This is a genomic window from Chitinophaga sp. CF418 (assembly GCF_900142925.1).
GTDB lineage: Bacteria > Bacteroidota > Bacteroidia > Chitinophagales > Chitinophagaceae > Chitinophaga.
On sequence record NZ_FRCN01000002.1, the window covers coordinates 692,057 to 749,727 of the forward strand.

Below are 57,671 nucleotides of genomic sequence, written 5' to 3' on the forward strand. Positions count from 1 at the left end.
CCGTTGGCTTTCAGGGGTATGAGCGGCGATGAAAAAATGCAGTAATTCCGTATCTTTGCAACCCTCATGAATATACAGGCTGTTTTACAACTGTACCAGCGAGATTCCCGCCTGCAACAGCTGGTGAAAGGGATACATTTGTCCGATCCACAGTATTTTCAATTAACAGGACTAACCGGAAGTGCCACCACATTTATAGCAGCGGGAGCGTGGGAGCTGGCTAATTCCGTTAACCATCTTTTTATTCTTAACGATAAAGAAGAGGCTGCCTATTTCCATAATGACCTTGAGTCGTTAAGTCAGGCGCTGGATATCTTTTATTTCCCGGACTCCTTCAAAAAAACCGGTTACTTTAATGAGATCAACAGCAGTCATAGTATGCTGCGTACTGAAGCGCTCATGAAGTTTTCCGGACCGGCTATACATAAAAAGATCCTGGTTACCTATCCGGAAGCACTCTGGGAAAAGGTGGCCGCCTCCGTGGCCTTCAGCAACAATATGGTACAGCTGAAAGTCGGGGACGTGCTTAAAGTGGATGAGCTGTTGGAGAAACTTGTCAGCTGGGGTTTTGAATATACCGACTTTGTGTATGAGCCGGGGCAATACGCCGTTCGCGGTGGTATCCTCGATATCTATTCCTTCGGCAATGAGAAGCCTTACCGCGTTGAACTGTTCGGTGAAGATATTGATTCCATTCGTCTCTTTGATCCGGAAACACAGCTGAGTGAACGCAAGCTGACACAGGTAACCCTCATCGCCAATATGGATACGCAGGGCCTGAACCATCAGAAAACCTCTCTGCTGGAATTCCTTCCGGAAAATACCATCGTTTGGATGAAAGACCCCGGTTATATACAGGATGTCGTGCTGCAGCTGGAAGAAAAGCTGGATGCATTCCTGCAAACCGGTCAGTCTGTGAAGGTAGGTGACGACGATAAGATGGAGCTGGCAGAAACTGATTTCGTAAAAGCGCATCCGCTGATGCAGGAGCTTTTACGCCGGCATTGCGTCGTGTTCAGCAACCGCCAGTGGTGGGAAGAGACAAACCGTTCCTTTACACCGCTCAACTTTGAAACGCAGGAGCAACCTGTCTTTAACAGGCAGTTTGATATGCTGATCAAAGACCTGGATGCGCACAATAAGAATAAGTATACACTCTTCATCTTCGCTGAGAATGCCCGCCAGCTGGAAAGGCTGCGCAGCATCTTCGAAGATCTGAAGGCAGACTTTACATTCTATCCTATCCCATCTCCTGTCAGTCATGGTTTTATAGACCATACACTGAAACTGGTATGTTATACCGATCACCAGATCTTCCAGCGTTACCATAAATACAAGGTAAAGCAGGCATATAACAAGAATAAAGCGATCACCATGAAAACCCTGCGTGAACTGCAGCCGGGTGATTTTGTGACGCATATAGATCATGGTGTTGGTACTTACAGCGGCTTACAGAAGATCGAGGTAGGTGGTAAGATGCAGGAAGCTATCCGTATTATTTACAAGAACAATGACCTCTTGTACGTAAACATTAACTCCCTGCACAAGATCAGTAAATACTCAGGTAAGGAAGGCGTGGAACCACGTGTGAATAAACTGGGTAGCGATGCATGGGACAAGCTGAAGGAAAAGGCTAAAACCCAGGTAAAAGATATCGCGAAAGACCTGATCAAACTTTATGCTGTCCGTAAAGCCCAGCAAGGGTTTGCCCATACGATGGATACCTACCTGCAAACGGAGCTGGAAGCGTCCTTCCTGTATGAAGATACGCCTGACCAGAGCAAGGCTACTGCCGATGTGAAAAGGGACATGGAATCTCCTTCTCCGATGGACCGCCTTGTGTGTGGTGACGTAGGTTTTGGTAAAACAGAGATTGCCATCCGCGCGGCCTTTAAATCCATCGTGGATGGTAAACAGGCTGCTGTACTGGTACCCACTACTATCCTGGCATTCCAGCACTATAAGACCTTTGCAGACCGTCTGAAAGACTTCCCTTGTACTGTAGATTACCTGAACCGTTTTAAGTCTTCAAAAGAGAAAAAAGAAACGCTTCAGAAACTCGCAGAAGGAAAGATAGATATCATCATCGGTACGCATGCACTCCTGGGAAAAGAAGTAAAATTCAAAGACCTCGGTGTGCTGGTAGTGGATGAAGAACAGAAATTCGGCGTATCTGCCAAGGAGAAACTGAAACAGCTGAAAGTGAATGTGGATACACTGACACTAACAGCAACACCCATCCCAAGAACGCTGCAATTCTCACTGATGGGCGCCAGGGACTTGTCTGTAATCAATACCCCACCGCCTAACAGGCAGCCGATAGAAACGGAAGTACATGTATTTGATCATGACCTGATCCGTGATGCGATCTATTATGAAACAGAACGTGGCGGCCAGGTGTACTTCGTATACAACAGGGTGAAAGGACTGGGTGAAATGAGCAGCCTCATAAAAGGCCTGTGCCCTGATCTTTCTGTTGCCACTGCACATGGACAAATGGAAGGGCATCAGCTGGAAGAAGTGATCCTCGATTTCATTGACAGGAAATATGACGTACTGGTATGTACCAACATCGTGGAGAGCGGTGTGGACATTCCAAATGCAAATACCATCATCATCAATAATGCCCACCACTTCGGCTTAAGTGACCTGCACCAGTTGCGCGGCCGTGTAGGACGCAGCAATAAAAAGGCTTTCTGTTATCTGTTGGCACCTCCTGTGAGCACGCTGCCTGCCGATAGCCGTAAAAGGCTGCAGACACTGGAGCAACACAGTGAGCTGGGTAGCGGCTTCCAGATTGCGATGCGTGACCTGGATATCCGTGGCGCCGGTAACCTGCTGGGTGGTGAACAGAGTGGTTTTATGGCAGAGATTGGGTTTGACATGTACCAGAAGATCCTGGATGAAGCTATCCGCGAACTGAAGCAGAATGAATTCCGTGATCTCTTCAAGGAACAACTGGAAGAAAAGAAGGATTTCGTAAGTGACTGTACCATCGATACTGATCTCGAAATACTGATCCCTGATAGTTATGTCGAAAGCATACAGGAACGTCTGAACCTTTACCAGGAACTGGATAATATCACCCTGGAAAGCAAGCTCCAGGCCTTTGAAGCAGAACTGGTAGACCGTTTCGGACCTTTACCTGAACCTGTAAAGGATCTGCTCTGTATGATCCGTTGCCGCTGGATGGCGATCAAACTGGGCTTTGAAAAGATGATGCTGAAAGACGAAACCCTGCGTTGTTATTTCATCAACAACCCGGATTCTCCATACTTCGAATCACCAACCTTTAATCATATCCTCACTTATCTGCAAACAAGAGTGAATAATGCGAAACTGAAGCAGGTAGGAAAGAATTTTATGCTGGTGGCAGATCGTATACGGTCAATGAGCGACCTGTATGATTTCCTGAAGGCGATGGAAGATGCGAGGAATTAATGCGGATTAGAAACACGTGTGCTAAACACGTGGGTACGACACCGCTGCAAACATATATACGGAACACCCGGGGTAATGGGTAATGCCCCGGGTTATCGTTCCCCCGGTTGCACCCGCCCCCGGTTGCACCCGCCCCCGGTTGCACCCGCCCCCCCGGGGTTATCACCCCGGGCTACAAACACAGCGCTCCTGACGGAGCTTATCGCGATATTATCTGACTATTGTTACGGTTCCTTTTCTGTTGAATAATCCTCCCTTATAATCTATTCCCTGTATCATCCAGACATATGTGCCTGCAGGCATGGGAGTTCCTTTAAAACTACCGTCCCAGGTGGCAGAAAGGGATTGTGTCCTGAATACTTCCTGGCCCCATCTGTTCCATACACAGAAAAAATCCAGCTGTGCTACGCCTGGTGAAATAGCCCGGAAAACATCATTACGGCCGTCATTATTGGGCGAAAATGCTGTGGGAATATAGAACTCCGGACCGGCATAAACTTTCACGTTTAGGGTGTCTATTTCAATACAACCTTCTGAAGATGTCACCGTAAGATGATAGACCTGGTCCTGCTGAAGATAAGCGACGGGATCAGCTATGCCGGGGTCTGTCAGTCCTGTGGTGGGCGACCATGTAAACTGAAGACCGCTCCCGCTGGTCTGAGCATTCAGCTGTAATGGCTGGTCGCGGGCGGCGATAGTGTCATTGCCTGCAAACAGATTGATGTCGGTAACATTAACAGATACAATAGATGTATCGGAAAAACAACCATCTGTGCTTATAGCGCGTAAGGTTGCCTGGTAAGTGCCTCCCGCCGGATAAATGTAGCTGATCTCCTGGCCGGTTTGCTGCTGACCGTTACCTAAGTCCCAATACCATTGCGATAATGGAATCAATGGTGTTTGATCTGTGCCGGTAAAACTGATGGGCTGTCCAATACAGGCATTCTCACCGGTGGCGCTGACACGGGGTGTAGGATATACTTCCATCGTCTTTTGAATGCTGTCACTGCAACCCTGTGCGGATGTAGCCTGTAGCTTTATCCTGTAGCTACCTGTGTCAGTATATGTTATAGAAGGGTTTTGCGCGTCAGATGTCTGCCCGTTACCGAAGTCCCAGGCCCATTGCCGGATAGTGCCTACAGCCAGTGTTGTTTTATTGGTAACAGCAACAGGACGGCCTGTACATAGCAGATCAGCGGTAAAGTCAGTTACAGGATAAGAACCGATGATTACCTCCTGCTTCATGGTATCAGAGATGCAGCCACTGTTATCTTCAATTATTAACCGGACTTCATATTCACCTGCTTTGGCATACAGATGTGGTGGTGGATCAGCAACGGCAGAGGTAGTGCCATCGCCAAAGTCCCATAGGCGGCGGGTAATGGTGCCAAATGATTTGGAATCATCACCAAATACAATAGGAGAACCATCACAGAATAACTGGTTATTATCAAATCGTAACTGAGGCCGGAGGGCAGCACAGAATTGCTGCAGGTTGGAGCTTCCACCGGTGGCTGAACCAAAACCCCAGTATACCATCGGGTCTCCGCCAAATATATCAGTTACGAAATCTTTTTGTACAGAAACACGTAATACGCCATCAATGCTTACTTCCAGCAGTTTGGTCACCGCATCCCATTTGATCCTGAAAATATGCCAGTTACAGTCTTCGATGTTCCCGTTACCGTCCAGCGCTGTGACCGGGCCTGCCAGGTTATTGGAGCTGACATGAGATATATCGCCGTTAACCTGAATAGACACGTGATCATAGTTAGGATCCCCATCCGACAGGTTCTCCCACGTATCTATCAGGACGCCAAGAGAAGGCGTGATATTCTGAAACCCCATTCCCTGACCCGTTGTCCCAATATTGGTTCCCTGTGTCTGGAGGATAAAGCCAATCCCATCTGCACCGGCATCGTCCTTGCAGCCAAGATTTACATCAAAGTAATAATCAAAAGAATTATTCAGGCTGATCTTGTTTTTATTCCATACAGTACCGCTCGTGTTGGTCACATCTTCAGTTAGCACATAACAGTTACATGTCCGCTGGGTGGCTGCACCATTCAATATATAGGGAGTTTGTAACTGGGCGAATAATGATAAGTTGGATAATAACAGCCATAATAATCCTGTTAGAAGCGGTAATACTCTTGTCATAGGATTATTGCTGCCAGTAAAATAAAAAAAATAATCTGTGTAACATATACAGGCCTGAAACGTTTGAGGTTAGCGCCCCATATATCTTTATTCGTAAAGTATTGTAGGTTGGTATACTGGGAAAATATTTTTGCCCCCTTTATGGAATCAATATATGTAGTAGCATCATATAGCCAAACAACGGAAACTATAATTATTCAATTAACACTCAAATTACAACAGTATGAAAAAGGTAATGTTTTTACTGGCAGGATTATTCGTGGCATCATTAAGTCAGGCGCAGCAAACAGACAATAAACCTCCCGTTAAAAAGATCGAAGTAACAGGCTCCGCAGAAATAGAGATCACACCAGATGAGATCTATCTCGATATCGCACTGCGTGAGTTCAAAAATAAGACGACAAAAGTAGAAATGAATACACTGGAAGTTCAGCTGCAGAAAGCGGTGAAAGAGGCCGGTATACCTGCATCAGATCTGACCATTGCCAATGTATTTGGTACCAACTATGACAATTGGTGGAGCAAAAAGAAGAAAGATCCTGATTTCATGGCGCGTAAACAGTATCGTCTTAAACTCAGCAACCTCGATAAAGTAAATGATATTCTGGGTGCAGTAGATGCAGAAGGTATTGAAAGTGTAAATATCAGCAGCTATACACACAGCAAAATGGAAGATTACCGCAAGCAGGTAAAGACTAAAGCATTACAGGCTGCAAAAGCAAAAGCAACTTATATGCTGGAAGCTATCGGCAATACTATTGATGGTGTACTGGAAGTGCAGGAGATCAATACTGATAACTATTCAGATGTTCCTCCGGCTGTATTTGCCAATTCCTTTGCACGTTCCGCTAACGCTGAATCAGCAGATGCTTCATCTTTCAAAAAGATAAAAGTACGCGCTGAAGTAAGAGCTGTCTTCTTTATCAAATAATAACCTGTAGCATAAATAAAAAGGGAGCCTGCTTCATGCGGCTCCCTTTACTTTTTTATAGTGATGTTTAATTATCCCACCATACTTTATCAGTCAGTTTTGCTTTCTGCAGTTCCTGTGGATTGGCTGTGATCTCATTCAATGGATACAGGAACCTGCGGGGTAAACTTGTTACCTGGTTGTTGGCTATCATCGTTATTGCGGGATAGCCTGTACGACGCCAGTCTACATAGTTTTCGAGGGAAAAGAAATTAGCCGTGTTCTTTTCTTCGATGATCAGCTGCAATGCATTGCCTGCAGTTAATACACCTCTTTTTGATAAATAGGCCTGTGCTGCAGCACCGGCAGTGTCAATCCCCAGTTTCAACAGGTTGCCTGCAACTGCCTGCCGGAATACTGGCTGCGCAGCAGCATAGCCGGCAGTAATATAAGTGGCCTCTGCTTTCAGGAACAGTGCTTCTGCAGCATTCACTATATATACCTTGGATGAAATATTGCCATAAAAACTACCTGCTACTGAGAAGTCTTTCAAATTGCCTGCACCTGACCCGATCACATTGCCTGTGTATAAACCTGTATTCTCTGCTTTGCTTGCGAGATAAGGCAAACGCGGATCATTATGTTTTGCCAGCGAATCTACATAGTGTGAAGAAAGTACAAGGGTAGATGTATTATAGAAGTGCAGATACCAGGCATTGGAAGAAGTGGAAGTGCCATTATAGGTGAATGCACAATCATCATCGTTACTGCTCATTCCGTTGGATAATGCAGTCAGTGCAAGATTGGCCTGCGCCGTTGCATCATACCCCGGGGCTTTTGTAAGGTGCATGTAATAACGCGCCTTCAGTGTATAAGCCATCTTTACCCATTTACTCATATCTCCTGCATAGTAATAATCATCCGCACGGGGAGTAGCGCCTGTAGCTGAGTTCAGTTGTGTGATGGCTTCATCCAGCAATGACTGTATGCTTTTATAAATGTCTTCCTGTTTGTCATAGGCGGGTGTTGTATTGCTTGTTCCGGTGAATGCCTGGGAGTATGGTATATCTCCCCACAGATCTGTAGCCGAACCGAGGGTATAGGCTGTCAGCACTTTCGCAATGCCTGCATACATTGTATTGCCATTCGCTGTTGCCTGTTTATCGAGTATGTTCAGGTTGTTCAGCAATACTACATAGTGTGAGTTCCAGAAGTCATCAAACGTGGAGCTTGTCACCATGTAGTTGACCGTATTCGGTAAAGGCTGATTAGGTACGCAGTTCTGCATCCATTGATTCACAAGACTGGCCGCATTACCTGCTGCTATATATTGTGAAACACCTGCTTCCAACGGAGCCAGTAACAGGTTTTCAGATACATCTGAAGGTACATTTGAATTCTGATTGACATCGAGGTATTTCTTGCATCCTGACAGTGTTATAGCCGCCAGCATGGATATGATGATGAACGATCTTTTCATATAACGATGATTTACTAGAAGGTGAATTTTAACGTACAGTCGAAGGAACGGGAAGTAGGAGCTGAGAACGTATAGACGCCTAATCCGCCGTTGGCAGCGCCCCATGAATTCACTTCCGGATCACCGCCGCTGAAGCTGGCATCTTTATGTATCCACAGGTTGCGGCCTGTTAATACAATAGACGCATCTCTGAAAGGTAGTCTGCTGCTGCCTTTGGCGAGCGTGTAAGAAAGACTTACGTTACGCAGTTTGATATAAGATGCATTTTGTATCACCGCTTCTGTGATACCGCTGATCTGCTGGAAGTAGCTTTGCCCTGTGACAGATACTTTATTAGGGGCACCTGTTACATCGCTGACACCGGGTACTACCCTGTTTTCCCTTTTTGCAGTAGCGACAGATGTGCCATAATACAAGCCATAACCATCATCAGAGTTCAGCACATCCCCGCCTTGTTTTGTATCAAAGAAGAAGCTCAGACCGAATTGTTTGTAACGGAACTGATTTGTAATACCTCCTATCCAGTCCGGAGTAATATTGCCCACTACATCGAAATCGCCGGAAGCATAAGGTAAACCTGCGTCATTGATACGTAACTGACCATCAGCTGTACGTGCGTATTTGGTGCCATAGATAAGGCCCCATGGTTGTCCTTCTTTCGCGTAGATACTTCCTATACTTGTTTGTGTCAGTCCACCGCCTATGTGTTCCACCTTTTGATTAAGCTTAGTGTAGTTCACTGTTACATCCCAGTTGAAATCCTTTGTTCTTACGGGACTAAGGGTTAATAATACCTCAACACCCTTTGTAGACATCTTTGCAGAATTGATAGTAGTGCTGGCGTATCCTGTGGAATTAGCCAGTGAGATGTTTTCTACTATACCCTGCGACATACGCCTGTCAAAATAAGAAGCCTCCAGACCTATCCTGTTATTCAAAAATTTCATTTCCAATCCCAGCTCCAGTTCTTTCTGTAATTCATTTTTCAGATTAGGATTGCCTAGTGAAGAGCTGACCAGGAAACCGTTCTGTCCATTATAAGGGAATGTCAGGTTACTGCTCACATCACCATAAATGATCGCCTGGTAATAAGGAGTGGTAGTGGCGTATGGCTTTACGTTATCATTACCCACAGAGGCATATGATGCTCTTATTTTACCAAATGGGATGACTTCTTTCAGCTTATCATGGAATAACTCTGAGAAGATAAATCCGCCAGCTATTGAACCGTATGGGTAATAAGTATTTTCTGAAGATAATACGGAGCTTCCGTCATATCTTCCTGTAAGTGCCAGGACGAGTAAGCGGTTATAATCTACTTCCGCCTGTGCGTAAAAACCGACTTTCCTGCGCAGGGTTGTTGATTCCGTATAAGTTACAGATGATGCGCTCGCCATATTGTAGTAACCTGCTTTTGCAAGACCAAGTCCCAGTGCGGTCATGTAGTCACTGTGCTCAGAATAGACGTTGTTTCCCAACAGCAGGCTGGCATTGGTTTTTGCCCCGAACTGTTTCTTCAGTTGCACAATGAAGTCATGGTTGAACTGCCTGAAGTTTTTGTTGTTGCTATAAGTCAGACCAGTGCTGTAGGTAATATCTTTCATGTTCACGTGATAGCTCTGCTGATCTGCATAAATATCAGCGCCTGCTCTTTCTGTAACAGATAACCAGTCAAAGGGAGTGTATACAAAAGTAACTACCGGGAGGAATCTGTTCACTGTAGTAGCATTCAACACATTGTCCAATACCCAGTACGGGTTATTACGGCTGTTGCGGTATAAGCGCTGTGAGCCATCAGGATTGAGATATGGTTTCAGATCGTAGGACACAGGTGCAGTGAATATAGTCCACAGCGGCGTTTCCAGTCCATATCCTTCAGGCATTTTATTATTCTTCGCAGTGCTGTAGGTCAATTGAAATGTAGCATTCAGCTTGTCCAGTATCTGTGTACTGTACTTGGTGAATACATTATGACGGGCATAAGATGTTTTGGGTATGGTGCCTTTCTGATCGAAGTAAGAATAGGACATGAAATAATTAGAAGTAGCACTTCCGCCTGCTACACTGACAGTACTGTTGGAGGTAACGCCTGTGCGGAAAAATTCTTTCAGCGGATTATGTGCCTGAACTTTTTGTCCGTTGGCAGTTAAGGTGTCGATACGTGGTCCCCAGGAGGTGCTGGCCTTCCTGGTCACGCCATCGATGTAGTTGCCCTGATCGCCTTGTGCGTAGGTATATTGCCTGTCAGGGAAGATGGTATTTTCAAAAGAAAGACCGGAGGATAATGACACTACTGGTTTACGGCCTGCTGCTCCCTTTTTGGTGGTGATCAGCACTACGCCGCGTGCACCGGCAGAACCATATAAAGCGGTGGCAGCAGCGCCTTTCAGCACGTTGATATTTTCGATGGTAGCAGGGTCTATATCAGCCAGCCTGTTGCTACCCGGACCACCATTGTAAGTGCTTCCGCTTTCATCATTGTTGATGGGCACACCATCCATTACGATCAATGCCTGGTTTTCGCCGGAGATGGAAGTAATACCACGTATCACGATACGTGCAGAGCTACCGGGCATACCGGAAGAACTGGTGATCTGCACACCGGCTACTTTACCGGTAAGCGCGTTCAGTACATTCGGCTCTTTCGCCCGCAGTATCTCATCGCTCTTTACTTCCTGTGCACTGAAGGTGAGGTTCCTTTTTTCTTTTTTGACGCCCAATGCAGTTACTACCACCTCATTCAGGTCGCTGGCATTCTCTGTGAGTGTGATGTTAAAATGTTGCTCATTGCCCACAGGGATCTCTTTAATTGTGTACCCTACTGCACGTATAAGCAGTATTGCTCCCGGGGCTACTTCTAGTTTAAATGATCCGTCCTGTGCGGTGCTTGTCCCTTTAGAGCTGCCTTTAATAATGACTGAGGCAAAACTGACTGGTTGTTTCTTTTCATCCGTCACTGTCCCGTCTATTCCCCTCGACTGTGCATTTATTGAGGAATAGGCCAGTAGTCCCGCCAGCAATGCCAGCAGGTTAAATAAGTTTCTTTTCATACAACGAGATTAGATATTGGTTTTTTGTGAATTCCCCTCTCTAAATAACTTATCCCGTCATCTGCGCAAATGACTAAAAATGATGTGTACCCAAATGTAATAGCGGAAGGGGGCTAACTTTTTATGATTCTTGACTATCTATAGACGGATATTAACCAAAAAAAAGTCCCGCCTTGAGAGGCGGGACACGATGGAAAAAGATTTCAAAAAAAACGATGATCAATTAATGTTTACTTTAAACGTTCCGTCCGTTAATGGCTTTTCTGTTTCACCATTGTTTAAAATGCCGTCGAATGTGCCTTCGGCATACTTACTATTTATGCTTGTAATCTTTATTGTAGCGCTTGTACTTTCAAAAGCCTCGGCACCTGATACAGAATTTGTGAACACGATATTTGCATGTTCCGCTGCTGTATAGGTACCAGTCTTCAATGTGTCGGGGAAAACTATCATCAGTGCGATCGCACTGTTCAGGGTGCCGGTTAATCCCTGTATGAGCAGGACTTTCTTACCTATTCCGGTGGTGTCGAAAGCTTCTCCATAAGAGGTGTTTGCAGAGAAGGATTTACCGTCGAATTTAAAAGAGCAGGATCCGGATGCCTTAGCTACTTCTTCCTTGTCACAAGACGTGAAAGCGACCAGACACAGACACAGGAATCCCAGGAGGGAATTGAGTTTCATAGGATAGGTAATTTCTTCAGGTATAGTGATAAATAGGAGTGCAAATTAGTTACTTTCTCATGAATTAAATAAAATATTTATAAGTTTTTTAACAGCTATGAGACAATAAATAGAGAAGTGTCTGGAAATGAAAGACATAAAAAAATCAGAAATCGGGAATTAAATACCAGGATGTAGGTGTTAACGCACTAAACTGACCTGATTGTCCGGGCATGAGTTGAAAATAAAAAAGCTGCGGAGGTGTTTTCCGCAGCTTTTAAGCTATTTATGGAGGAGCAGTTATTGTACCTGCACTCATGTTATTGATTGAAATTATGCGTCGATCTTCGCATATTTAGCGTGAGATTCGATGAATTCCCTTCTTGGAGGTACCTCATCGCCCATCAGCATACTGAACACGCGGTCTGCTTCTGCAGCGCTTTCAATAGTTACCTGTTTTAAGGTACGGTTATCAGGGTTCATGGTAGTTTCCCACAGCTGTTCTGCGTTCATCTCTCCAAGACCTTTATAACGCTGGATAGTTACGCTGTCTTCCTTACCGTTGGCTATTTTCTGGATAGCTGCCTTACGGTCTTCCTCCGTCCATGCGTAGATCTGTTCCTTGGCCTTTTTCACCAGGTACAGTGGCGGCTGGGCAATGTAAACATAACCCTGTTCCACCATTGCCTTCATATAACGGAATATAAAGGTCAGGATCAGCGTGGCAATGTGGCTACCGTCCACGTCAGCATCCGTCATGATGATCAGCTTATGATAGCGCAGTTTGGAGAGGTTGAGGGCTTTATCATCTTCTTCTGTACCAATGGTCACCCCAAGGGCAGTAAAGATGTTTTTGATCTCCTCGTTCTCATATATCTTATGCTCCATGGCTTTTTCCACGTTGAGGATCTTACCCCTCAGCGGCAGGATAGCCTGGAAGCTACGGTTACGGCCTTGTTTTGCTGTACCACCCGCGGAGTCACCCTCAACGAGGTATAGTTCACACTTTTCAGGATCGTTTTCAGAGCAGTCGGCCAGTTTACCTGGTAATCCGCTACCACTCAGTACGCTCTTACGCTGTACCATCTGACGCGCCTTACGGGCTGCTTCACGGGCCTGTGCCGCCAGTACCACCTTGTTGATGATGATCTTGGCTTCACGGGGGTGTTCTTCCAGGTAAGCATCCAGTACGGCTGCTACCGAGCTGTCCACCACACCCATTACATCGGAGTTACCCAGTTTGGTCTTAGTCTGTCCTTCGAACTGTGGTTCCGGCACTTTCACGCTGATGATAGCGCTCAGACCTTCACGGAAGTCATCCCCGGTCACTTCGATTTTAGTCTTCTCGAACAGTTTATTCTTATCACCATAGCTTTTGAACACACGGGTAATAGCGCGGCGGAAACCGGCTACGTGTGTACCACCTTCAATGGTATTGATATTATTAACGTAGGAGAAGATATTCTCACTGAAAGAGTCATTGTAGATCACAGCTACTTCCACCGCTACATTGCTGGACGCATCGTGTGTCTCGATGAAGATCGGATCGGGCAGCAGTCCGTTACGACGGCCACTACGGTCGAGCATCTGTACGAATTCGATGATACCGCCTTCGCTATAGAAAGTCTCTGATATGGAGTTACCTGCCTCGTCTTTCTCACGTTCGTCAGTCAGGATGATCCTGATCTTACGGTTCAGGTAAGCCAGTTCACGCAGACGGCCTGCAAGGATCTCGCGGTTATAGGTGGTATCTTTAAAGATCTCGCCGTCCGGTTTAAAATGAACGGTGGTACCGGTATCGTCGGAAATACCGATCTCACGTACGGAGTACTGCGGAATACCACGCTGATATTCCTGTTCGAACAGTTTTCCTTCACGGCGTACGGTTACATGTAACAGGGAACTGAGTGCGTTTACGCAACTCACACCCACCCCATGCAAACCGCCGGACACTTTATATGTATTCTTGTCAAATTTACCACCTGCGTGCAGTACGGTCATTACCACCTCCAGGGCGGAACGGCCTTCCTTGGTGTTCATACCTGTAGGAATACCACGACCATCATCCACAACGCGGATGGAGTTGTCCTCGCAGATCGTTACTTCAATATTTTTACAATAACCGGCCAGCGCCTCATCTATGGAGTTGTCAACCACTTCATATACCAGGTGGTGAAGTCCTTTTATACCGATGTCACCAATGTACATCGCCGGGCGTTTACGCACGGCTTCGAGTCCCTCAAGTACCTGTATACTGTCCGCGTCATATCCTCCTTGTGCAGGCGTAGTTATTTGCGCTATTTCTTCGCTCATATTTGGGTGTAAAGTCTGTTTAGAATTGGATTCTCGTGAATTGTGCAAAAATACGAAAATTGGGCCTTATTTCCATATTTAAAAGGTGCTTTTTGAATCGTTGATATCCACATATCTCAGATGGGGGGATTTTTGCCCAGAGCGGTCTCTTTTATGCCGGTAAATAAGGTTTTCCAGACCAGGTTGAAAAACGACTTTTTGATGTCCCTCTCGTAGTGAGGGTGCGCCAGCCTGGTTTCTCCATCGGCAGGATTGCTGTCTTTGATGATCAGCACGTTAGCGAAAAAGCTCATCAGCCCTTTTCTTTTAAACTCATGCGTACCCTCTTCTTTTTTCAGAATATTCACTTTCAGGTTGCTGTAAATAAATTTTACATGACCGGAAGCCCTGCGTTCATTGCCGGTCATGCTGAAGGTCAGGTCTTCTATGTCGCAGGATTTTACCTGTACCATAGCCAATGGCTTTAATACCGGATTCAGGTCTTTCCCGTCCATGCTTTTTACCTGTCCCGAGACCCCGAATACACCAAGGGTATCTTTCATGGAGAAGTCGAAATGCGCCTTCAGTTTCCCGCTATTCATGAGAATAGCGTTAAGATCGGCGGTGATGTGGCTGTTTTGGGCGATCATGCTGTCTATATTCGTCACATTGCGGAATATGCCATGCACCTGGTTAATGTTAAGTTTACCCGCTTCGTCCGATTTCGGATTGATCTCTGTATAGGAAATATCTGTTTTCTTTCCTATCAGGCTGTCTATATATATAGGTATCGCCATTTTTTTGAACAGTTGGTTGGGGTATTTCCCCAGTTTGTTGCCCGGTGCTTCCGGCAATTTCCGATTATGGTAGATGTCAAGGTTGCCGGTATTGATGGTCAGCTTATCTGCCCATATGACCTGATGCTCCAGCAGCATACGTGGTTGCAACCGGGCCAGTTCTATGTTGTTCAGTTTTACATCAAAGCGGTCTTGCTGGGTTTTGGAACGGCGATCAAACTCCGCCCTGGGGTACCGGGGTTCGACTGCAAACTGCCCGATCCGCAGCGTTTGTTCCTCAGCACTGTAGTGTACGTCCTGCACATGCATCCAGTAAAGACTGTCCGGTGTGCGGTACCGGTATTCCTTCAGGCCGAATTCGTAGTTCCGGGCATAGAGGAAACGGGTCGGGTCTTCCAGCGCCACGGAATCGATGAGAAAGTCTTTTACCTGTATATGCAGTTTTTCCAGGTGGGTCATTATCAGGCCACTATCCTTTTTTATGACCGTATATCTGAGATTGGTGTTATTCAGCTGAAGGGTGCCGAGATAGAGTGATCTTATTTTTGAAGAAATATTCTGGTAAGCGTTCTTCCGGGCGGTGGTATCTCTGTTCCGCAGATTCATTTCCAGCATAATCACCGGATTGCTCAGCACCAGGGAACCCGCATTAAACTCCTTCTTCATAAAATAACGCCACACCCTGAAGTAACTGAGGGATACCTGATCTGCCGTAAAGCTGTAGATCAGCTTGGGGGCTCTTTGCTCATCCTGGAGGCGTTTATATACATCCGGATCTCTTATCAGGCTTACTTTTTCCAGCGTAAGACTACCGGTAATGGGGTTCAGGCTGAGGTCTGCATAACGCAGTGTATACAGGCTATCCGACATATCCTGGATATAAGCCTTCAGCTGCCACTGGATCTGTTTGTTCCAGCGCTGACCGATGTACCATGCTGCACCAAGCACCAATAGTATTAATATAATTATGGAAAGGAGTACCTTTTTCCAGATCCGTAGAAAGAATGGTCTTTTCTGCATCATATACAATTAAACGAAATTCATACCAATAGTCCCTATAGTAAATTGCCCAATCCTGTAAAGAAGGTACCTGCTTGTCCTTGCCTGAAAAAATATTGAAACTTGTCAATGAATGATAAGTAATTATTTTTCATTAAATTAGATGTAAATCCTACACTTTTCAGGCACTTTCCGTTTGTAACCTGAATGTCAAAACGTTTCTGAATAAATTTTGAATGACTATTTTTGTCACGGATTTAACAAAATGAATGGCGTGAAAGAGGTACAGGACATATTATCATTGGCCATCCGGCAGCCCGCTATGAGCGATCAGCTGCAATTGGCAGAAGACGACGCCGTTACGGTGCCGGACTGCCTGGATTTTGCTTTGCAGCGGTTTACGTATGATCGTCCGTTGCCGGTAGAGGATGTGGCGATGGTGGTATATCAACCGGCTAAAAGAGGGCAGACTGCTGCTATCGAATTACGCTATTGCGTGGCGGGCAACAAATATTGCCAGAATCCGGGTTGTACTGACCGTGTATGTGTGGATGGGCATAAAGACAACTGTTTGCAGAAGTCTCCTTCCATCGATATGATCACTGTCCGTTTCCAGCCTTCCTTCATACAATCACTGCAGAAAGGGGCTACCAGTTCCACCCTTTTCGACATGCAGTCCCGCAAGCCTTTTGTTAAAACGATCCAGCCCAGTACCAAATCCAAAGAAGTGTTGGAGCAAATGGTCCATCATAACTATGATGGCGCCCTCAAAAACATCTTCCTCCAGAGCAAGGCGCTGGAATTACTCCTCTTCAGTTCAGACCAGTTTGTCCAGAATGATACCGACGACCGTTTTGGTTGTCGCTTCCTGACACAACTGGAAGATCGCGAAAAGATAGAAAAAGCCAGGGACATATTATTGGAACAATTGGACGCTCCTATCACCATCCGTGATCTGGCCCGCCGTGTTGCTATGAACGAATGTTACCTGAAGAAAGGTTTCAAAGCGATGTATGGCACCACCATCTATGATTATTTCCAGAAGGAAAGGATGGAAAAGGCTAAAAATCTGTTGTACGAAAGGGGCATGTCAGTTTCCGAAGTGGCTATCCTGATGGGATATTCCTGTATTTCCCATTTCTCTACGGCGTTTAAGAAACATACCGGTTTGAAACCTTGTGAATTGTTACTGAGGTAGTTGGAAATCAATTATTAAGATTCAAAAACTTATCATATAATGGTCCCGCTCTAAACAGAGCGGGATTTTTTTTTGAAGGGAATGTCTGTATAGACATCCGACTGTTTAAAATCCTGTTGATTAAAGTGTAATGTGTTGATTTTTAGTTATTGGTAAATGTTGGCTTTCCCGCTGCAGATACTTTTCCCGATTTGATCAAATGTTTTCCCGAATACAGAAATGGTCCCCGGAATATTGATGTTTCTTTGTATCACGATCGGCAGATATTTATCCTGATCTTCCTTATAAGCTTCCTTATCAGATTTGACCATGGGGAGAGCTTACTGGGCAAAAATGAGTAAAGCCATTAATTTTTTGCACCTTATCGACACCAATTTTGACCTTTTGGAAAGTGCAGTTTTTGCCAGGTAAGCTTTCTACCGTAATTACATAAAGCCGTCCCGTCTCAAACGGGACGGTTTGTGTTTTATAGAAGATGAGTTTCTTCCTGCAATAAACCCATTCAAACTTCAGTTAAGTCTTGTTCAGATTCCGTTTCAGATTCGCTCAAACAATGTTTCTCCTATGTCTATCTTAGGTTCATCTTACGTTCAAAGACCTAGGATGAACGTAAGATGGACATAGGAGAAACGAAGCTTGTACCTGTTTGAAACGGATTCAGATCGAACGGGAAACCGTATCCAACTGTTCTGCTCCTGGGGAGTGCATGTTTATAGCCGGGGCTTAAAGCCACCCAAAAAGTGCTGATTTGCTTGATCTGTCTTAGCTATTCGGTGGAGGCTATAGCCTATAGGCACTCTACTATAGCATTATAGGCACTGTTCTATAGCCAACGCTATACAAAAGCAGGTGTAATGCAGGACTAGAGCGCCTATAGGCTATAGTCTCCACCGAATCGCAAGGCCATCTCAAGCGAAGTCGGACCGGATTAAAACCGTCAAAAAATATGGATGGAAAGCGTGAAGTATTGATAATCAATCTGCAATAGGGAATGCCGGGAACTCAGTCAAGCTGGAGGAGGAGATATATTGTCTGGTTTGGCAGTCAGGACGTCAGATAGTCGCTTGATATGACATTATGTATTAAAAAGTGACAACTTGTTAGTTACCAGTTATATAGAAGAGGAGTTAATACTAGAAATAGTAAGATAGAGCAGGAAACAGGATCAATTGAAGCTTGTGGGGGAAGGTCGTGCAGATTAGTAAAAAAAAGAAAACCCCGCCCAAAAGAGCAGGGTCTGTCCTATTTATCCCTATACCTATGAAATACTAATTAATGTGGTTATTATTCTGTAACGGTTCCGTTTTCGTTAATCAACACCACTTTCTCAACACCGTTATCCTGAATATTAACCTTATAATATGCAGCTACATCTGATCTTTCAATTTTCCAGCCATCTTTTATAGTGGCGCTTGGATATTTTGATTTCAGTGTAGTGGATACTGTTTCTGGTATCCTGTCACCTGCATATGAACTACGGGTAGCTACCCATTTACCATCTGCGTCATATTCAGCTGCAGTCTTTACATCTTCTTTTGTAAAGTTTGCGACCCAATGTCCGCTATAGTTCTTTGACCACTTTGCTTCCGATCCTGAAAAGTTCTGCTGAAATGCATCTTTTACAGCTACGGGAGCTACAATCTCTTTAGCAACTACCTTCTTTGTTTTTTTTGCTGATTTCTTTTGTGCAAAAGTTGTGCCGGAAGATATGATTGCCACACAAATTATTAATACTAACTTTTTCATAAATAATCAGATATGGTTTTTCAATTGGGTTAAGTTTTTCAACTTATTTCTTCCGTCGTAGTTACCAAAACAATGCCAAAAAGACTAGCAACGAACTAATGCCCGGTAAAAATACAAAAAAAAACCGCAATTTAAAGCAAATCTGTGTTTTTTAGTGGTCGCGCCTTTTTCAAGGCTGCTCTAAAATCCGTAACTTTGCAGAATTTTAATCAACTATTTTATTAACGTCAAAGGGCGGAGAATTGTTTTATGGCCAGCAAATATCAGGAATATAACCAGCTGAATTTACCGCAGATAGAAAAGGACATATTGGCGCACTGGGAAAAAATCCAGGCATTCGAAAAAAGCGTGTCCCTACGTGAAGGCGCTACTCCTTTCGTATTTTATGAAGGTCCGCCTAGTGCGAATGGTATGCCTGGTATTCACCATGTCATTTCCCGTACCCTGAAAGATCTGGTGTGCCGCTATAAGACAATGAACGGTTTCCAGGTAAAGCGTAAAGGAGGTTGGGATACCCATGGATTACCTGTGGAACTGGGTGTGGAAAAAATGCTCGGTATCACGAAAGAGGCGATTGGTAAGACGATTTCAATTGAGGATTATAATAAAGCCTGTCGGGCAGAAGTATTAAAATACAAAGATAAATGGGATGACCTGACCCGTAAGATGGGGTATTGGGTTGATCTGGAGTCTCCATATATAACTTTCGACAATAATTATATAGAGAGTCTCTGGTGGTGTCTGAAAGAATTGCATAGAAAGGATTTGTTATATAAGAGTATCAGTATCCAACCGTACTCTCCAGCTGCTGGTACTGGTCTCAGCTCCCACGAGCTGAATATGCCTGGTTGTTATAAAGAGGTGAAGGACACTACCGTGGTAGCGATGTTCAAAGCCCTGGAATCAGATAAGTCTGCTTTCCTCTTTGAAGCTGCCAGAAAGGTGGACGCTACAGCGGAAGTATTCTTTATGGCGTGGACAACTACTCCATGGACCCTGCCCTCCAATCTTGGCCTGACGGTAGGTGCCAATATAGAATATGCACTCATACGTACTTTCAACCCTTACACACATTTACCGGTGTTTGTTGTGATGGCGAAAGACCTCATCGGCAAATATCTCAAGAAAGAAGGCGAAGACGGCGATTTCGCTGCCTATAAAGAAGGAGATAAAATCATCCCATGGCAGATCCTCTCTGTTTTCAGAGGTAGCCAGCTGGAGAATATCCGCTATGAACAATTGTTACCATATGTGCAGCCGGAAGAAGGCGATCCGTTCCGTGTACTGTTAGGCGACTTTGTTACTACGGAAGATGGTACTGGTATTGTGCATACCGCGCCTGCTTTTGGTGCAGATGACTATCGTGTAGGAAAGAAATATGGTATCGGCATCATGACCTTGGTAGATCGTCAGGGTAAATTCCTTGATGAAGTAGGCGAATTTGGTGGCCGCTATGTAAAGAATTATAAGAGCGATCCGGAATATAAGGATGTGGATGTTGACATCTCTGTAAAGCTGAAGAAAGAAAACCGGGCGTTCAAAGTAGAGAAATACGAACACACCTATCCACATTGCTGGCGTACTGATAAGCCGGTATTATATTATCCGCTGGATGCCTGGTTCATCCGTACCACTGCTGCTAAGGAGAAAATGGTGGAACTGAACAAGACCATCAACTGGAAACCTGCCAGTACCGGTACGGGCCGCTTTGGTAACTGGCTGGAGAATATGGTTGACTGGAACCTCAGCCGTAGCCGTTTCTGGGGTACACCACTGCCAGTATGGAGAACAGTTGCCAATAAGGATGCAAACGATCCTGAGGCTATTGTGCAGAAATGCCTGGGTGCAAAAGCTGAGTTGCAGGGAGCGCTTCTCTTCGATAAGAAGGATGTATTTAAAGCAGATGTGCTGAATGAAGGAAGTGAACTGAGCAAACGTATTGCTACCCATAATGCTAAATATGAAGGTAAAGATCAGACTGAACAGGAAATGTTCACGGTTGATATCGATGCCATCAGAAAGAAGATTGTAAAGGAGGAAATCACGTTGGTTGATCTTGGGTTAGCTAACTGGTACCTGACTGATTTCGTAAAAGAATATTGTGTTGAAGTAACAGCAGATGTATTAGAGACCATCGATTTGCATAAACCAATGGTTGATAATGTCATCTTTGATCATGAAGGCCAGTTAATGCACCGCGAATCGGACCTGATAGACGTATGGTTTGATAGTGGTGCGATGCCTTATGCACAATGGCATTACCCATTCGAGAATAAGGAAGAGTTCGCGAAGGGCTTTCCGGCTGATTTCATTGCTGAAGGTGTTGACCAGACACGTGGTTGGTTCTATACCCTGCACGCCCTGGGAACAATGCTATTTGACAATGTAGCTTATAAGACGGTCGTATCAAATGGACTGGTGCTGGATAAGAATGGTGTTAAGATGAGTAAGCGTCTGGGGAATATTGTGGATCCGTTCGCTACACTGGAACAATTTGGGGCGGACGCAACACGGTGGTACCTTGTCACCAACGCTTCTCCATGGGATAGCATGAAATTTGATATTGAAGGCATCCGTGAAGTACAGCGTAAACTGTTCTCCACCCTGTACAATACGTATAATTTCTTCGCAATGTATGCCAACCTGGACAGGTTTACTTTCAAAGAAGCATACATCCCGCTGAAAGATCGTCCGGAGATAGACCGCTGGATCATTTCCCTGCTGAACACACTGGTGAAAGACGTAACAGGTTACTTTAATGATTATGAGCCTACCCAGGCGGGCAGGGCTGTACAGACTTTTGTTGACGAACACCTGAGTAACTGGTACGTGCGCCTGTGCCGTCGCCGTTTCTGGAAGGGAGAATACGCTCATGACAAGATCTCGGCTTACCAGACCTTGTATGAATGTCTGGAAACGCTGGCCGGTTTAATGGCGCCAGTGTCACCGTTCTTTGCAGATTGGTTATTTGGCAACCTTAATAGTGTGAGCAATCGTCATGCGGACGCTTCCATACACCATATGAATTTCCCTGTGATGGTAGCGACAGCGGTAGACGCCGACCTGGAGGAAAGAATGCAGCTGGCGCAGGATATATCTTCGCTGGTGTTGTCTCTCAGGAAGAAAGTGAACATTAAGGTGCGTCAGCCGTTACAGAAGATATTAATACCCGTTCAAAATGCTCATATTAAGGATCAAATAGAAAAAATAGAGGACCTGATAAAAAGTGAGGTGAATGTGAAAGGTATTGACTATCTTACAGAAACGGAAGGTTTCATAAAGAAAAAGATTAAGCCGAATTATAAGTCCCTGGGTGGAAAAATGGGGGCAAAGATGAAAGCCGTGGCAGCAGCTATCAGTGCATTCTCAGCAGCCGATATCGCATCCCTTGAACGTAGTGGAGAATTTATCCTTCAGGTTGAAGATGAACAACTACCTATACAGTTATCAGACGTAGAGATCATCTCCGAAGATATTCCCGGTTGGACAGTCGCAAATAAAGGCGCCCTTACGGTAGCGCTTGATATTACTATTACACCAGAGCTGTTGGATGAGGGAAATGCCCGCGAATTGGTGAATCGTATTCAGAAAATCAGGAAGGATAGTGACTTCGAATTGACCGACAGGATACACGTAAAAGTGGCAGTAATAGACAGCCTGAAATCGGCGATTATTAACTATAATGACTATATTTGCACGGAAATTTTGGCAGATAGTCTGGAAATAGTGCCGGAATTACAGGAAGGTATTGAAATAGAAGTAAATGACTTGACATTCAACGTATTAGTTAACAAAAAAAGCTAATCCCATGGCAACAAGCAAGAAAGTTGCTATTAAGAAGACCCAAAAGGCAGCAACACCGGCCAAGAAAGCTCCGGCGAAGCAGGCTATACCTGCAAAGAAAGCTGCGGCAGTTAAGTCTGCTACAGCCAAGAAAGCAGCAGCTCCGGCGAAACCGGCCGCCAAGTCTTCTGCGCCCAAAGTTGCTACCAAACAGGTCAAACCAACTGTAACTGAAAAGGTTGTTGCCAAGAAATCAACAGTTTCCCAGACGGCTTCGTCGAGTAAATCTGTAGTAAAGAAAGCACCCATAGCAGCTCCGGCGGTGCAACCCGTAAAGAAAGCAGCAGCTACTGCTAAGCCTGCAGCTTCTTCCGTGAAAGTGCCTGATACAAAGAAAGTGGTGACGCCGAGCGTTACTGCAGATAAAGACAAACTAATTTCCAAGCCAGAAGAAAAAGAAGTAATAATGCCAGTAAAGAATAATAAAGAAGATAAAGACAAAGGTGTTGCAAAGGACACCGTTAAAAAAACAGCGGACAAGGTGCAAAAAACTGAAAAGGCAGCGCCAGCGAAAGCGGAAAAGCCTGCCGAACGTGTTGAAAAAAATGATAAGAAAGGCACCAAAGCAACAACATTGGTCACCTATCAGCCAGAGTTCACTAAATCTGTTCTCGACCAGCCGGAACAACCAGCGGGCCCTGTTTACCGTTATAGTGACGCTGATCTGCAGGAATTTAAAGACCTCATCCTGAAAAAGCTGGAAGCAGCTAAAAAGGAACTGGTATACCTGCAAGGCCTCATCACCCGCAAAGATGAAGCTGGTACTGATGACACTGAAAACAAATACATGAGCATGGAAGATGGTAGCGGCTCCCAGGAAAGGGAACAGCTCAACCAGATGGCTAGCCGCCAGATCCAGTTCATCGACCACCTGGAGAAAGCCCTCGTGCGTATCGAAAACAAAACCTACGGTATCTGCCGTGTCACCGGTAAGCTGATCGATAAAGCCCGTCTGCGTGCTGTACCACACGCTACACTGAGCATCGAAGCGAAACTGGCGAAAAGCAAATAGGAAATAGCGTAACCGGGATGCCGGTTCGATCATATTAAAGATCCTGATCTACAAATCCGTTAAGCACAATCATGGCACTGCCACTGTGCGAATGCGGAGGGCAGATCAGGATTTTTTGTGTCATAAAAAAAGCGTCCCTCCTGTCAACAGAAGGAACGCCAGTGTAAATAAACAGGGGCTTCAAGGAGACTATCTTTATGAAACCACTGGTTTCTTGCTTTTACTGATTTGCCTGGCCGCAAAGTATAACAATCCAGCGGACGCTAATCCGATAAGACTGCCTACGCCTATCCGTCTTGCCTGTTTCTTGCTGATCGCCGGTAAGCGGAGCTTAAACTTCTCAGGACTGGCCTGGGCTATCTGCAACAACGGTTCCATCCATGGGCCGGGAATAATTTTATCGGCAACTTTTTCTATGTCGGGGCTTACTGCATCAAATGCAACACCAATTCCTGCGTCTTCGAGTAGTTGTATGCCATCAGAACCGCTGCCTACATATATAATGTTCTGTGACGTGACGTGGTATTTGTCTGCAATATAGGTTAATATATTGCTCTTACAATAAACTGCAGGCTGTGAAGGTATGTTTTTATCCGGACACAGAAAATATTCGGGGATCGTTACCTCTCCGGTGGCTACACTATTGTAGAGGTGCAGCTTGTTTGCAAAAGCAAAATCCATCCCCAGCTTATTCTTAATATGGCGCGCCACACACTCAAATCCATCGGTAATAACACCGCAGGTATACCCCCGCTTTTTCAGTTCTCTTACCACACTCTTGATATCGGGCACCAGCGGAATGGCATCCGCTACCTCCAGCAATTCTGCCAGATTCCTGCTCTGGAATAGTGTAGCAGTATGCTCCAGGATGATCGCCGGGTCGGTAAAATGCTCCCTGATCTGTTGTAAGGAATGGCCAACCCCAAATTCCCTGGCGGCTGCCATGAGATAATCTTCCCCAAAGATGGTTTCATCCAGGTTAAAGATGACCATCTTGTGCAGCTTGTCAATAGACTCCAGGATGGAGTACTCCATCTGCTCTCTGATGATGTTGATCTTACCCAATGTTTCCAGATTCTCCTGGGGAATATTTTCCGCCTTCCGGAGAATGGTACGGGATACCTCCCTGGACATCTTACTCAACTGTTCCCAGGTCTGCATGGCATTTTCCACCCGTCCGATATTCGCCTCAGTAATACGGGCGCCCATCACGTGCATGTCTATCAGTAACCCGATGTCAACGCCGTAATCATTTTCAAAACGGACCTGCGACAACAGGGATTTCCTGGCTGCGATCATCCCACTGAGCGGCTGATTGAAGCTGGCCAGTTCCGGGAAAAGAATACTCAGTAAGGGTTTGGCCACCAGCTGGGTGACTCTGCCTGCCTGTCGCTCAAAATAGGATTTTACAAAGTCTGCTTTCTCTTCTGCAATAGGATCGGTCAGCAGCTCTACGATATTGTCCGGATAAGTGAGGATGTCGCCATCCACATACATCACAATTTCATTTTTGGCCGCCATCATGCCTTCCCGCATGGATATGCCCTTGCCTCGCTGACTGCTGGTAATAACACGTACTTTCTCCTTCAGGGCTTCCTCTACGGAATTATCATTGGAGTTGTCATCTACCACAATGATCTCGATCTTTCTAGTTGTCTTTTTGATGGTTTTAATTACCTGACGTAATGTAGCCCCTTCATTCAGAACCGGAATAATAATGGAAATCATAGGCGAACGCTTGTTTTAAGTGAAATAATCAACCTATGGAAAAATAAAAAAGCCCATAGGCCGTATCTGACATAGGGCCTATGGGTCACAAAAATGGGGCCATAGCAGGGACTGCTATATTAATGCTATTTAAACTCCTGCATCTCTACCAGCTTCCTGTAAATACCGTTATTGGCAATCAGCTGATCGTGTGTGCCTTGTTCCTTAATCTCACCTTTGTCAAGCACTACGATCTCATCGGCATGCTGAATAGTGGAAAGGCGGTGAGCAATGACGATAGTGGTGCGATTTTCCATCAGTCTGTCCAGTGCGTCCTGCACCAGTTTTTCAGATTCTGTGTCCAATGCGGAAGTAGCTTCGTCAAGTATGAGGATGGGAGGATTTTTAAAGATGGCGCGTGCGATAGTCAGACGTTGACGCTGGCCGCCGCTGAGTTTCATACCGCGGTCACCGATAGTGGTATCATAACCGTTTTCAAGCTGCACAATGAATTCATGGGCATTGGCGATCTTGGCCGCATTGATCACGGCCTCTCTGTCAGCGTCAGGCTGGCCGAAAGCGATGCTATTAAAAACAGTATCATTAAAGAGAATAGCTTCCTGGGATACCATACCTATTAATGCCCGGAGGTCATGCATTTTCACATCACGGATATCCTGCCCGTCAACCTGGATACTACCGGAGGTGACATCATAGAAACGGGGAATCAGATCGGCCATGGTGGATTTACCGGCGCCGCTTTTACCCACCAGCGCTACCATACGGCCTTTGGCTATCTTCAGCTGTACGTTTTTCAGTACAGGATCCAGTTGTACATTCTTTAATGCCGGGTTTTCTTTATAAGAAAAGGAAACATTGTCAAATCTGATCTCACGTTCAAAGCCAGGTAGCGATTTTGCATCTGGTTTATCAACAATATTGTTGGGCAGGTCCATGATGCGCAACACTCTCTCGCCGGCAGCTATACCTCTTGGTAAAGCGGTGAATGCGGTACCAATAGACTTGGCAGGCGCCAGAATCTGGAAATAGAAGCCCAGGTAGGCAATGAAGGCACTTCCGGTCAGTGAGTTGTCGCCCGACAGTATCAGGCGGCCGCCATACAGCATGATCACAATCACTACCAATACTCCTAATATTTCAGATACAGGAGACGCCATTTCACGCTGGTCCTGCATCGATTTGAAGGTACGGGCATAGGTAAGATTATCCTGCTGGAATTTGTTCTTAATAAACCGCTCGGCATTGAATGCCTTGATGATACGCACACCTGACAGTGTTTCCTCGGTGATATTCAACAGCTTACCTAACAGCAACTGGCCCTGGTTAGATTGCTTTTTCAGCTTTTTGGAAACGGCGCTGAGTATCAATCCGGAAATAGGAAAGAATAACAATGTGAAAAAGGTCAGTTCTTTAGACAAAGTAAACAGTGCAATGAATGTAGATATGATCACCAGGGGATCGCGGAGGAGGGTCTGCATGGCGGTGGTCACGGAGTTCTCTACTTCCACTACGTCCCCACTGAGTACTGACAACAGGTCTCCTTTGCGCTCGTTATGAAAGAATCCCATGGACTGTGTGGTATACTGATGGAATACCTGCTCCCTCATTTTGCGTAGCATGTTCACACGCATGCGTGTCAGAACCTTCTGACTCAGGTAGCCGAACAGGTTTTTCAGAACGATACTGACGAAGAGGATTGCACATATGTATATGAGTACAGGGAACTTATTGCCATGATATTGCTGGAGCAGCGATGTTAGGTAATAATTGAAAACGTCTTTGAAATACGCTATAGAGAATGAAAAAGCGGGCATTTGCGTCACTATTTCCTGTTCGCCGGCGTTGAACAGTGCATTCATCAAAGGAATGAGCAGTGTAAAGTTCATTAAGCCGAAAATGGTATAAAGCAGCACATACACAACATATTCCGGGATGTAGTGGTGATAGGGCTTCGACAAACTCAGCAACCTGAAAAAAGTCTTCATCTTACGATTATTTATCTTGTCTGTTTATCCTTTCCGGAAGCAGGGACCGATTTTATATCTGTCAGCACATGCCCGTTTCCTTATCTTTGCCGGAGAAGATTGAATTAAGGGTGCAAGTTAATACAATCTCAAATCTTAAAATATTATGCAGGAAAGCAAAAGACAGAAACAAATCGGGCAACTGTTACAAAAAGAACTCAGTGATATCTTTCAGCGTATGGGATTCAACGTACTGGAGGGAGGAATGATCTCTATATCCGCCGTACGTATGACGCCAGATCTGCTGGAGGCAAGGGTGTATCTGAGCATGTTCCAGATAGCCGATAACCACGCTATGGTAAACCGGATCAAGGAAAGAATGGGTGAGATCAAGAAAGAACTGGGCAATCGCGTAGGCAAACAGTTACGCCGTGTACCCGAGCTCTCCCTGTTCCTCGATGATACGCTGGATTATGTATTCAAGATGGAAGAACTGTTCAAGAAGATCAAAGACGACGACGAAGGCGGGAAGGAAAACAAATAAAATATTATCAATTTGATCTGGCAGTTCGCATCCCGTTATTTCAGGGCAAAAAAAAGTACCAATGCCATCAATATTATTGCCTGGGTTAGTGTATCAGCTATTGCGGTAGGGGCAGGTGCGCTGATTATTATCCTCAGCGTATTTAACGGATTTGAAGGACTGGTGAAATCTTTATATACCACTTTTTATCCTTCGGTAAAGATCAGCGCGGTGACTGGCAAAAGTATCACGCTTACAGCAGCACAATTGAAACAGATTGGTGCGGTGAAAGGCGTTGCGGATATAACGGAAGTAGTGGAGGAGAAAGCCGTATTACGCTATGGAGAGGGGGATCAGACCATTGCTATTCTTAAAGGAGTGGACAGCGATTACAATAAGGTAGCAGCTGTAGATAAGAGTATTGCCCACGGTAAATTTGATACGGGGGATGAAAATGGTTATAAAGCGGTACTGGGAGTCGAATTGGAGATAGCGTTGGGGGTGGATTTGGAAAGGGACATGACGCCCATCAGTGTGTACCTGCCCCGTAGGAATGTGAAGAGCGTTACTACGCCGGAAGATGCGCTGAGCAGTGGTGTATTGTATCCTGCAGGATCCTTTGCCATTCAGCAGGAATTCAATAGTAAATATGTGATCACAAATATAGCCTTCATGCGCGGGCTACTGGGCATGAATGAAGATGAGATGTCGGCGTTGGAGGTGAAAGGTGTTCCCGGCCTGGATGACATGGAGCTCAAGCAGCGCTTGCAGGTATTACTGGGTAATGGCTATACCATTGAAACCCGTTATGAACAGAACCAGGCATTGTATGCCATTATGCAAACGGAGCGTTGGGCAGTCTACGCTATCATGAGTTTCATCCTGATGATCGCAGCATTTAATATGATCGGCTGTTTGTACATGCTGGTCATGGAAAAGCAGAAGGATATCACTATCCTGAAGGCTATGGGAGCACGTCCGCGGTTGATCACCCGCATATTCCTGATGGAAGGAATGATCATAGCCGGCATAGGGACCCTGATCGGATTTGGGATCAGTATATTATTCTGCCTGTTACAGCAAAAGTTCGGATTGATTACATTGGAAGAAGAGTCTTTCCTGGTGAGCGCCTACCCTGTAAGTATGCAATTGAGCGATTTCATTCTGGTGAGTGTTACCATTATAGTGATAGGCCTGGGGGCCAGCTGGTATCCTGCACGAAGGGCCGGTAAGCAGGATATTGAACTGAAAGCAACATAATATCTGAGAATGATATAAATAAAAAAGCATCCGCCTTGAGACGGATGCTTTTTTATTTATATTATTCTCAGAAAAAGATCTTCGGGAAGCAAATGTAACATCGCACTACTCACCCGTAATTGACGGTCCTTTAGCAATACCTCCCGAGGGAGGTGCGTTACGAAGACTGCCAATATCTGATTCTAGATGATCGATCAATTAATAATCGCCCAGTTCTGTTGCGGGTAACTGTGCGAGTGCTTTAGCCAGTTGCTCGTCGCTTGGAGCGATACCATGCCATTCGTGGTGACCTTCCATGAAGTCAACACCCTTACCCATTACGGTTTTCATCAGGATCACGATAGGCTGTCCCTGTCCGGTTAAGCTAACTGCTTTCTCGAGGGTAGCAACTACTTCATCCATATCGTTACCGTTCATGTGCAGCACTTTCCAGCCGAAGGAAGCAAATTTAGGCTCCAGGTCACCCAGGCCTGCTACATCTTCCACTGTACCGTCGATCTGCTGTCCATTCCAGTCAACCGTTACGATGAGATTGTCTACTTTATGATGGGGAGCAAACATGATCGCTTCCCAGTTCTGACCTTCTTCCAGTTCACCATCACCATGGAGGGAGAATACGAAACGGTCATCATTATTTAATTTTTTTGTCAGTGCAGCACCAATCGCTACGCTCATACCCTGTCCGAGGGAGCCGGAAGCAACCCTTACACCTGGCAGGTGTTCATGGGTGGTAGGGTGACCCTGAAGGCGGGAATTGAGTTTACGGAATGTAGCCAGTTCTTCTTTTGGAAAATAACCGGCATGGGCCAGAGTGCTGTAGAATACTGGTGAAATGTGCCCGTTTGAAAGGAAGAACAGGTCCTGATCTCCACCATCCATCTCAAAAGGCTGCGGCTTATGCTGCATAACTTTAAAATAAAGGGCAGTAAAGAAATCTGCACATCCTAAAGAACCGCCTGGATGGCCGCTTTGGCAGCCATGCACCATACGAACTATATCCCGTCTGATTTGTGTTGCTATGTCTTTCAACTGAGGCATGATAATTGCAAATTTTGAATTGCTAAATTAATAGAAAAATTAGATAGATTCCTGGCAATATTTAGTCTCTAAGCTAATAGTTTTTAATGATCCAGGGTCCAAATCTATTTAATTTCCTATTTTTATGATACACATTTGATTGAAATTAATATCTTTGTAATAATCAAGCCCCTCCCAACATGGAGAATGTTTTAATTGCGACCGTCCTGAGTTTTGTTATAACCTATTTTGCAATCCCTGTTTTGATAAGGGTTGCAGAGTTGAAACATCTTTATGACGAACCAGACGAACGGAAATCTCACAAAGCTCGTATACCAACTTTAGGGGGTATCGGTTTTTTTTCAGGATTTGTGATGGCATCTGCGGTGTGTGTACCTGCATTTGCTGATTCCCCATTCCAGTATATGGTGGCTGCATTCATCGTAATCTTTATGGTTGGGATGAAAGATGACATTGTGGGACTTTCGCCGCTTAAAAAACTGATCGGTCAATTAATGGCTTCCTTTGCCGTAATATATCTGGGCAATTTACAGATCAGCAGTATGTATGGGATCATGGGGATTGATGCGCTTCCTCCACATTTTAGCCTGTTACTGACTTATTTCACTTTCCTGGTTATCATCAATGCTTTTAATCTGATTGACGGTGTTGACGGGCTGGCGGGTAGCATTGGTATGCTGGTATCCGGGGTGTTGGGTACTTATTTCCTGTATACAGGTGAATTGCTGTATGCAGTGATGGGCTTTGCCATGGCCGGTGGCCTGGCGGCTTTTCTTATCTATAATATATCTCCTGCGCGTATATTCATGGGGGACACTGGTTCCCTGATGGTTGGGTTGGTAAACGCCATCCTGGCTGTTAAATTCATCGAAGTAGCCGGTAATCCCGCCGGTAAACTGCCTGTTACCTCAGTTCCTATCGTGGCAATCGCTATCCTGATCATGCCGTTGTTCGATACATTACGTGTATTTGCCATCCGTATGATGCACGGGAGATCACCTTTCTCTGCAGACCGTAACCACATTCACCACTATCTGTTGGAACTGGGCCTGAATCACAAACAGACCGCTGTAGTAATGGTGATGATCAATGCAGGCTATATTGCCCTGGCTTTTGCCCTGCAGGATATCGGCTCCGGTTACCTGTTAAGTGTGATCCTGGGATCAGCGTTATTGCTCACCGGTATACTGTACCAGATGAAAAGGAGAAAAGAAGCCATGCTGCGGGCGCTTACAGTATCTGCCATTAAGGATGCCGCCACTGAGGCGCAAACGACTGTTAATCATCCCAAGATCCTGCGCGTGAACACGAAAGGTATCTTGCAGGATAAATAATTTCGGGCCCGGTTACCCTTAACCGTGGCCTCTCCCTTTGTAACAACTTTCCAATTTCAGATAAATCCTGTAGGTTTGCAGGCACTTAATTATTTTTTGCTATGCAAGATGATCTAACGTTAATTATAGACGATGCCACCGAAACCATGCAAAAGGCCATCGGGCACCTGGAGGTGGAACTTACCAAGATCAGGGCCGGTAAAGCTAACCCGCAGATATTGGATGGAATTACGGTAGAATACTATGGTGCGCCTACTCCCCTCGCCCAGGTAGCTAACATTGCAGTGGCGGATGCCCGTACCCTGACCATCCAGCCATGGGAAAGGAATATGCTGCAGCCAATCGAAAGGGCAATTATTGCGTCTAATATTGGCATTAACCCGCAGAACGACGGTCAGATTATTCGTATGTTCCTGCCACCGCTGACAGAAGAAAGAAGGAAAGAATTTGTAAAACGTGCTGCCGGCGAAGGTGAACAGGCAAAAATTGCTATCAGGAACATCCGCAGGGATGCGATCGAAGCCATCAAAAAACTACAGAAAGAAGGTCTGAGTGAAGACACTGCGAAAGATGCAGAGGCTGATATCCAGAGCCTGACCAATAAATATATTGAGGTAGTGGACAAGCATTGCGCCCAGAAGGAAAAAGAGATCATGGTAATCTAATCGGCGTGCCTGATAGTATCATGAACTAAGAAACCGGGGCTAAGTGATCTTACAAAGATCATCAACCACTAGCTATATTTACAAGAAAGATTTTACGCAAAACGCTGGTCCGTCAGGATCAGCGTTTTGCTTTATTTACAGTATATACACCCGCGAGAATAACGCCCAGGCATAACACCTGCAGGAAAGAGATCCTTTCTCCCGCCAGCAAGCCCCAGCCAATAGCAACCACCGGTAAGGCATAAGTGACCATGGAAGCGAATAATGCCCCGGCCTTATTGATCAGAATATAGAATAATACGGAGGCTATACCGCTACCCAGTATACCCAGCGTTACACTGGCAGCCAGTGAGCGCCAGGGAACCGCGGGCCCCGATAGCAAAGGAAAGAAGTCGGTGTATAACAGGATGGGTAACGCAAAAATAGCGCAGAAGAATAACGCGATAGAGCCCAGTTGTAAGGAACTGTACCCTTTCAGATGATGATGTACCAGCGCAATATTGATTCCGTAACAGATAGTGGCCAGTACGATCCACAAGCCATAGTACCAATAGCCGGTATCCACCCCTTTGACTACAAAGAGCAGCACTACACCCAGCAGGCCAAGAAAAATACCCAGCAACTGCTGCCTGACAATAGGTGCACGGAAGAGGAAAAATCCCGCCAGCAGTGACATCAGGGGTACGAGACCATTTAAGATGCCCGCCAGGGCACTATCAATACGGGTTTCTGCAATACAGAACAGGTAAGCCGGTAAGAGATTGCCCAGTATGCCGGACAGGATAATGACAGGAATCTTGTTCAGGGGCGTCTGGCGAATGAATTTGAAGAAAAACGGTAATAAGGCTATACCGGCACTAAACAGGCGAAGGCTCGCTACCTGATATGGAGAAAGTGCTTCCAGACCGATCTTCATCAGTATAAAAGAACTACCCCAGGTCAGTGATAATAATAGGAAAATACTCCAGTTGATGGCACGGCTGTTCACGATAGGTTGTTTTAAGCCAGCAAAGGTCCGTATATTTTGTTATATGATAGTACGGAATTTGTCTATGATGCAACACTTCGGACCATATTTTGTTACAGTTACATTAACTTAACCCTTGACAGATGAATAAGATCAATCTCGCAGAGATCAGTACAAGAGCCCCTGAAGGAACAGACAAGAGGACTACCAAAGCCGTAACCAAAGAAATAATTGAGGAACTGGACGAGTTGCAGAATCTTTTATTTGCAGAGCATAAACATGCTATACTGATAATATTGCAGGGAATGGACGCCAGTGGTAAAGATGGGCTTATCAGGAATGTACTTGGCAGTATGAATCCGCAGGGTGTAAATGTGCGCTCATTCAAAGCTCCGACAGAAGAAGAAAAAGACCATGACTTCCTCTGGCGTATACACAGGTTTACACCCGCAAAAGGAATGATACATATATTGAACCGTTCGCACTATGAAGATATCCTGATACAACGCGTACATAAATGGATAGATGATGAAACGGCGGCGAAGAGAATGCAGGCCATCAATGATTTTGAACGATTGCTGATTGAACATAACAATACAGCTATCCTGAAATTCTATCTGCATATTTCAGAAGAAGAGCAGAAAGAACGATTAAAAGAAAGACGTCAGGAACCGCGTAAAATGTGGAAGTATAATAAGAATGATTCGACGGAAGCCAAGCAGTGGAAGGATTACATGAAGATGTATGAAGAAGCGATCGAAAACTGTAATGATGTTAAATGGCAGATCATACCATCAGATCAGAACTGGTATAAAGAATACGTGGCGGCCCAAACGTTGAGGAACACACTCCATTCTTTCAGGATGGAATATCCGAAACTGTAGTGGTAAAATGGTAACGGTTATATCGTTATAAAGTATAATAATTATCTTAGCGCGCAGATTGTCTTCACCCTTAAAAAGTTTATTATGTCATTCTTAAAGGAATTTAAAGAGTTTGCCACCAAAGGGAATGTTGTTGACCTTGCTGTCGGTGTTATCATTGGCGCTGCTTTTGGAAAGATTGTTTCCTCACTGGTCGATAATATATTTATGCCAATACTGGGCATCCTGACAGGAAAGGTAGACTTCAAGGAAAAATTCTTTCAGCTGGATCATAGCAAGGGTACGGTAGATACACTTGAAGCCGCAAAGACAGCTGGTATACCTGTAGTATCATACGGAGTATTTATACAGAACTGTATTGATTTTATCATTGTGGCGTTTTGTATTTTCCTGTTGGTGAAATTTATCAACCGCCTGACCAGGAAGAAAGAAGAAGCGCCTGCACCTGCACCTGGGCCAACAACAGAGGAAAAACTGCTTATGGAGATCCGCGATGCATTGAAGAATAAATAATCTCAAACAATATTACGCTGGCCCGGAGTTTTGGAGCGTGCTGCTATCGCTGCAATGGTTGTGCTTTGGGCTGGTTGCCTTTATATCCCCCCGGGAAGTTCCCCGTTAGTTTTATATTTTTGCGACCCGCGTTCCTGTAACGCGACATGTTCGTAAGGCCAATTAGCGACTATATTTTATCCACTGCATTAAATGTTTATACTGATGAGAAGATCCGTTCTGACTATTATTTGTTTTTTGGTATGTTCTTCACTGCTCTACGCGCAGAGTGACTGGATGAAGACATCCCGGGAAGAAGCCAGCGGAAAGATTAAAAAGGATGCCAACGACACTGTACCTGCCTTGTGGAAAAAAGGAGGGATTTTTAATGTGAATATTAACCAGGGGAGCCTGACGAACTGGGCTGCGGGTGGTGATAAATTCTCCTTCTCTGTAGCATCTAATCTGAACGCATATGCTTTCTATAAAAAGGGTAAAAATAACTGGGATAACGTACTGGACCTTGCATATGGTTATGTAAATACGACCAGCCTTGGCGGCCGTAAAAGCGATGACCGTATCGGCATCACTACGAAGTACGGTTATGAAGTAGGCAAGAACCTGTTCCTCAGTGCCTTGCTGGACCTACGTACTCAGTTCACCGACGGTTATTTATATCCTTCTTCTGATACGGCAAAACCGACGCTGGTGTCCCGTTTTTTTGCACCGGCTTATATCCTGGTATCGCCGGGTCTTGATTATAAACCCAATGACCAGCTTTCTGTGTTCTTTTCTCCTGTTACTGCGCGTTACGTGGTTGTGGTGGATGATTACCTGGCCTCGAAGGGAGCCTTTGGTGTGGATACAGGTAAACATGTGAAAAATGAGTTGGGCGCATACCTGACCGTCAATTGGGTAAAAACCCTCGCTAAAAACATTATATATAAGACCAGGATGGACCTGTTTTCCGACTATAAGCACAATCCACAGAACATTGACCTGTTCTGGACCAATAGCCTGAACCTGCAGGTGAACAAACATATTTCCGCCAATGTTTCTGTAGACATGATCTATGACGATGATGTGAAGGTCTTTGCCAACGAGAAAACAGGGGTATTGGGGCCGAGGTTGCAAGTCAAACAGGTGATAGGGGTCGGTTTTACCGCCAAGTTCTGACGAGCGGGAATTTTCGCTATTTTTGATGGGTTTCACTTTCAGCGCTATAACAGATCAGTTACCGGCAGATAAGTGAAATCCATACATAACATTATGAATGACAACTCTTACAAGATAAAGCTGCCCCAGTTTGAGGGGCCATTTGACCTGTTGCTCTTCTTTATAGAGAGGGACGAGCTGGACATTTATAATATTCCGATCACGACCATCACCCAGGACTTCCTGGATTATATACATCACCTGGAGTCCCTGAACATCGAGCTGGCCAGTGAATTTATCCTTTTCGTGTCTACCCTGATGCGTATCAAGGCAAAAATGCTGTTGCCCCGTAAAGAGCTGGATGAGCAGGGGCTTGAGATAGATCCCCGCCAGGAATTGATTGATAAAATAATGGAATACAAGCGTTTCAAACAGGCGGCGGCAGAACTGGCAGAGAAGGAAGCGGAACGCATGTTGCAGATCAAACGTGGTAATATCGCCAAAGAACTGGCTGCCATCGGGGAGGCAACCAGCGAAGGAACGGAAGTACAGACCCTGACGCTCTTTAAGCTGACCAAGACCTTCGAAAAGGTGATGCAGCGCGTAAAACAGCGGGAAAACAAGCCACAGCACGTCGTGTATAAGTATGACTACACCATGGAAGGTTCCCGTGAATATATGATCGACCTGGCCAGCAGGGAAAAGACACTGGCTTTCGAGAAGATCTTCGATCTGTGCCGGGACAGGGTACATGCTATCTTCCTTTTTCTGGGCATGCTGGAACTGGTGCAGATGAAACATCTGGGAATTATGGTGGGAGAAGGCCGGAATAACTTTATAATTGATTACATTGAGCCTGAAGACCGGGAAGTGGAAGTACCCGGTACATTTGAATGAGTGAGAAACGCGCACATATAGAAGTAGTACCGCTACCCCGGTACGCACAGTCAGACCCCAAGTTTGTGGTATCAGGTCTGTGTGAACTGGGAGATGGGTTCTTCGCCAGCAATGGCGTTGCCCACCGGCATGACTTTTATACGATCTACTGGATCAAAAAAGGGCAACTCATTAATACTATTGATACGGTAACCCATGCCGTGAAAAAGAACACCCTTTTCTTCCTGGCTCCGGGACAAGTGCACAAAATGGAGTTCAGTGAGAAAGTAGAAGGATATATGATCGCATTCCAGGATGCATTCATGTGTCTGAAAGATCAGGCGGCCTCCCTGATGGGCATTAATTCCTCTCTTTTCTTCAATAATCAGTTCAGCAGTGTTATTACCCTTACTGCCGAGCAGGAGAAGGATTTTGAGATGGTGGTGCACATGATGATGAAGGAGGTAAATGAGCAGGCATCAGAATATGAAACTGCCTTTCATGGCCTTTTGCGGTATTTCCTTGTACTGGCGTCCCGTATTAAAGGCAGCAGTATGTTGGCGACGCCGGAACAGCATGCCAGTCATAACAGCTCTTTATTCCTTCAGTTTAAGAACCTGATTGAAGAAAAATATACTGCCCTGAAGAATGTGTCGGATTATGCCGGCATACTCCATATAAAACCGGTTTTGCTGAACGAGATCAGCAAACAGCTGTCAGGTATTACCGCGGGAGAGCATATCCGGAACCGCGTGATCCTGGAAGCACAGCGATATCTTTATAATACAGATCTTTCCGCCAAAGAAATAGCGTATAAACTGGGATTTGATGATCCCCACTATTTCAGCCGCTTCTTTAAGAAATATACCAATCAGACTCCATCAGAATTTAAGGATGCCTCCCGCGCGAGTGTTTAATAATATGTAAAAAGGCGCGCGAAAAAAAAAAGTACACCTATTAAGTCATTCTATCCATTTCGAATATTTGTTGCAACGTGTAATTTTGTATTGTCTTAATGAAACGGAGATAACAGCAAGGACGGAAGAGGGAAAGTGAAAATAGAATGGCACAGTAATAGGGGAAGAGTCGAATTGCTAATCAATCTTTTAAAGAGACAGACTCAAACAACGCATACTTAAAAAAACATTAAACTTAAAAACACTTAAAGTTATGGCAATCTGGAAAATCGACCCAATGCACAGTGAAGTAGAATTTAAGATCAGACACCTTATGATCTCTAACGTGACAGGGTACTTTGGTACATATGATGCAACTGTGGAAAGCAACAACGATGACTTCACCGATGCTAAGATCACCTTCGAAGCAGATGTTAACAGCATCTCTACCAAAAACGAACAGCGTGATGAGCACTTAAAGGCAGAAGATTTCTTCCATGCGGCACAGTATCCTAAAATCTCTTTTGTTTCTACCGGTGTAACCAAGAAAGGTAGTGATGAGTACAAAGTGACCGGCGATCTGACTATCCGTGGTGTTACCAAACCAGTGGAGTTGGAAGTAGAGTACAATGGTGTCCAAAAAGACCCATATGGTCAGACCAAAGCAGGTTTTGAGATTAAAGGTAAAATCAACAGAAAGGATTTCGGACTTACATACAATGCAGTGACTGAAACTGGTGGTATCATGCTGAGCGATGAAGTGAAACTGCAGGCAGGAGTACAGCTCGTAAAACAAGGTTAAGCGTAACATAAATACAACATACTGGCGTCAGTCATTGCAGCTAAATGTCTAATAGCGTGGAATAAAGAAGTTCGGACATGGAAAGAGTGTAAGCAATGACGTGGAGAAAGAAGTTTTTTTGAGGATGATTGCCAGAAATAGTGTAGACCGGGTGAAACATTTCATCCGGTCTTTTGTTTTCCGGATGTGTGTAGAGAAAAATCTACGGAGGAATACTCTTTCCTAAACAAAAAAAGAAATAGTAATTTCAGCCCCATAACCACCTTCAATTCACTTTATTCATTAAACTATTCAAACGCTTTAATCATGAAAAGATCTGCATCCGCCAACTGGAAAGGTACCGGTAAAGATGGAAAAGGTACAGTAAGTTCACAGTCTGGTGTATTAAGCAATACAGCATATTCTTATAAAAGCCGCTTTGAGGATGGTACAGGTACTAATCCTGAGGAGCTGATAGCAGCTGCGCATTCAGGATGTTTTACCATGAAGCTGAGTTTTCTTTTGTCAGGTGCAGGTTTCACGCCTGAAAACCTCGATACTAAAGCTACTATTACACTGGATAATGGTGCAATTACAAGCAGCCACCTGGAACTGAAAGCAACTGTTCCGGGGCTGGACAAAGCTAAGTTTGCTGAGCTGGCAGAAGAAGCAAGAACTAATTGCCCGATCTCCAAACTGCTGAATACAGAGATAACATTGGATGCCGAACTGGTATAAGGCAAGGCATCTGTAAAGGTCCCGTTCCCTTCAGAGGGAACGGGATTTTTTTTGTATAAATAGTCCACTCTTTTCATCAAGCAATCCATTTACCAGCCTGCATTTAATGAGGATATTTGTATTGTAAAAGGAGAAAAGAATTATGGAAAAAATCATTCACAGAGCAGATTCACGCAGCTTCGCCAATCATGGTTGGTTACAAAGCCATCACACGTTCAGCTTTGCTGGTTATTATAATCCGGAACGCATACATTTTGGTGCATTACGTGTACTGAATGACGATACAATCAAAGGTGGGATGGGGTTTGGAACACATCCGCACGACAATATGGAAATAGTAACCATCCCGCTTAATGGTGAGCTTGAACATCGTGATAACACGGGTAGGCACGAGATCATCCGCAGTAATGAAGTGCAGATCATGAGCGCCGGTACAGGTATATCACATTCTGAATTCAATGCTTCGAAAACAGATCCTGTCAGCCTGCTGCAGATATGGGTATTCCCCAAACTGCGTAACGTTAAGCCACGCTATCAGCAACAGGCATTTGATCCTGCTGACAGGTTGAATAAACTGCAGGTCGTTGTATCGCCTGAAGCTAATAGTGATGCGTTACTGATTAACCAGGATGCATGGTTTTCTTTAGGGCGTTTTGAGGAAGGACAAAGTGTGGACATTGCACCCAAAATGGCACAGCATGGCAGTTATCTGATAGTACTGGAAGGGGAAGTGGAAGTAGCGGGAGAAGTACTGAAACGCCGTGATGCTATTGGTTTAAGTCAGTATGATATTGCAACAGTGAAAACACTCAAAGCAGCAGACTTTTTGTTGATCGATGTACCAATGAGTTGATTAACATAACCCAAAAATATCTCGCTATGAGTACCGCAACCACGAACATCGGACTTGAAAAGAAGACATCCAAAGAACTTGGATTATATAGAACAATCAGCCATAGAAGAAGTGAAATCACCACTTACATCCGGGAACAGGAGAAGCTGGTATGGATGTATAATGCTTATCTGAAATAGTAAACAGGAATAAGACGGCTGTTGTATAGGAAGAATATACTTCTTATATAACAGCTTTTTTATTAAAGTAATAAATAACCACAGACTGCAATTCCTGGTTGTTAATTCCTAATTCCTATTTGGAAAAAGCTTTGTAACTTAGAAATGTGTTACGGACAAATATTGTATTGCTTAATTATATCACGTTAAAATCAATACACATGGAAGTATCCGCACAAACTTCAGATCTCGAACAGATCAGTAACTGGAAGGACGAAGTGAACAGTACCAGGGAGTCCATCCGGTCTATGCGCAGCCAATTAGAGCAGTTATCTCTCAGAAAAACTGAGGAAGAGTCCCTGGTTCAGATAGAGCACTTCCAGAACCAGTTCATTTGTCAGGAGGAAAAAGCAGATGAATTGCGTCATGATCTGAAACAATCCGCAAAAAAGATATCGAACAACGGGAACCCTCCAATATTGCATGACGATCGTCCCGTGGATGATTTTGATGTTCTGCAGGACCGTATGCATACATTCAGGAAACTGTACAATGAATTACGGGATGAGTTTCAGGCTTTCAGTGCTTTTTCGTAAAGTATAAAGCTTATATCTCGATCACTACTTCTGCACTAACCGCATAACCGGTGCAGGTGAGGACGAAGCCCTGCTCAATCTCTTTGTCCGTTAGCACTTCATTCAGGGCCATCCACACTTTCCCCTTTATACAGCGGGCAGTACAGGAACCGCAAACACCGCCTTTGCAGCTATATGGTATGGCGATGCCTTGTGCCAACGCCTCCCCAAGTATATTGTGATTGCCGGGAATGGAGAGTTTATGCACTCCACCACGCAGATGTAATTCCACGTTCTTCATGGAGCCATCTTCCGGTGTGCCTATTCTTGCCAGCTGCGGGGCTGTATTTACCACGAAATTCTCTTTATGCAGCTGTGCGGCTTCAAACCCCATGTAAGTAAGGGTTAAGAGCGCCATACGCATATATTCCGGCGGGCCGCATACAAAGAACTGGGCATCCTGTTTCCTGTAGCGGAGTTGTTGCTGTACCAGCGGCTCCAGGGAAAGATTGCTGAGCCTGCGGATGATCTGATCCGGATCACTGCTGTACAAATGGATAATGTGCAGTTGCTGTGGGAACTGCGTCAACAGTTCCTGTAACTGCCTGTGGAAAATGCTGCGTCTTTCGGATGTATTGCTGTAAATAAGCTTAATATGGGCCGTAGGCTCATTATAGAGTATATCCTTCAAAAGAGAAAAAAGAGGTGTAATACCGCTCCCTGCACCCAGCAGAAAGATATCCCGTGGCGTGGTGATATGCCCGGGCAGTGCAAAACGACCGGAAGGCAGTAAAGCCGTTACCTGGTCGCCGGCTTTCCAGTGATGCAGGATGTGACGGGATATTTCCCCGTTCTGTTTCTCACGGATGGTGACGGATGGATACGGATCAATTCCCGGGGTAGAGCTGAAGGAATAAGAGCGCCTGTATTCTGTACCGTGCAGGTAGATCAGAAAGGTAATGAATTGCCCTGCCTGGTATTCAAGAGGTTGCCCGTCGATAGTTTCCAGCCTGTAGGTAAATGCATCCTGTGTTTCTGCTATGACCTCCCTGATGCGGAGGTGTATATACAATTCATCCATGCTATAAAAATAAGGAAGCCACCTGTATGAACAATGTCACAGAGGTGGCTTCATATGTATTTTTGTTGTGCTGACTTTATTATCAGGCAGTAACAGTGATCTTTTCTTTTAACATGGCGCGCGCTGCACTGGCAATACCGGCGGCATCATAGCCACATTCGCGGTGCAGGTCTTCCGGTTTACCATGTTCTACAATCCGGTCAGGAATACCCAGCATACGCACATCTGCTTTATAGCCATGCATGGCCATAAATTCCAGGATTGCGCTACCGAAGCCGCCTGTTACAGCTGCATCTTCTACTGTGATCACCTTATCAAATTCGCTGAATATTTCATGCAGTAAGGCCTCATCCAGTGGTTTTACGAAACGCATATCGTAGTGGGCAGGCTGTAAACCGTCGGCCAGCAGTTCTTTGCAGGCTTCTGTTACAAAGTTGCCCGGGTGACCCAGAGAAAGGATGGCGATGTCCTTACCGCTACGCAGCTTACGACCTGTACCGATCTTTATTTCCTTAAATGGCTGCTTCCAGTCAGGCATTACACCCTGTCCTCTCGGATAGCGGATCACAAAAGGCATCTGTTGAGTGGGTAGCTGGGAGGTATACATCAGGTTGCGTAACTCTTCTTCATTCATCGGTGAACTGATGATGACGTTGGGTACACAACGCATATAAGCGATATCATAAGCACCGTGATGGGTAGGGCCATCTTCTCCAACAAGACCAGCGCGGTCCAGGCAGAATACGACAGGCAGCTTTTGGATGGCTACGTCGTGTAAAGCCTGGTCATAGGCTCTTTGCATGAAAGAGGAGTAGATATTGCAGAACACGCGCATACCCTGTGTGGCCAGACCGGCAGAGAGGGTTACAGCATGTTGTTCACAGATACCCACGTCAAAGGCGCGGTCGGGCATTTTCTCCATCATGAACTTCAGGGATGAGCCGGAAGGCATGGCGGGCGTAATGCCCATCACTGTCTTATTCTGCTCTGCCAGTTCTATAATGGTATGACCGAATACATCCTGGTATTTGGGAGGTTGTGGTTTATCCGGTTGTTTCTTGAAGATTTCACCGGTAATTTTATCAAACAGGCCCGGAGCGTGCCAGGTAGTCTGGTCTTTCTCCGCCAGTGCATATCCTTTACCTTTTGTGGTCACGATATGCAGCAGTTTAGGGCCGGGAATGTCTTTCAGGTCCTGGAGGGTATCCACCAGCTTCACGATATTATGTCCGTCAATAGGACCAAAATAACGCAGTTTCAGGGATTCGAACAGGTTACTGGAGCCGGATACGACGCCTTTCAGACCGGCTTCCAGTTTGGAGGCCATGTCGCGGGTAAAGCGTTTGCCTACGGGCAGTTTGCCCAGCAGGTTCCAAACGTCGTCACGCAGCTTGTTGTATGTAGGAGAAGTAGTAATGTCGGTCAGGTATTCTTTTAAAGCGCCTACGTTCGGGTCAATAGACATACAGTTGTCATTGAGGATGATCAGCACATTGGCATTGGCCACACCTGCATGATTGAGGGCCTCGAATGCCATACCTGCTGTCATGGCTCCATCGCCGATCACGGCAATGTGCTGACGGTCTGTTTCGCCTTTGTATTTGGAGGCAATAGCCATACCCAGGGCTGCAGAAATGGAGGTAGAGGAATGCCCTACTCCGAAAGTATCGTACTCGCTTTCATCCCTTTTAGGGAAGCCACTGATACCATGATATTTACGGTTAGTATGGAAAACGTCTCTCCGGCCTGTCAGGATCTTATGACCGTAGGCCTGGTGCCCTACGTCCCATACCAGTTGGTCATATGGGGTATTAAATACATAATGCAGTGCCACACTCAGCTCCACAACACCCAGACTGGCCGCAAAATGGCCACCATGCACACTGACAACATCAATAATGAACTGGCGGAGTTCTTCACTCACCTCATGCAGCTGCTCTTTACTGAGATTCCGCAAATCGGCAGGGGTTTCGATCTTGCCCAGCAATGGGCCCGGCGTAATATTCATACTTCTTGATGCAGGATTTAGTAAACAAAAGTACAAATTAATGTGCTAATGTACATTTATTCCATACATCAGCACATTTGGACTTCTGCCATGCCGGGAACCCACTCATAACATTTGCGGCAAGGTGGGCTAAGCACATCGGTATTTTTGAAATGTAGCAGTAGTTTACTAATTTTCAGATAGATGTTTAAACGAATATCAAGATATTGGTGGTGTCAGATTCTGGGCTGGACGACATATGCAGTAGTCAATCTTTTCTTTGCCTATTCATTTGCTGGCTCTTTTGGCTCATTCTATCTGATAAACCTGCTGATGATCATGTTTTTTGGGATATTGGCCACGCATTTGTTACGGATCGTTATCAAAAGGTTGAATTGGTTTCAGTATAGTTTTGAGAGCCAGATGCTGCTTTTTTTCGGCCTCACCGTAAGCGCAGGGATCATTATCTACGTAGGTATTACTACAGCGGGGAACATGTTCAGGTATTCCTGGCAGCAACGGGGCCTGACAGACCAGAAAACGCTGACTTTCCTGTTACCCATATTTACACTTACTGCAATCTGGTGGCTGGTCTATTTTGTGTGGCACTACATTGAGCGTAGCCGTAACAGCCAGGTGGATAAACTGAAACTGGAAAGCACGGTTAAAGAACTTGAGCTGAAAACGATCAAATCCCAGTTGAACCCCCATTTTATCTTTAATGCCCTGAACAGCATCCGGGCATTGGTGGATGAGAATCCGCAAAGGGCCAGGACAGCAATCACGGAGCTGTCTAATATTCTGAGAAGCTCCATGCAGGTGGAAAAGGCGGAGACGGTGAACCTGGAGAACGAGTTAGATATAGTAAAAGATTACCTTGCACTGGAGAATATCCGGTTCGAAGAGCGGCTGAAAGTGCAATATGATATAGATCCTGAAACACTGGAACTGCCTATCCCCCCTATGATGCTGCAGACATTGGTGGAAAATGCCATTAAACATGGTATTTCCCGCACAGTAAGTGGAGGAACGGTAGTGATCGGTTCGCATGTGAGGGACATGCATCATGAAATCACGATAGAAAATACGGGACAGATAGGAGGAGAAGAAACAACGGGACATGGTTTTGGCCTGCAAAGCACCAGGCAACGGTTGAGTTTGTTGTATGGGAATAAAGCGTCATTCAATATTTATAATAAAAATGAGGCGACGGTTGAAGCAAAAGTGCTGATGCCGTTGTTTTAGTAGTATTATTTGCGCCAAGTTTAAAAGTAGTTGCTCATGAAAAAAGCTTTGATAATCGATGACGAACGCCTGGCCAGAAGCGAGCTGAAAAAATTACTGGCTGACCACCCTGAGATAGTGGTAGTGGGAGAAGCCGTAAATGCAAAGGACGGACTGGAAAAAATTGAAACACTGCATCCTGATCTGCTTTTCCTGGATATACAAATGCCGGATAAAACAGGTTTTGATTTGCTGGCAGAATTGGAAAAAGCGCCACAGGTGATCTTCACCACAGCTTATGATGAGCATGCACTGAAAGCATTTGAATATAATGCGCTGGATTACCTGCTGAAGCCTATAGAGCCTAAACGCCTGGCGGATGCAATTCATAAGTTGCATCAGCTGGAGGAAAAAGAGCGGCAGGCGGAAGCCGGGGCTATCCGGACTATCCTCTCAGAAAATGACCAGGTATTTGTAAAGGACGGAGACCGTTGCTGGTTTGTTAAACTGCAGGAGATCCGGCTTTTTGAAAGTGTAGGCAACTATGCCAGGGTGTATTTTGAAGGTAATAAACCGCTGATACTGAAGTCTTTAAATGCATTGGAGGAACGTCTGGATGAGCGGACCTTTTTCCGGGCCAACAGGAAGCACATTGTAAACCTACGCATGATCGAGAAAATCGATACCTATTTCAACGGAGGTTTGCTGCTGGAAATGCGTGGAGGGGAAAAAATAGAAGTGAGCCGCAGGCAGGCTGTGAAGTTTAAAGAGATGATGAGCCTTTGAGGGTTGTTCCAGACCGGATCTGTTTCGTATAGAGGATTGGCCGGGATAATTATTACAGCTTTTCAAAGATCGCCCTATGGCTGCAGGAAGTAGCCGCAGGACTTAAAAATAAAAAAGAGAACGCTGATTATCGTATTCACTACGGCAATCAGCGTTTCTCTTTTAAGTTTAATTATTTTAATACTGGAGCAGCTGCGTGTACTGCATCAGCCATTTCTTTAATCAGAGAGGTTTCTTTCTCAATAGCGTTTCCTACAACGATAATATCAGCGCCGGCTTTGCAATTGAGGTATGCCTTTTCTGCATCGCGAATACCGCCGCCTACTATGATAGGGGCCGATACCTGGCTGGCAACACGTGCTATCATGGTTTCACTGATAGGCTTACGGGCGCCGCTGCCTGCATCCATGAAAACTACCTTCATGCCGAGCATTTCTCCTGCGATGGCAGTACACATAGCAATGTCGTCTTTATCGGCAGGAATCGGGGTCGTATTGCTGATATATGAAACGGTAGTAGGGGCACCACCATCTATCAGGATGTAACCGGTAGAAATAACTTCCAATCCGCTTTTTTTAACAGCGGGAGCTGATAACACATGTTGTCCTATCAGTAATTCGGGGTTACGGCCAGATATTACGGACAGATAGAGCAATGCATCAGCATAGCGGGAGACCTGAGATGGGCTACCGGGAAACAATACAACAGGAATATCACATAGACTTTTAAACTGTTGTACGCATTCATCGAGGTGATCAGTGATCACAAGACTGCCTCCCAGAAAAATGTAATCCACCTTTGCTGCTGTACATTTTGCCGCAAGGTCTGCTATGCCAGCAGGAGTTACCTTGTCCGGATCAATCAGAACAGCAAAAGATTTTATACCCTTCGCCTTTCTATCGATAAAAGAGTTGTATATTTTATTGTGCATTAAAATAGCATTGTTCCGGTTGTCGCAAATGTATAAATTTTTCGGTAATAAGTCACATTGTTAGTTAAATATGCATATTATCCATTTTTTATTCGTGAAAGTCCCCGCCAAGCAAGGGTTCTGCTCGTTTACCTCACAATCTTCAGGCCATTTCCTCTTTGTAAACCAATGAAAACCAAAAAGGTTAAAAGGGTTTCATATCAAATAAAAATATACTTTTTTAACAGCCCCAGCAAGTACTTAAATGAGCGTAAAAGGCCATTCTACCGGCCTCGTCATGTGATTTGGCTGATGAATATGTTATCAAATACAGCCAAAACAGTCCCATCTATAGTGAATTTCAGGGCTCGTTAACGAATTTAGCAAAAAAGTCGGAATGTGTTAAATTCAATACAGTAAAGGGTTACAGCTATTATACGGCCCCTGCCTTTGTTAATGATTTGTTATTGTGGCCTGAAAATTTCAAAGAAAAATAACATGAGCTTACATTTGTATTCAAATAGGGTTTTCATAGGATAGTAACAAATTGAGGGCGCCTTTCCAGGTGCCCTTACTATTTCTAGCCATTTACGGACTATCTGCCTTGCGTTACTGCAAAATTAATCTCTCCTTTTACTGATCTGTTTTAGCAATCCACTATAGTTTTTCATTGTCTGTTTACGATTTTCTTTTGGTTGTTCACTGCCTTTTTCAACAATGCTTCCGGAGGACAGTTTATGTTTATTTTAATATATCCGTAAAAAAGTGGATTTTGGATTTTTAACAAATCTTTTAATTTTTTACCAGCTTTTTAAAAAGAGTGATGACAATTTGAAGAATTTCAAATATTTATGAGGTTGTCTATCTTGCAATAAATATTTATTATATTTGTTATTGTATTAATTTTATTATGGTTACTGTCCTATGAAAAACCAAATATTTCCTACAGGCGTGAATCATCATGCAATGTAAAATGACTCTCGAAAGCAATGGTTTATCCATTGCTTTTGTTTTTTCTGCCGGAGCGGCCGTTTTTCCGGTACAATTGTTTGGGATTTATAATTTTGATTTTGTATTTTTAGTCTTACAAATTTTTTACACTATGAAAAAGCTGTTGTTTCTGCTGTTGGTAAGTTTAGCCTCAGCCGCATCAGCAAGCGCAAGTAGCGAAAAATGGAAGGACGAGGACAAAACCAAAGCTGCGAAAGAGAAGGAGAAGGAAAAAGAAGGGGACAAAACCGGAAGTAAGAATGCTAATTGCGATGATAAATCTGTAACATCTACGAAAGTCGCCGCTGCCAGACCTGGCAGGGTTGAGGAATACGTGTGGATGTTGCCCAAAGATCAGGATGGTGATAAAATGTATGAAGAGGAGTTGAAGAAGGGAATTGTAGACCTCTACAAATGGTACCTTCAGAATGAGTCCCGCATCAACAATAACGACATTTTAAAGATGACCGGCAATGAGCTGGCCTTCCCTTTCAAAGTCGATCCAAAGACCTTACAGCAGTATTTTCAATTCGTAAAGAATAATTTTCCCGGCTTGAGTGAGGATGATCTGTCTGATGACGCCTCCGCTGTTAAAAAACAACCAGTTGCCAATCGGAAAAAATATGCACCTGTCAGCAGAAGAGACGATATGGAGAGTCAGATGACACTCCCTGTTAATAAATAAAAAGTTTGCCTTGCCATAATGCATTTTTTGGAGTTTAGTTACAATAAGGAGGAGGTATTGAATGCATTACGCTATCATTTCATGCAGCGGGGAGAAATAAAAGTATTCCGAAACACACTCTTCATCCTGCTGGCCTTCACAATGGCCGGATATGCTTTCAAAATAGTTACAACTGGCGCCCTCATTGGTATAGCAGCCATGGTACTGCTGATCATTGCGGTGTTCTGGTTTTTGTTGCCCGTATCTATCTACAATAAAGCCGCTACTTTCAAAGACAATATTCACCTGAAATATTCTGAAGAAGGGATCACTATTTCCACCCGTAATAGTGAACATCAGCGCTTGCTCTCCTGGAGCACATTTACCAAAGTAGTGGAGGCCAAAAACTTTTTCTTCCTTTACCGGGGTAAAAAGAACTTCTTCCTCGTTCCCACCAGCGCATTTAAATCAGAAGACGCACAGAAAGAATTCAGCCGCCTGGCTAATAATAATATCAATTAAAAAGCCCCGGCCGCAGGGCCAGGGCTTTTACCATCATCTCAGACGGCGGGAATTTATGTAGGATAGTTGTGTTTGTTAGAACTTATCCCACCAGCTCTTCGTTGCTTTCGTATCTCCTCCAATATCACTGGCTGCTTTTTTATACGCTGCCGCATTCTGTGTCTGCTCTCCTAAAGGATAAGTAAGACGGGATGGTACAAAACGAACATTCTGGTCTAATGAGCCGGAATAAGGCGCTATAAATAATGAATCACCATTTGGCTTTTTGAAGTCCAGACGCAGGCGCTCAAACCATGCCTGGAAGCCCTGTGGATACAACGCCAGCCACTTCTGTGTACCAATCACATTTTTCCAGTCACCAGCAGTGTAAGGTACAGACGCAATATATGCATCAACACCTGTGGTAACCTGCCAATAAGCCATGGAAGCTCTAATGCCGGCTTCATACCAGCTTGCGGCCGGTTGACCCACTGACCAGCCTCTTGCTGCTGCTTCTGCCAGAATAAAGGCCACTTCCGGATATGTCATCAGGATACCTGGCATGGTAGCAGAATATATCTGTGTGCCAGGATAGGAATAATTATCAGGAGCTAGTCTGGTGGGATCATTAGCACTGATACCATATATCAGCCCAGTGATCTGCCCCGTACCTTTAGCCGGTCTTGCATATATACCCAGACGGGGATCATTTGTGCTTTTCATATAATTCACCAGCGTTGTGCTGACAAAGAAATCCAGTACTTCCCTCTCGGAATCATTTAAAGGAAACTTATTAGGTGCAGTGGCAATATATGCGAATTGTGCGTTGTCACCATTGCTGGTCATGGCTGCCTGGTAATTGGCTTCGATAACAGCTTTTGCCTTTTCAGGCGCAGCGTCTGCGACACGGATGGCTAAGCGGAGCAGTAAAGAATGCGCCAACGTCCGCCATTTTGTTACATCACCATTGTAGATCACATCGCCGGAAGTGAATGTAGGTTGTGCCGGGTCCAATGCTGTGATCTGCTGTTGTAATGTGTCAATAAGTGAAGTATAGATTGACTCCTGACTGTCGTATGCCGGTGTAATATTCTCGCCTTCTTTTAGGGCCTGTGAATAAGGTATATTCACGTAGGTGTCTGTCAGGATCTGATACAGCCATACTTTTAATATGGTGGCAATGGCATTCTGATTTTTAGCTGCCGGATTGTTACCACTTTCATTGTTAAGTGTAACGATCTTGTCCAGGTTATGCAGCGACACATACATAAAGTTCCAGAAGGCTGTATTGTTATTTTCATCAATCGCATACTGGCTGTCTCCCACTCTTGAATTCCCCGACCAGTATTGTGCATAATGCATACCGATATAGCCATTCTGCAGTGTACTGTAGAGGTAGTCCATTGCATTTTTCTCTGCGCCGGTCAGCAGGTAAGCAGGAGATGTAGTAGTAGGGCGGGTAGGATCGTGATTAATGTCATCGAGCTTTTTACACCCTGCCATCATCACGAAGATGAATAATACCGGCCATGCATATATTAAGAATCTTTTCAGCATTGAATTCAGTTTTAGAATGAAACACTCAGGTTAACACCATAAGAACGCAGTGAAGGCAAAGCGCCACCTTCAATACCCTGAATATTCGATGATGAGTTCAGAATATTGGAAGGATCCACATTCGGTGCATTGGATTTAATCAGCCAGAGGTTACGTCCATACAAAGAAAGACGGGCGCTTTGTGCATGCACTTTTTTGAACCATGACTCAGGCAGATTATATCCGAGCTTAACCTCACGCAGGTAGATGTAGCTCGCGTCATACAGATTGGCCTTGCTCAGCGTTTTACCTTCATTGTTCTGGAAATAGGTAGCAGCGTCCAATACTACTTCGTTTGGCCTGCCTTCTTCTGTTACACCTTCAGCAATGATACCTTTTTCCCTTACTCCGTTTGCTGCGGTAATATCCAGCAGACCGGAACCTTTACCATACATATTGGTATAAGAGAAGAAATCACCTCCATGCTGGAAGTCGACGAGTGCCGACAGGTAAACGCCCTTATATGTAAAGGAGTTGGTCACACCACCTACATAATCAGGATATGCGTTACCAATAGGTACGGGGGTGTTTGTGATTTTGTACAGACCATCAGACCCCACAATTTTCCGGCCCTGAGCATCGTATACATAATCAGTTCCCAATATTGTTCCCATTGGTTTACCTACATAAGCAGCTACAGATACCCTGGTTGTTCTGCGGTCTGTACCGATCAGCAATACCGGCAGGGAGCTGTTATACTGAGGAATGTCCAGGTTGAGCAGTTTATTACGGTTACGTGCGATATTCGCATTGATATCCCAGCGGAAACCATTTTTCAGGCGGATAGGATTCAGGTTAAGTCCTATTTCAAGACCACGGTTCTGTACACTGCCACCATTTACAATCGTATTGGTAAAACCTGAAGCAGAAGAGATAGGCAGCGGAATGATCTGGTCTTTTGTGACCCTGTCATAATAAGTAACATCAAGGCCGATATGATCATCCCAGAATTTCAGTGAGATACCTGTTTCATATTCTCTTGTACGTTCCGGTTTCAGTGTCTTATTATATTTGGTAGCCGTCAGCTGTGTGGCGGGGTAATTGCCGAATGGCGGAATGAACTGGTAAGTATCATAGATCTGGTAAGGATCTGTATCACTACCCACTTGTGATGCACTGGCCCGCAGTTTACCAAAGGTCAGCCATTTCCAGTCTTTCAGCAGATCTGAGAAGACAAAGGAGGCTGATGCAGATGGATAGAAGTACGGATTGTTTTCGCTCAACAGTGCAGAGCTCCAATCAGCACGGCCTGTCAGTTCGAGGAACAGGAAATTTCTGTAACCCAGGGATGCTGTGGCAAAAGCTGAGTTAATCTGTTTTTCGAAGAACTCATCAATAGGTAGTGCCGTTTGCAATGAGTTGTTCAGGTTATATACACCAGGAATGATCAGACCTCCCACAGTACTCCCACCGGTAGTGGTCCATTTACGATGCATGATATTGCCACCCACTAAAGCATTCAGCTTAAAGTCCTTACTAAGGTCTTTATTAATGTTTGCCGTTAACTGGTAGTTCATCTCTCTGGATGTACGAACACGTTTGATATAGCCTCCTATGAGATAGTCCTTCGCTGTTCTTTCCTCTTCCAGGGTATTATAATCGTCCATAAACACCCTGCCGCTGATGGTCAGCCATTTGCTTAGGTCCCAGTCAAGGCCTGCATTACCGAATATACGGTTGCGGCTGTCTGTTTCATAATCCATATAGCGGTTCCAGTATGGGCCATTACTTGAAGCCACCGCCGGATCACTCCAGGATTTACGGTTCCAGGTGATCTGTGATCCATCTGCATACTGATACTGTTTCTCCTTGTCAATGTCCAGTTGTCGCTGTCCGTACATAGTGAACTGCAGTGTTGGATTAGGACCTGTGAAACCGGTACCCGGCCTGGCTTTAGCCTTCATCGCAGTATAATTCAGTGAGGCTACGCCACGGAGCCCTTTGGCTAGCTCATACCCGCCGTTAAAGGAAAGGTTATTACGATTTAAGGACGCATTCGGTAATACGAATATCTGATTCATATTGCCATAGGAAAGACGGAAATAACCTTTTCCATCATTACCGGCCATGGCTATATTGTTGGTGAGTGTGTACCCCGTTCTGTAGAAATCCTTCACGTTGTTGGGATTAGCTACCCATGGTGCTGTCTGACCAAAGTAAGGGTTCCCTTTGTTCTTGTCCCATGACCAGTAGTGACGTACCATCTGGCCATCCAGTTTAGGTCCCCATGAAGCATCATCGTAATATTTTGCCAACAGATCATAGCGGCCTTTACCATCATTGTTATCGTATGTAGCATGCGCTTCATCGATGAAAGCTTCCGGATGCTGATTGTAATAGAGTGTATCAAACTTTCCACCGGTACCACCACCATACTCATTCTGGTATTCAGGCAGTACATATACTCTGTCCATCTGTGCATTCATGCTATAAGTAACGCCTATACCACCAGACACTTCAGGACGTTTCTTGGTAGTGATCAGCATTACACCATTTGCACCGCGGCTACCATACAGCGCAGTGGCCGCAGCACCTTTCAGGACGGATATATTGTCGATATCTTCAGGGTTAATATCCTGAAGAGAACTACCAAAGTCATAACCACCACCACCGTTCAGCTGACCACCCTGGTTGGTATTATTATTTATGAATGGAGTACCATCTACAACTATGAAGGCATTGTTGTCGCCCAGGATAGACTTTACACCACGGATAGTGATCTTCGTAGAGCCACCCATAGAACCTGTGTTGGTATTGATTTGCAAGCCGGGTACCTTACCTGTGAGCGCATTGGCAAAGTTTACTTCCTTTGCTTCCTGTACGGCATTTCCACCTACTTCTTCCACTGCGTAGCCAACAGCACGTGTATTTTTCTGGATACCCAAGGCGGTTACTACTACTTCTTTGAGTGCTTTCTGGCCGGCAGATGCGGATGCCAGGCGTATATTCAGCTGTTCTCTTGAATCGAGCGGGACCGACTGTTCAGCATAGCTGGGAGCGGCAATTTTGATGGTATCTCCGAGAGATGCCTTTAACGTAAACGCACCATCTGCAGCTGTAGCGACCGCTTCTTTCGTAGAAAGATTTACAACCTGTGCGCCGGGAATTGGTGTACCACCAGTTTCTTTTACCACACCTTTCAGGCTAAACTGATTTGCTTCTTTCTTCAGTTTATTGGAATCTGCGGGAAGGATCAGTGCGGTATCACGCTTTGGTTTGGCTGTTGTATCAGTTGCTGTTTTAGCAGCCGAATCTTTCTTCGGTCGTGATGTATCAGACGAAGGAGTGACGACTACGGGTGATGCAGTTGCAGGTTTAGTAGTGTCTTTCTTCCCCGATGAGGAAGGTGTTATAACTACCGGGCTGGTAGTGGGTTTTACAGTGGTATCTTTCTGCTGAAAGCTAACATTATCTGTAACAGATGGCTGATATCTGATTATCTCAGCACTGGTTCCGGAAATGGAGTGGTTAACGCGTGTGCCTGCTTTAACGGGTTTTACACTACAGAAAAAGGCAAAGCACAGCCACAACCAGTTGAGTACATGGCTTCTCATCTTATATGGTAAGATTTGGTTACAAATTTTTTTGAAGCAGGTTGCCGCTTCTATCTCTATATTATGTGATAACTTCTCTGCTAATTACAATACAATCTAAACGCCTGTTACAATGAGCCCCGGAGCTGATATTTATTAAAAATGTGTATTCACGCACTGTTCATGCAGTTATTAGTTGGCGCTCCATACGCTGACGCGTATAGACATTCAGGCATAATTGTATGCTAATCATTATTTGATCTGAGATGAGGATGCGACAGTTATTATAACATTTGTCATTCCCCCTATGTACCCTGGCTATGGTTTCCGCTACAACAGCAATCCCTTCTTTTTTCTTTTGCGCTGTATATCAAACACCTTGCCAACGGTATACTCAATGAACATGGGGAATATCTGAGTACTGCTAACTAAAGTACTCCGCAATGATCTTATCTACTGATTTAATCGTGAGGAATTCATCGTTGATGGCAAGCGCGTTGGGGTGGGTATCTGTACAAACAACTTTTTTTATAACGCCACTTTGTTTGATTTTCTCAAATCCATTGCCTGCAAAAATACCATGTGTGGTAATGACAGCTATTTCACTTGCGCCTGCCTGCAGGTATGCTTCTGCAGCGTGTAGTAGAGAACCTCCTGTGCGGATCATATCGTCGTAAATGATCACCAGTTTATCCTGTACATCTGCACTAATAGCAGTAATATGTGTTTCTTCTCCTGAGATACGTTTTTTGAACACGAAAGCTGCTGAAACATGGAGATCATTGGCCAGAGATTCTACCCACTTTGCGCGGCCGGCATCTGTACTGGCCAGCACAAACGGACGGTCTCCGGCTATTTCAAGCGCGGCTTCCTTTACCAGGTCTTTGCCGTATAAATGTACAGGGCGGATACCACTCTCAAAGTAGTAGGTAATGCCGTCCACATGCAGGTCCATCATCAGTATTTTATTGCCCGAAGTGGTGGAAGGCAGGGCGGAGAACAACAATGCCCGGGTTTTGGCTTTCACAATCTCTCCTGGTTTTACGGCCCGTTCCATCGTTGAGTAGCCAAAAAACGGGATCACGATGTTGATGGCGCATGCTCCTTCCTGGATACAGCCATGAGCAATGTCAAAAAGTTCTAATGTTTCCTTGTCGTCAATAGTGCCACCTACCAGGATCACTTCTTTGTTTGCCACTTTACTCGTTATCCGGTGATAATGCTCCCCATCCGGAAAGTCCCGGATATCCAGCAGCCCTTCTTCCCATTCCGGAACAAGAGATAATAACCTGTCTTTCAGATACTGATAACGTTGCGTTGCAAATAAGATCCTGTTAGGCATACTTTTCGAAATGAAGAATAAAGGTAATAATATAGTTTTTACATACAGATTATTTGGCCTGTGACGGGGAATTTATTTGCCGTTCGGCATGAACTGTTGAGTTATTAGAAATAAAAATCCTAAGTTTAATGCTTGTTTCTTATAAATTATGGACTGTAGTCTGTCGACGGAGAACTATTTTTTAACTTTTCATTTGCGCTGGGAAAACTAAATTTGAGCGATGCCTAGACGATTTATACAACTTTCCGGTAGCATCGGAGCACTGTTTTTATACCTGTTATTCTTTCTGCAGCATGCCAACGCGCAGGTAAGGGTATCTGGTATGGTGGCAGATGCAGATGCCAGAACAGGGCTACCGGGGGTTACTATTATTAACAAAGCTACCCGGAGCGGAACCATCAGCAACGAAAGCGGCCGTTTTTCCATTGACGCGATGCCGGGGGATACACTTGAGTTTTCAATTCTGAGCTATTATAAAAAGAGCCTTACAGTTCCTACTACCTCCATGTTCATTAATGTTTATCTTACTCGCCAGATCATTGGCCTGGGACAGGTAACAGTAGTGGGAAAGGACTATAAACATGATTCACTCGCTACCCGTGAAGAATATGGTAAATATTTTAATTATCATAAACCGGGGGCTATGGATGTGTTAAAAACGCTTCCTTCCAATCCCATTACAGCCCTCACCTACCTGGTGCCCAGCAAGGCGCGTAAGCGTAAAGAGCATTTCCAGGAACAGCTGGTATACTGGGAAAAGGAAAAGTTCATTGACAACCGCTATAATCCTGAATTGGTGGAAAGAATGACAAAACTGAGCGGGGATGAGCTTGATACTTTTATGTTGCGATACAGGCCGGGCTATCAGTTCCTCCAGGAGGCCACAGAGTATGACCTGATGTTATTCATAAAGGAGAGCTTCAAGCATTACCAGCAGGATAAAGCCATGCCGGCAAAGAAAGAAGAACAGCAATAATTAAGCATTATTTACGATAGCATAAAAAAGGGTCCGTTTTAAACGGACCCTTTTTTATGCTATCGCCTGTTTTATTTTACCAGCGAGCCATTTAATCTTAGCAGCTGTGTTTCTGCAAGTTTAACATTATAACGCGCGTTGATCAATCTGTTATAAGCATCTTCCAGGCTTTGCTGTGCTTCCTTCATTTCTATCACCGTACTTACTCCCTGTCTGAAACGTTCCATAGCTACCATTACGTTTTCTCTCGCCAGCCCCAGATTTTCATCTTCCAGTGTAACGGCAGTTTTGTAATAGTCGTAATCTTTGAAAGCGGTGGTCAGCGAAAGGTCCACTATTGTGCGTGTATTTTCCAATGTCAGTTGCTGATAACCTACGTTCAGTTTGGCAGCATTCACCTGTCTTTTAACATTCAGCCCATTGAAAATGGGGATAGTAGCAGAGAATCCATAGCTAAGCACGCCATTCTGGTTGTATATAGGGCTGAATGAGTTCGTAGCTGCGTTAGAATTGACCCTTGAATAGTTATAGGCAGAGTTGAAATTTATCACCGGGAAATAATCTCCTTTGCTTTCTTTCAGCTGCAGCTGAGATACCCTGAGGTTTTGTTGTGCCACCATCAGGCCGGTGTTCTTTTGCAACGCTTCCTGTCTTAGTCCGCCGTAAGAAAGATCCATATTCAGCGGAATGGTGTCCAGCACGTCATATTGTATATTGCCGGCATCGACAGCCATCAGCTGATTCAGGGATGCTTTGCTTTGTTCTATCAATGTCTGCTGACGCAGATAAGAAGCTTTTAATGCATTGTAGTCAACCTTTGACTGCAGCCAGTCTGTTTTAGGTCCCAGGCCGGTCTGGAATTTAGCATCAGACAGCTTTACCCTTTCTTCTGATATGGACAGTTGTTCCGCAAGATTGCGCAATTGTTGCTTTTGCTGTACTACATTGTAATAGCCGGCAATGATGTTGGCCACGGTGTTGATCACCTGGTCTTTTACCGCCAGTTCACCAAGGTCGCGGAGCGATTCAAGTTTCTGCCTGGTGGCAAACATCTTTAATCCGTCGAATAAGGTCCATGCAAGACTGACATTGGCGCTTAATGTACTGGAGCGAATGCCGCTGGTATCACGTTTGCTGCCATTGGCAAATTCCTGTTTGGTCCGTGTGCTGTTCCATACTTTATTGGCTGTACCATTTACACGTGGAGCAAAAGCCAGATTAGCATAGGCATAATCATTAGCTGTGATTGCTGCATCATTTTTTGCCAGACGGATATCGTAGTTATTCTTTAATGCCAGGTCTATCGCCTGTTCGGGCGTAAGCACCTGCTGCGCATGTACAGCGGTGCCCAGTAATAAAGAGAAATATAGAAGTGTACGTTTCATTTAATTGCTGATGTTTATGCATGCACTGAGGAGGTCTCCGCCTCTTCTTCTTCAATGCTGTCAGATGCAGGTTTTCTCCTTGATAAGAAAGTATACATGGCCGGTATTACAAATAATGTCAGGATCAGTGAGAATACGATACCGCCCACAATCACAATACCCAATGGGATACGGCTGGTAGCCGCAGCTCCCAGTGACATTGCGATAGGCAATGCACCCAG

43 protein-coding genes (1 of these 43 cut by a window edge) are annotated in these 57,671 nt (G+C 44.9%); 24 read left to right on the plus strand and 19 right to left on the minus strand.

Features of this window, described 5'->3' with window-relative positions:
• Positions 1-66 precede the first annotated feature (66 nt).
• Entirely contained in the window at positions 67-3,441 is a 3,375-nt protein-coding gene (mfd, locus tag F3I09_RS07415; RefSeq protein ID WP_149694400.1) for a transcription-repair coupling factor, read from the plus strand.
• Positions 3,442-3,651: 210 nt separating this feature from the next.
• Here the strand turns inward: mfd and F3I09_RS07420 are convergent, their stop codons facing one another.
• Positions 3,652-5,601, minus strand: coding sequence for a PKD domain-containing protein (locus tag F3I09_RS07420; RefSeq protein WP_149694401.1), 1,950 nt, complete (start codon positions 5,599-5,601; stop codon positions 3,652-3,654).
• A 223-nt stretch (positions 5,602-5,824) separates the two neighbouring features.
• Here F3I09_RS07420 and F3I09_RS07425 point away from each other — a divergent pair, with 223 nt between their 5' ends.
• Entirely contained in the window at positions 5,825-6,532 is a 708-nt protein-coding gene (locus F3I09_RS07425; RefSeq protein ID WP_149694402.1) for an SIMPL domain-containing protein, read from the plus strand.
• 67 nt (positions 6,533-6,599) lie between these two features.
• Here the strand turns inward: F3I09_RS07425 and F3I09_RS07430 are convergent, their stop codons facing one another.
• From F3I09_RS07430 to F3I09_RS07450, 5 genes are all read right to left on the minus strand, one after another.
• Entirely contained in the window at positions 6,600-7,991 is a 1,392-nt protein-coding gene (locus F3I09_RS07430; protein WP_149694403.1) for a SusD/RagB family nutrient-binding outer membrane lipoprotein, read from the minus strand.
• A gap of 14 nt (positions 7,992-8,005) precedes the next feature.
• On the minus strand, positions 8,006-11,041 hold the full coding sequence (locus F3I09_RS07435) for a SusC/RagA family TonB-linked outer membrane protein (RefSeq protein ID WP_149694404.1): 3,036 nt from the start codon (positions 11,039-11,041) through the stop codon (positions 8,006-8,008).
• 219 nt (positions 11,042-11,260) lie between these two features.
• Entirely contained in the window at positions 11,261-11,722 is a 462-nt protein-coding gene (locus F3I09_RS07440) for a hypothetical protein (RefSeq protein WP_149694405.1), read from the minus strand.
• A 312-nt stretch (positions 11,723-12,034) separates the two neighbouring features.
• On the minus strand, positions 12,035-14,014 hold the full coding sequence (gene gyrB, locus F3I09_RS07445) for a DNA topoisomerase (ATP-hydrolyzing) subunit B (protein WP_149694406.1): 1,980 nt from the start codon (positions 14,012-14,014) through the stop codon (positions 12,035-12,037).
• A gap of 116 nt (positions 14,015-14,130) precedes the next feature.
• On the minus strand, positions 14,131-15,810 hold the full coding sequence (locus F3I09_RS07450; protein WP_149694407.1) for a hypothetical protein: 1,680 nt from the start codon (positions 15,808-15,810) through the stop codon (positions 14,131-14,133).
• Positions 15,811-16,063: 253 nt separating this feature from the next.
• On the opposite strand from F3I09_RS07450, the gene F3I09_RS07455 reads away from it, so the two are divergent.
• Positions 16,064-16,987 (plus strand): AraC family transcriptional regulator, encoded by a 924-nt coding sequence (locus F3I09_RS07455; protein ID WP_188133719.1) that lies wholly within the window; start codon positions 16,064-16,066, stop codon positions 16,985-16,987.
• 1,284 nt (positions 16,988-18,271) lie between these two features.
• On the opposite strand, the gene F3I09_RS07460 is transcribed toward F3I09_RS07455, so the two are convergent.
• Positions 18,272-18,733, minus strand: coding sequence for a PepSY-like domain-containing protein (locus F3I09_RS07460; RefSeq protein WP_149694409.1), 462 nt, complete (start codon positions 18,731-18,733; stop codon positions 18,272-18,274).
• Between the two features lie 249 nt (positions 18,734-18,982).
• Here F3I09_RS07460 and ileS point away from each other — a divergent pair, with 249 nt between their 5' ends.
• Both ileS and F3I09_RS07470 read left to right on the plus strand, forming a co-directional pair.
• Positions 18,983-22,537: an isoleucine--tRNA ligase gene (ileS, locus tag F3I09_RS07465; protein WP_149694410.1), complete on the plus strand. Its 3,555-nt coding sequence runs from the start codon at positions 18,983-18,985 to the stop codon at positions 22,535-22,537.
• Between the two features lie 4 nt (positions 22,538-22,541).
• Positions 22,542-23,588 carry a TraR/DksA C4-type zinc finger protein gene (locus F3I09_RS07470; protein ID WP_149694411.1) on the plus strand — a complete coding sequence of 349 codons (1,047 nt, stop codon included), beginning with the start codon at positions 22,542-22,544 and terminating at the stop codon, positions 23,586-23,588.
• Positions 23,589-23,783: 195 nt separating this feature from the next.
• On the opposite strand, the gene F3I09_RS07475 is transcribed toward F3I09_RS07470, so the two are convergent.
• Together F3I09_RS07475 and F3I09_RS07480 are read right to left on the minus strand one after the other, a co-directional pair.
• Positions 23,784-25,316, minus strand: a complete 1,533-nt coding sequence (locus F3I09_RS07475) for a glycosyltransferase (protein ID WP_149694412.1) — start codon at positions 25,314-25,316, stop codon at positions 23,784-23,786.
• Between the two features lie 125 nt (positions 25,317-25,441).
• Positions 25,442-27,301: an ABC transporter ATP-binding protein gene (locus F3I09_RS07480; RefSeq protein ID WP_149694413.1), complete on the minus strand. Its 1,860-nt coding sequence runs from the start codon at positions 27,299-27,301 to the stop codon at positions 25,442-25,444.
• 145 nt (positions 27,302-27,446) lie between these two features.
• Here F3I09_RS07480 and rbfA point away from each other — a divergent pair, with 145 nt between their 5' ends.
• Both rbfA and F3I09_RS07490 read left to right on the plus strand, forming a co-directional pair.
• Positions 27,447-27,824 carry a 30S ribosome-binding factor RbfA gene (rbfA, locus tag F3I09_RS07485; RefSeq protein WP_149694414.1) on the plus strand — a complete coding sequence of 126 codons (378 nt, stop codon included), beginning with the start codon at positions 27,447-27,449 and terminating at the stop codon, positions 27,822-27,824.
• 12 nt (positions 27,825-27,836) lie between these two features.
• Positions 27,837-29,063 carry an FtsX-like permease family protein gene (locus F3I09_RS07490; protein ID WP_149694415.1) on the plus strand — a complete coding sequence of 409 codons (1,227 nt, stop codon included), beginning with the start codon at positions 27,837-27,839 and terminating at the stop codon, positions 29,061-29,063.
• A gap of 198 nt (positions 29,064-29,261) precedes the next feature.
• Here the strand turns inward: F3I09_RS07490 and F3I09_RS07495 are convergent, their stop codons facing one another.
• A complete protein-coding gene (locus F3I09_RS07495; protein WP_149694416.1) occupies positions 29,262-30,101 on the minus strand; it encodes a transketolase in 840 nt (279 codons plus the stop codon).
• A gap of 404 nt (positions 30,102-30,505) precedes the next feature.
• Here F3I09_RS07495 and F3I09_RS07500 point away from each other — a divergent pair, with 404 nt between their 5' ends.
• Both F3I09_RS07500 and frr read left to right on the plus strand, forming a co-directional pair.
• Positions 30,506-31,435, plus strand: coding sequence for an MraY family glycosyltransferase (locus tag F3I09_RS07500; RefSeq protein WP_223233166.1), 930 nt, complete (start codon positions 30,506-30,508; stop codon positions 31,433-31,435).
• 101 nt (positions 31,436-31,536) lie between these two features.
• Positions 31,537-32,100 (plus strand): ribosome recycling factor, encoded by a 564-nt coding sequence (frr, locus tag F3I09_RS07505; protein ID WP_149694418.1) that lies wholly within the window; start codon positions 31,537-31,539, stop codon positions 32,098-32,100.
• Between the two features lie 118 nt (positions 32,101-32,218).
• Here the strand turns inward: frr and F3I09_RS07510 are convergent, their stop codons facing one another.
• Entirely contained in the window at positions 32,219-33,088 is an 870-nt protein-coding gene (locus F3I09_RS07510; protein ID WP_149694419.1) for a DMT family transporter, read from the minus strand.
• A gap of 122 nt (positions 33,089-33,210) precedes the next feature.
• Between F3I09_RS07510 and F3I09_RS07515 the strand changes: the two genes are divergently transcribed.
• The 10 genes from F3I09_RS07515 to F3I09_RS07555 all read left to right on the plus strand — a co-directional run bounded on the left by F3I09_RS07515 (position 33,211) and on the right by F3I09_RS07555 (position 40,496).
• On the plus strand, positions 33,211-33,951 hold the full coding sequence (locus tag F3I09_RS07515) for a PPK2 family polyphosphate kinase (protein WP_149694420.1): 741 nt from the start codon (positions 33,211-33,213) through the stop codon (positions 33,949-33,951).
• An 84-nt stretch (positions 33,952-34,035) separates the two neighbouring features.
• On the plus strand, positions 34,036-34,464 hold the full coding sequence (mscL, locus tag F3I09_RS07520; protein WP_149694421.1) for a large conductance mechanosensitive channel protein MscL: 429 nt from the start codon (positions 34,036-34,038) through the stop codon (positions 34,462-34,464).
• 204 nt (positions 34,465-34,668) lie between these two features.
• Positions 34,669-35,619, plus strand: a complete 951-nt coding sequence (locus F3I09_RS07525) for a DUF3078 domain-containing protein (protein ID WP_149694422.1) — start codon at positions 34,669-34,671, stop codon at positions 35,617-35,619.
• Between the two features lie 93 nt (positions 35,620-35,712).
• Positions 35,713-36,495, plus strand: coding sequence for a ScpA family protein (locus F3I09_RS07530; protein WP_149694423.1), 783 nt, complete (start codon positions 35,713-35,715; stop codon positions 36,493-36,495).
• Entirely contained in the window at positions 36,492-37,391 is a 900-nt protein-coding gene (locus F3I09_RS07535) for a helix-turn-helix domain-containing protein (protein WP_149694424.1), read from the plus strand. Before F3I09_RS07530 ends, F3I09_RS07535 begins: the two co-directional genes overlap by 4 nt.
• Positions 37,392-37,644: 253 nt before the next feature.
• Entirely contained in the window at positions 37,645-38,172 is a 528-nt protein-coding gene (locus tag F3I09_RS07540) for a YceI family protein (protein WP_149694425.1), read from the plus strand.
• Between the two features lie 306 nt (positions 38,173-38,478).
• Positions 38,479-38,889: an OsmC family protein gene (locus F3I09_RS07545; RefSeq protein WP_089828967.1), complete on the plus strand. Its 411-nt coding sequence runs from the start codon at positions 38,479-38,481 to the stop codon at positions 38,887-38,889.
• A 142-nt stretch (positions 38,890-39,031) separates the two neighbouring features.
• A complete protein-coding gene (locus F3I09_RS07550; RefSeq protein WP_149694426.1) occupies positions 39,032-39,742 on the plus strand; it encodes a pirin family protein in 711 nt (236 codons plus the stop codon).
• A gap of 26 nt (positions 39,743-39,768) precedes the next feature.
• Complete coding sequence (locus F3I09_RS34010) at positions 39,769-39,921, plus strand: hypothetical protein (protein WP_188133720.1); 153 nt, start codon at positions 39,769-39,771, stop codon at positions 39,919-39,921.
• Positions 39,922-40,121: 200 nt separating this feature from the next.
• Complete coding sequence (locus F3I09_RS07555; RefSeq protein WP_149694427.1) at positions 40,122-40,496, plus strand: hypothetical protein; 375 nt, start codon at positions 40,122-40,124, stop codon at positions 40,494-40,496.
• A gap of 10 nt (positions 40,497-40,506) precedes the next feature.
• Here F3I09_RS07555 and F3I09_RS07560 read toward each other — a convergent pair whose 3' ends face one another.
• Both F3I09_RS07560 and dxs read right to left on the minus strand, forming a co-directional pair.
• On the minus strand, positions 40,507-41,556 hold the full coding sequence (locus F3I09_RS07560) for a flavin reductase family protein (RefSeq protein ID WP_149694428.1): 1,050 nt from the start codon (positions 41,554-41,556) through the stop codon (positions 40,507-40,509).
• Positions 41,557-41,638: 82 nt separating this feature from the next.
• Complete coding sequence (gene dxs / locus F3I09_RS07565; RefSeq protein ID WP_149694429.1) at positions 41,639-43,564, minus strand: 1-deoxy-D-xylulose-5-phosphate synthase; 1,926 nt, start codon at positions 43,562-43,564, stop codon at positions 41,639-41,641.
• Between the two features lie 183 nt (positions 43,565-43,747).
• On the opposite strand from dxs, the gene F3I09_RS07570 reads away from it, so the two are divergent.
• Together F3I09_RS07570 and F3I09_RS07575 are read left to right on the plus strand one after the other, a co-directional pair.
• Positions 43,748-44,788, plus strand: a complete 1,041-nt coding sequence (locus F3I09_RS07570; protein ID WP_149694430.1) for a sensor histidine kinase — start codon at positions 43,748-43,750, stop codon at positions 44,786-44,788.
• 36 nt (positions 44,789-44,824) lie between these two features.
• On the plus strand, positions 44,825-45,553 hold the full coding sequence (locus tag F3I09_RS07575; RefSeq protein WP_089828960.1) for a LytTR family DNA-binding domain-containing protein: 729 nt from the start codon (positions 44,825-44,827) through the stop codon (positions 45,551-45,553).
• A gap of 172 nt (positions 45,554-45,725) precedes the next feature.
• On the opposite strand, the gene F3I09_RS07580 is transcribed toward F3I09_RS07575, so the two are convergent.
• A complete protein-coding gene (locus F3I09_RS07580) occupies positions 45,726-46,484 on the minus strand; it encodes a geranylgeranylglyceryl/heptaprenylglyceryl phosphate synthase (RefSeq protein ID WP_149694431.1) in 759 nt (252 codons plus the stop codon).
• A gap of 1,081 nt (positions 46,485-47,565) precedes the next feature.
• Here F3I09_RS07580 and F3I09_RS07585 point away from each other — a divergent pair.
• Positions 47,566-48,138: a hypothetical protein gene (locus tag F3I09_RS07585; RefSeq protein ID WP_149694432.1), complete on the plus strand. Its 573-nt coding sequence runs from the start codon at positions 47,566-47,568 to the stop codon at positions 48,136-48,138.
• A gap of 27 nt (positions 48,139-48,165) precedes the next feature.
• Complete coding sequence (locus F3I09_RS07590) at positions 48,166-48,639, plus strand: YcxB family protein (protein WP_188133721.1); 474 nt, start codon at positions 48,166-48,168, stop codon at positions 48,637-48,639.
• 75 nt (positions 48,640-48,714) lie between these two features.
• Here F3I09_RS07590 and F3I09_RS07595 read toward each other — a convergent pair whose 3' ends face one another.
• The 3 genes from F3I09_RS07595 to prs all read right to left on the minus strand — a co-directional run bounded on the left by F3I09_RS07595 (position 48,715) and on the right by prs (position 55,089).
• Complete coding sequence (locus tag F3I09_RS07595) at positions 48,715-50,175, minus strand: SusD/RagB family nutrient-binding outer membrane lipoprotein (RefSeq protein WP_149694434.1); 1,461 nt, start codon at positions 50,173-50,175, stop codon at positions 48,715-48,717.
• 11 nt (positions 50,176-50,186) lie between these two features.
• Positions 50,187-53,768 carry a SusC/RagA family TonB-linked outer membrane protein gene (locus tag F3I09_RS07600; protein WP_149694435.1) on the minus strand — a complete coding sequence of 1,194 codons (3,582 nt, stop codon included), beginning with the start codon at positions 53,766-53,768 and terminating at the stop codon, positions 50,187-50,189.
• A 403-nt stretch (positions 53,769-54,171) separates the two neighbouring features.
• Positions 54,172-55,089 (minus strand): ribose-phosphate diphosphokinase, encoded by a 918-nt coding sequence (gene prs, locus F3I09_RS07605; RefSeq protein WP_149694436.1) that lies wholly within the window; start codon positions 55,087-55,089, stop codon positions 54,172-54,174.
• A gap of 220 nt (positions 55,090-55,309) precedes the next feature.
• On the opposite strand from prs, the gene F3I09_RS07610 reads away from it, so the two are divergent.
• The gene (locus F3I09_RS07610) at positions 55,310-56,065 is read left to right on the plus strand and encodes a carboxypeptidase-like regulatory domain-containing protein (protein ID WP_149694437.1); all 756 of its coding nucleotides are present in this window, start codon (positions 55,310-55,312) and stop codon (positions 56,063-56,065) included.
• 71 nt (positions 56,066-56,136) lie between these two features.
• Here the strand turns inward: F3I09_RS07610 and F3I09_RS07615 are convergent, their stop codons facing one another.
• Together F3I09_RS07615 and F3I09_RS07620 are read right to left on the minus strand one after the other, a co-directional pair.
• Positions 56,137-57,450, minus strand: a complete 1,314-nt coding sequence (locus F3I09_RS07615; protein ID WP_149694438.1) for a TolC family protein — start codon at positions 57,448-57,450, stop codon at positions 56,137-56,139.
• A gap of 14 nt (positions 57,451-57,464) precedes the next feature.
• Positions 57,465-57,671: the final stretch of an efflux RND transporter permease subunit gene (locus tag F3I09_RS07620; RefSeq protein ID WP_149694439.1), read on the minus strand. The gene runs 2,907 nt beyond the window's last position; 207 of the gene's 3,114 nt are visible here — the last part of the coding sequence; its start codon lies beyond the right edge, outside the window; the stop codon is at positions 57,465-57,467.

Excerpts from the sequence above, each read along its gene's own strand:
- F3I09_RS07420 (WP_149694401.1), bottom strand. The coding sequence starts at position 5,601 with ATGACAAGAGTATTACCGCTTCTAACAGGATTATTATGGCTGTTATTA.
- dxs (WP_149694429.1), bottom strand. The coding sequence starts at position 43,564 with ATGAATATTACGCCGGGCCCATTGCTGGGCAAGATCGAAACCCCTGCC.
- F3I09_RS07515 (WP_149694420.1), top strand. The coding sequence starts at position 33,211 with ATGAATAAGATCAATCTCGCAGAGATCAGTACAAGAGCCCCTGAAGGA.
- F3I09_RS07440 (WP_149694405.1), bottom strand. The coding sequence starts at position 11,722 with ATGAAACTCAATTCCCTCCTGGGATTCCTGTGTCTGTGTCTGGTCGCT.
- F3I09_RS07540 (WP_149694425.1), top strand. The coding sequence starts at position 37,645 with ATGGCAATCTGGAAAATCGACCCAATGCACAGTGAAGTAGAATTTAAG.
- F3I09_RS07555 (WP_149694427.1), top strand. The coding sequence starts at position 40,122 with ATGGAAGTATCCGCACAAACTTCAGATCTCGAACAGATCAGTAACTGG.
- F3I09_RS07425 (WP_149694402.1), top strand. The coding sequence starts at position 5,825 with ATGAAAAAGGTAATGTTTTTACTGGCAGGATTATTCGTGGCATCATTA.
- gyrB (WP_149694406.1), bottom strand. The coding sequence starts at position 14,014 with ATGAGCGAAGAAATAGCGCAAATAACTACGCCTGCACAAGGAGGATAT.
- F3I09_RS07610 (WP_149694437.1), top strand. The coding sequence starts at position 55,310 with ATGCCTAGACGATTTATACAACTTTCCGGTAGCATCGGAGCACTGTTT.
- F3I09_RS07475 (WP_149694412.1), bottom strand. The coding sequence starts at position 25,316 with ATGATTTCCATTATTATTCCGGTTCTGAATGAAGGGGCTACATTACGT.
- F3I09_RS07560 (WP_149694428.1), bottom strand. The coding sequence starts at position 41,556 with ATGGATGAATTGTATATACACCTCCGCATCAGGGAGGTCATAGCAGAA.
- F3I09_RS07580 (WP_149694431.1), bottom strand. The coding sequence starts at position 46,484 with ATGCACAATAAAATATACAACTCTTTTATCGATAGAAAGGCGAAGGGT.
- F3I09_RS07500 (WP_223233166.1), top strand. The coding sequence starts at position 30,506 with ATGGTGGCTGCATTCATCGTAATCTTTATGGTTGGGATGAAAGATGAC.
- F3I09_RS07550 (WP_149694426.1), top strand. The coding sequence starts at position 39,032 with ATGGAAAAAATCATTCACAGAGCAGATTCACGCAGCTTCGCCAATCAT.
- F3I09_RS07480 (WP_149694413.1), bottom strand. The coding sequence starts at position 27,301 with ATGAAGACTTTTTTCAGGTTGCTGAGTTTGTCGAAGCCCTATCACCAC.
- mscL (WP_149694421.1), top strand. The coding sequence starts at position 34,036 with ATGTCATTCTTAAAGGAATTTAAAGAGTTTGCCACCAAAGGGAATGTT.
- F3I09_RS07435 (WP_149694404.1), bottom strand. The coding sequence starts at position 11,041 with ATGAAAAGAAACTTATTTAACCTGCTGGCATTGCTGGCGGGACTACTG.
- F3I09_RS07535 (WP_149694424.1), top strand. The coding sequence starts at position 36,492 with ATGAGTGAGAAACGCGCACATATAGAAGTAGTACCGCTACCCCGGTAC.
- F3I09_RS07575 (WP_089828960.1), top strand. The coding sequence starts at position 44,825 with ATGAAAAAAGCTTTGATAATCGATGACGAACGCCTGGCCAGAAGCGAG.
- prs (WP_149694436.1), bottom strand. The coding sequence starts at position 55,089 with ATGCCTAACAGGATCTTATTTGCAACGCAACGTTATCAGTATCTGAAA.
- F3I09_RS07595 (WP_149694434.1), bottom strand. The coding sequence starts at position 50,175 with ATGCTGAAAAGATTCTTAATATATGCATGGCCGGTATTATTCATCTTC.
- F3I09_RS07545 (WP_089828967.1), top strand. The coding sequence starts at position 38,479 with ATGAAAAGATCTGCATCCGCCAACTGGAAAGGTACCGGTAAAGATGGA.
- F3I09_RS07460 (WP_149694409.1), bottom strand. The coding sequence starts at position 18,733 with ATGAAAAAGTTAGTATTAATAATTTGTGTGGCAATCATATCTTCCGGC.
- F3I09_RS07470 (WP_149694411.1), top strand. The coding sequence starts at position 22,542 with ATGGCAACAAGCAAGAAAGTTGCTATTAAGAAGACCCAAAAGGCAGCA.
- rbfA (WP_149694414.1), top strand. The coding sequence starts at position 27,447 with ATGCAGGAAAGCAAAAGACAGAAACAAATCGGGCAACTGTTACAAAAA.
- F3I09_RS07600 (WP_149694435.1), bottom strand. The coding sequence starts at position 53,768 with ATGAGAAGCCATGTACTCAACTGGTTGTGGCTGTGCTTTGCCTTTTTC.
- F3I09_RS07495 (WP_149694416.1), bottom strand. The coding sequence starts at position 30,101 with ATGCCTCAGTTGAAAGACATAGCAACACAAATCAGACGGGATATAGTT.
- F3I09_RS07615 (WP_149694438.1), bottom strand. The coding sequence starts at position 57,450 with ATGAAACGTACACTTCTATATTTCTCTTTATTACTGGGCACCGCTGTA.
- F3I09_RS34010 (WP_188133720.1), top strand. The coding sequence starts at position 39,769 with ATGAGTACCGCAACCACGAACATCGGACTTGAAAAGAAGACATCCAAA.
- ileS (WP_149694410.1), top strand. The coding sequence starts at position 18,983 with ATGGCCAGCAAATATCAGGAATATAACCAGCTGAATTTACCGCAGATA.
- F3I09_RS07530 (WP_149694423.1), top strand. The coding sequence starts at position 35,713 with ATGAATGACAACTCTTACAAGATAAAGCTGCCCCAGTTTGAGGGGCCA.
- F3I09_RS07585 (WP_149694432.1), top strand. The coding sequence starts at position 47,566 with ATGAAAAAGCTGTTGTTTCTGCTGTTGGTAAGTTTAGCCTCAGCCGCA.
- F3I09_RS07525 (WP_149694422.1), top strand. The coding sequence starts at position 34,669 with ATGAGAAGATCCGTTCTGACTATTATTTGTTTTTTGGTATGTTCTTCA.
- F3I09_RS07430 (WP_149694403.1), bottom strand. The coding sequence starts at position 7,991 with ATGAAAAGATCGTTCATCATCATATCCATGCTGGCGGCTATAACACTG.
- F3I09_RS07450 (WP_149694407.1), bottom strand. The coding sequence starts at position 15,810 with ATGCAGAAAAGACCATTCTTTCTACGGATCTGGAAAAAGGTACTCCTT.
- mfd (WP_149694400.1), top strand. The coding sequence starts at position 67 with ATGAATATACAGGCTGTTTTACAACTGTACCAGCGAGATTCCCGCCTG.
- F3I09_RS07570 (WP_149694430.1), top strand. The coding sequence starts at position 43,748 with ATGTTTAAACGAATATCAAGATATTGGTGGTGTCAGATTCTGGGCTGG.
- frr (WP_149694418.1), top strand. The coding sequence starts at position 31,537 with ATGCAAGATGATCTAACGTTAATTATAGACGATGCCACCGAAACCATG.